Origin of the sequence: Fodinicola feengrottensis, assembly GCF_039530045.1 — a bacterium.
Lineage (GTDB): Bacteria > Actinomycetota > Actinomycetes > Mycobacteriales > HKI-0501 > Fodinicola > Fodinicola feengrottensis.
Window position 1 is genome coordinate 1 of record NZ_BAAANY010000019.1, and the last position, 57251, is coordinate 57251.

Here is a 57251-nt window from a genome sequence, read left to right on the forward strand (position 1 = left end):
CCCTTCCGACCAACCAACAGGCCAGTCGATCTTGGTACACCTCCGGCTTACACACTTGGCATGACACGCCCCTGGCAGGCGCTCTCGGACGGGATCATCACGAACCCGAAAGCCCGCATTTTTGTTGAATCCCTCACCAACCTGAGCCCCGAACTGGCGGCGAAGGTGGTCGAGAAGACGTTGCCGGACGCCGGTGACTGCACTCCCGGCCAGCTCCGCAAGAAGATCCAGCGAGCGGTTATCACGGTGGACCCGCAGGCCGCGGAAGAACGTCACGAGCAGGCCAAGCAAGAACGGCGCGTGCAAGGGGCGCCGGCGGATGACTCGATGGCCTGGATGCGGGCGTACCTGACGGCCGACGAACTCGCGTCGATCATGTCCACCCTCAACGCGTACGCACATTCCTGCCCACCAGATGATCCGCGGTCGATGGACACCCGCCGCGCCGACGCGCTGCTCGACCTGATCACCGGCGGCAGCCTCGGCGACATCCCCACACCACCAGAGGACTCCAACACCGACCCCCAGGATTCACCAGACCACACGAGCGGCGAACTGAACGGTGACAACGCCAGTGAGATCGTCGATGGCGAGCCGGGCTCGGACACCGACAGCGCTGAACGTGGCCAGCGCGCCGCGATCGACATCGGTGCTGGTGCGGATGGCTGCGGGTACGCGCCTTCCACAGCCAAAGCACCGACATCGGGTTGTTCATGTCAGAGGCATGGCCGCAAACCCGGAGTCGACCTGCGAGTAGTCGTGAAAGCCGGCACCCTGCTCGGCCTGGACAACCAGCCCGCTTTCCTGGCCGGATACGGCGCCATCCCGGCCAGCATGGCCCGCCGACTCGCCAAGGACTCCACCTGGCGACGGCTCCTCACCGACCCCAGCTCCAACAAACTCACCGACGCCGGCCGCGCCCGCTACCGACCATCCACAGCACTACAGGAATACATCGAAGCCCGAGACGTCACCTGCCGCTGGCCCGGCTGCCGAAGGGCCGCCCAACGTTGCGACAAAGACCACTCCATCCCCTTCCCAGACGGATCCACCTGCGAAACCAACCTCGTTTGCCTTTGCCGTTACCACCACCGACTCAAAACCCACTCCGGATGGAAAGTCAGACTCGACCCAGACGGCACCTACACCGTCATGACCCCCACCGGACGCATCTACCTCACCGAACCACCACAACCAGGCCACGACACCGGTCCGCCCACCAGAAACCGGCCCCGCGGATCGATCTACCTGAACGACAAAGACGATCCCGACACCAGACCATTCAAAAAATCAAACCCACCACCACCACCGCCACCGGCCGAACCACCGTTCTAGGACCGCGCCACGGTCAAGGAGCGCGTTGGAAGAGGGCCATCCAGGGAAGGGGCTCACCGAAACTGGTCGACTCGGCTGGTTTCGGGCGGTCCGCACAAAATCGTCCGACCAGTGGCTCGCCGGCCCAGCGATGAGTTTCCGGCGCTACAGGCGTCTAAGCGGGTGTAGTCCGTTCAAGTTGAGGAGTTCGAGTGGAAAAAGTTCAGTCGGCCGACGGCATCACCATCGCGTACGAGAAGTCCGGCACCGGTCCAGCCGTCGTCCTGGTCACCGGCGCGTTCTGTGACCGGGGCTCGAGCGCGACCCTCGCCGCGAAGCTGCGCGGCTACACCGTCTATCGCTATGACCGACGTGGCCGCGGCGACAGCGGGGACGCCGCCGCGTACGCGACCGAACGCGAGATCGACGATCTGGCCGCCGTTGTGGCTGCCACCGGCGCTGTGCCGTACGTCTACGGGCACTCGTCGGGGGCCATTCTGGCCCTGGAAGCGGCCGCCGGTGGGGTGCCGATCGCCAAAGTCGCCGCGTACGAGCCGCCCTACACCGGCGAGTCGCCCGCGGAGGTCGCCGAGCAGTTGGCGCAGTGGTCCGCCGCCGGGGAGCGGGACCGGGCGGCCGAGGGGTTCATGCGGCTGACGGGCATGCCGCAGCAGGTCATCGACGGGGTGAAGCAGAGCCCGGGATGGGCTGCCATGACGGCGATCGCGCACACCCTGGCATATGACCTGCGGATCTGCGGCGACGGTCGACCGTCAGCCCGGCTGGCCTCGGTTTCGGTCCCGACACTGGCGATGGCGGGCGGTACGAGCGCGCCATGGGCCGTACCAGCCGCCGAATCGGTCGCCGCCGTCGTACAAGGTGCGGTCGTACGCGTCGTCGAAGGACAAAACCACAACCTCGCCGACGCGGCCATCGCTCCAGTCCTGACCGAGTTCTTTTCCTAGTTCGTACGAAAAGACGGCGCCCGGGAAAGTCCGGGCGCCGGCGCGTTTCGCTCAGCCGTTGATGATCCGTCCCAGGCCCGCGTCACTGCCATTGAATACGTCGAGGTCGGTGTTGCCGGGCGTGCCGGCATTGCGGCCGGTCGAGGTCCACTGCCAGAACGTGTAGATGCTGAAGCCGGCCGGCATGGTCGGGGTCGCTGGACCGTAGCTGGCCACCCACAACTGGTTGGTCGCGGCGAAGGCGTTGCTGCCGCCGGTGCACGGGTTCCACCAGCCGGAACCGGTGTAAAGGACCACGTCACGGCCCGTACGAGCCTTGTAGGTGTTGGCGAAGTCGCGGATCCACGCGACCATCCCGGCCTGTGAAAGCCCGTAGCAGGTGGCGTGCCCGCTGTGCGCCTCCAGGTCGACCGCGCCCGGCATCGTACGACCGTCGGCGGACCAGCCGCCGCCGTGCGCGAGGAAGTAATTGGCCTGCGTCGCGCCGCTGGACGCGTCCGGCACGGCGAAGTGGTAGGACCCACGCGGGATGCCGGCGTTGTAGGAACCGTTGTAGTTGGCGGCAAACGTCGGGTCGGTGTAGTTGATGTTCTCGGTCGCCTTGACGTAGACGTACCGCTGCCCGCTGGACGCCACCGCGGCCCAGTTCACCGGTGAGTTGAAATGCGAAACATCCAGGCCAGGCAGGCCGCCGGGGCCCGCGAGCGCCGGCTGGGCGGTGAAGACGAGGGCGAGCCCGGCGGCGAGGCCAACCGCACCGGCGGTCGCCTTCCGGACGAAGCGCCCGAGCTTGGTGGAAACTATCATTTGAGCTCCCTCTGATAGTTGGTGCTATCCAACTACTCCGGGAAAACGATTACGTCTATACGTTGATCCGAAAAATAGCCAAAACAGCGGGAAAAGCTCGACCCGTCTCGCCGCGAGCCACCCCAGTGACCGTCCGTAGTCGCTCGAAAATCACTAGACCGGTCTGGCTATTTACTAGACCGGTCTCTATAGTTCTCCCCATGAGAACAGATGGCATTCGATTGTTGGCCGAGTGCGGTACGGCCATGGTGGCCACTGCTGGGCGACTCGCGGTGCCGCGCCGCGCGGACCTGCGGTTCCTCGCCCACCTGGGCGACGCCGGTCGACCGAAAGTGCGCGCGACCGTACGCCTGACCGCGCTCCCTCAGTCCTCCCGCTACGTGCCGGCCGCGATCATCGCCGAAGGAGCCCGCCGGCCGTCGCGGGTCGCGCTCGGCATGACGACCTATCTCGTCGAGCACCCGCAGGCCCGCTTTCTCGTCGATCCGGCGATGTGCGAAGGCGTCCACGAGCGGGTGCTGCCCGGAATTCCGCAGCCGATCCGGTATTTCGTCAAGCCGGAACGCCCGATCACCAACCTGCCGGAGGCGCTGCGCGAGGTGGGTCTGGGTCCGTCCGATGTGGACTTCTGCCTGCCGACCCATTTGCACTGGGACCACGTTTCCGGCCTGCTGGAGCTGCCCATGGCCGTACCAGTGCGAACTTTGGCCGCGGAGCGCGATTTCGCACTCGCCGCCGACGGCCCACCGCACGGCGTCGTTCTCGCGCCGCTGCACGACCGGCACTTTGAGACGTACGAGCTGGACGGCCCGCCGGTGCTGACTTTCCAGCGCAGCCACGACCTTTTCGGCGACGGCTCGGTCGTGCTGGTCGACCTGGCCGGTCACACGCCCGGCAGTGTCGGCGTCCTGCTGGCGCTCGACGACGGCCGGGACATCCTGCTGGCCGGTGACGCGATCTGGCATGGCCTGCAGACCACCCTGATCCGCGAAAAGGCGCCCTTTCCCGGGAATTTCGTGGACCGCGACCGGAATGCGGCCTTCTACGCCATCCACCGACTGCACGCCCTGCCGTCAACCATCACCGTCGTGGCCAGCCACGATCGGGAGGCCGCCGCGGCCTTTCTGCCGCAACCGGTGGTTTAGCGTACGAGCGCCGCCAGCGCCAGCCGATCGATCGCCACCGCTTCGAGAACCTCTTTTTCCTCCAGAGCCCCGCAATCCAGGCCTCGTACGAGCACGTTCGCGAGCGCCCGCGCGGTCGCCGGCTCATCCATCACCGCCGTGCCGCTGGCACTGTCCAAATAGGACCGGAGGCGGCCCGCGGCGGCTGGGAATGCGGACCTGAAAAACCCGTAGGTCGCCAGATAGCGGGTCGGCAGCTGATGCGGATGCATGTCCCAGCCCTGGTAGAAGCCGCGCTGCAGCGATCTCCGGACCAACCGGGCATGCAGCTGCCAGCCCGCGTGAACCTGGTCGGCGGCTCCGACCGGCAGAATGTTCGTCGACCCGTCCGAGAGGCGTACGCCGGTGCCGGCCGCCGCCAGCAACATCACGTTCTTCGCGTGGTCGGCCACCGGATGGTCCATACTTTGGTACGCCGCCGCAATTCCGGCCGCCGCACTGTAGTCGTACGTGCCGTAGTGCAGACCCGTACACCGGCCGTCCGCCGCATGCACCATCGCACTCACGGTCGCCCGACCATCCGCGCCCTGCACCGCCTGGGTTGTTTCCACCTGCAGTTCGAACCGCAGGAAACCTTCAGCCAGGCCAAAATCGACCTCCAGTCGGCGCACTGCCCACACCATCGCGCGAACCTGCGCGACCGAAGTGACTTTTGGCAACGTGACGACAAAACTGTTGGGCAACATCGCGCCGGCGAACTGGACGAGACTACGAGCCGAGCGGAGCCGGGTGCCGGACTCGAAGCTTTTGATCCGTACGCCGAAAAACGGCGGCGCCTCGCCGGCCAACAGATCCGCCCGCAACGCGTCGGTCGCGGCCCGTACGGCGTCGTCTTCGGCGGCGTCCTGGTCGCCGGGCGTCGGCACATAGCCATCCTCGACATCCACCCGCAGGTCCTCGATCGGCTCGACGGTGAGTTTGTGGCGTACTCGCGCCAGCAACGCGTCGACCAGGTCGATCTCGACGCCGGCGAGAGCGGCCACCGTGGCCCGGTCAGGCTGGAACTCGTCCAGCGCGGCAAGCGCCTGCCGTCCCCAGTCCGCCGCGATCCCGGCTGCCACCCGGTCGGCCGGCACGTAGACCGTGTGCACTGGCTGCCGGCCGCCGCCGTCGCCCGGATAGCCGGCCAGTCGCGCCGCGTCGTCTTCCGCCAATTGCTGGTCCAGCCCGGCCGCCAGCCCTGCCGCCACCTCGTCGACATCCATAAGTCCGTACGTTAGATGGCCGTGCTTCATGGACTCGTAACGACGGTCGATCGATCCAGATGCAAGACTACTCTTGCGTTTGTGCTGGCAAATACTGCACACTGATGCCCCTATACGGGCAGAACCACGCAGATTCGCCTCAGGAGCGCGCATGATCAAGGTCGGGCTGGTGCTGGCTCTCGCAGCGGCCTTCCTGGTGACCCCGGAACCGGCGGCGGCCGCCGAGCCGCCGAAGACCATCCCGGCGGTCCAACGTTGGACCGCCGGCACCGGTAGCTACACCTTCGGCGACCGGACCCGAGTCGTGACTTCCGATCCAACGCTGGCCTCGACCGCGCACGTACTGGCGAACGATCTCCGGTCATTGACCGGTGTTTGGGTACCCGTCGTCGGCGGTCAACCCGCGGCTGGTGATATCGAGCTGCGGCGCGGCACGACGACCGACGAGCGCTATCTGCTCACCATCGGGACAACACTTTCCGTGCAGGGCAGCGATGCTGGCGTTTTCAACGGCACACGGACAATCCTGCAACTGCTGCACCAGGGTCGTACGGTCCAGGCCGGCATTGTCGACGACTGGCCGGCCTATCCCGAGCGCGGCCTGATGGTGGACGCGGGGCGGAAATACTTCTCGCTGCCCTGGTTGCGGGACCGCATCCGGGACATGGCGTATCTCAAGCTCAACTATCTTCATCTGCACCTGTCGGACAGTTTCGGGTTCCGGCTGGAAAGCCGGACACATCCAGAGATCGTCTCACCGGATCACTACACCAAACAGCAAATCCGCGACCTGATCACCTTCGCGGCTCAGTATCATGTACAAGTCGTGCCCGAGCTCGACTTTCCCGGGCACCTGAACGCGATTTTGACCGCTCATCCAGAACTGCGGCTGGTGAGCAGGGCCGGCGTTGTTTCGGACAGTTTCATCGACCTGTCCCAACCAGCCGCGTACACGCTGATGCACGACCTGATCACCGAATACCTACCGCTGTTTCCCAGCCGCTACTGGCATATCGGAGCCGACGAATATGTCACGAACTACTCCGACTATCCGCAGCTTGAGCAGTACGCGAAAGCGCGTTACGGGCCGAACGCGACCGGCAAAGATGCCTACTATGGCTACGTAAACTGGGCGGACGCGATCGTACGGGCCGCCGGCAAGACGACCCGGATGTGGAACGACGGCCTCAGACCCGGCGGTGCCACGCTCACCGTCAATGCCGACATCGTGGTGGAACACTGGTCCGCCGGCGCCCTGCCGTGGCTGGGCCCGGCCTCCACACCACAGCAACTCGTCGACGCCGGCCACGCGGTCATGAACAACGCCTACACACCGCTCTACTACACCCTCGGCGTCAGCGGGTTGCTCACCGCGCCGGTGGCCGCGATGTATGACCTGTGGGAACCGAACACCTTCGTGGACGGCACCCATCTCGCCGATCCAAGCCATAATCTCGGCGCGAAGCTCGATGTTTGGTGCGACGACCCCAACGCACAGACCGAAAACGAGATCGCTGCCGGCATTTTCCCGCGGTTGCGAGTGCTCGCCCAACAAACCTGGGGATCCCCCAAACCCGCGGCGCTCTACCTCCGGTACGCGGGCATCATCTCATCCGTCGGTGCGGCACCTCAGTAAGGAGAGCGCGATGCGCACGAAAGCACCCGTGGTCTGGCTTGCCCTGGCAACTTCGGCCGTACTGGCCGCGACATTCGCTCCCCCAGTTTCTGCCGCCAGCCCAGCGAAATTCCACCGCTACGTCGCACTGGGCGATTCGTACGCGGCCATCACCGACCTGACCCGGCTGCATGGCACCCCCGGCTGTTTCCGTTCGACCGACAACTATCCGTCGCTGGTGGCGGCCGATCTGGGCGTCACGTCCTTCACGGATGCGAGCTGCAGCAGCGCGACCACCGCGCACATGACTACCGCACAATCCACCGGGTTCGGCACCAACCCACCGCAGTTCGACAGCCTCACCGCGGACACCGACCTGGTGACCGTCACGATCGGCGCCAACGACCTCGACCTGATGACCCTGCTGGGCACCTGCGCCGCTCTCAGTGTCACCGACCCAGTCGGAAATCCTTGCCAGCGCTACTACACTTCCGGTGGCGTCGATCAAATCGCCGCCCGGATCGACCAGGTCAAGCCGAAAGTCGCCGCTGTCCTGGACGGAATTCACCAGCGGGCGCCGAAAGCCCGGATCATCGTGGTCGGCTATCTGCCACTGCTGCCACCGACCAGGGGATGCTGGCCCGCCGTGCCAATGTCCGTTGGTGACGTGCCTTATGCCCACCAGATCCAGACAAGTTTCAACGCGGCTCTTGTCGCCGAGGCCGCCGCTCACCAGGCCGTCGCTGTCGACCCGAGCGGAATCACCGGCCACGACTCCTGCCAGCCGCCCGGCACCCGCTGGGTGGAGCCCGTCATTCCCGCCTCACCCACGACGCCCTTCCACCCCAACACGACCGGCACCCCACACCTCGCGAACCTCATCGCCGCGACCGCCTGACCTGCCACACGGCGTACGTCAATCACGGGGAAAAGCGCCAAAGCAGTGGCGTTCATTCGAGACAGTCGGTGCGCAGGGTCCCGATCCGGGACCTCGACTCGAACCGCCCCTGCCGTTTCGCCGGCACCATGCCCAGCCTGCGAAGCGCCTCGGGCGCACCGACGACCGGCATGCTCCCGAGGTAGTCCCGCCACCGCTTGCGGTCGCGTTGCCACAGATCCAGATAGCTCGTACAGTGCTGGGGACTAATCCGGGCCAGCTGTCCGAGAGCGGCCTCCAGCGCCAACCGCAGCTGGTTCTTTTCCGCCAGGGGCCAGGCAAGGCCGGGCGTACGAGCCTGGATGTCCGCGATCATCAGGCTTCGGTCCTTGAGGAACTGCTGCCAATAGGAATCATCCGCGTCCCGAAGAGAACCACCGTTGTCCAGCAATGCATAAACACCTTCGGCCAGACAATCCCCGAATTCCTCGGAAGCGGCACGGTCCGGATTCTCGTACGGGTTGAATGCCTCCTGCGTCACCGCACCGGCCACCGTGACCGGATTAAGCCCGTCGTCACTATCCAGCAGAAAGAACCAGTCTTCGTTGTAGACAGTGGGGAAAAACGAGGTGTTCGGCCCGGCGACGACGGCGAGTGCGCCGCCACCGATGAAACTGTCCTGCCTTTTTCCCACTGCTCGCAAGGCGTGGCACACCACCGAATTGTCCGGGAAGCCGTCGTTTTTCAGCCCCACCGCGGCGAGCTCATCGAGGAGCCGGACCGCCTCCAGCACGTTTTCGGCCCGCTGTATGACCATGTCGTCGTCCAGGAAGACCACCCGGCGCCAGCCGGCCATCACCGCGACAGCGAGACCGACGTTACGCTTCAGGCTGGTGTCCGTACGGCGGCTCAAAGAACTTGGCAGAAACCCGGAAGTCTCAAAGCGCGGCATCCTCGGCGCACCAATATCGACCGCGAAGCAGTCCTTGACGCCGCTGGCACGCTCCGCGGCCCAGTCGGCCCGCGCGTCCTTGCTGCACAGGACGAGAAGCGAACAGTCGAGCGTACGAGCCAAAGCGATCGCATTGTCCAAATGCTGCGGCGTACGCGCGGTCGGCACCACGATGGCGTCCAGCGAAGCGCGGTGATCAAGGCCGCCAGGCAGCGAAACAAGCAGCTGAGCGTGGCTGTAGTGATGACCTATCCGCTCACCTGACGGCATCGTCACAGACGCAGCTCGCGGCGACATCGTTTCCCAGCGTGCCGACGAAAGGCAATGAGACCCTCACTCGACCTCCGGCCATTCGTGGAGCACGGTCCCCTCCGCGGTCCAGTCAGGCGTCACCGCGGTCGAATCAAAGATACCAACCCGAAAGAGCAGACTGTAGGTGTCGTGCTTCGCGAATCGCGCAGCGACGTATTCACCGTTGCGGTTACGAAAGCGTGGATCGGTCAGCGCCCGAACAGCTCCATAGGTGCCGTGACCGTACATTCCGTTACAAATGGTGACAGTGCGCTTGCGGTTCAACGGGCTCTCGCCGCGTACAAACAACGCCACGTCCTCCAGCAGGGTTTTGCCCTCGGCGTCAAGCATCGCCGAGATCCGGCGGGTGCCGTTGCGGTCGGGCACCTCGAAGGCGGCCCCGCCCGGTGCGTCGTAGGACAACTGCTGGACCGGCAACCGGAGCCGCGCGAGCATCTCCCTGGTGACCACGTTCCAGTCGACCCCGCCCAGCAGCACCAAATGGCTGGTGTAGTCGTTCACGACAAGCTCATGAGCGAGCTTGAACTGAACCTCGTTGGCAGGGTTGGTCGCCCGGATGTGCCCGAACAGCTCGATCAGCGAGTCGAGATCCGCGTAGTTGTACAGCCGCACGTAGTCCGGATCGGACTCGTCCACGTACGGCATCCGCTCCCGCAGGTTTTCCGGCAGCCGAGCACACACAATGGTGATCACTTGATCAGTGGGAAACTGCCAGAAATCGGGCATGGTGCCGGCGGCGAGTGTCAGCAGCTCCTGTGCCAGTTCCTGCCGCCGGGTCTCCTCCTCGGCGGTCAGATCGGCGCGGCGGAGCGGCCGCCAGCGACGATCGTCGGCGGACCGGCGACTGGCGAAGATCTCCGCGTACGACTCCAGCCGGTCGGCCGGCGGAAGAACCGGATCGCCGACCTTCTCCCATGAGGAGATCAGCGGCGCGCTGATACCCATCGCCCCCGCGAGCTGCTTCTGGGTGATCCCGAACTCCGCACGCAGCTGCTTCAGCCGCTGCGGCAAGGTGACGCCTGAGTCGGCGGTCATGTTCTGCTCCGGAAGTGACGGCGTACGGCGGAAAACGATCTCACATGAGTGCGCTGGCCCGCTTGCTTCAGCTGAGAGCTGAAGTTTACAGTCAGTTCACACTACTTCACTGAAGTTAGCTGAAGTCAGTGAGGAGGGCAAGAATCTGATGATTAAAACCGAGATGGCGAGGTCGCCGCCGTCACTGAGACCGCCAGATCCGCACGCCTGGCAAAGGAAAGGCACCCCCGGACTGCGACCAGAGGTGCCTTCTGACCCACAAGCCTGCTCATCCCAAGCGAGGTCTTGTCATGTTGATGTTAACCCTCCGGGCGTCCTGGGTAAACCAGGTCGCCGTCGCCTCGACCACTGGGCTTCCCGTCTCCCCCACCGCAGCCGTCACGCTCGTACTCATCGTCGTCGCGCTGATGCTTGTCTGGACGATGAGGCAACTTCAGCCGGCAGTCGCGGTCGTCGCCCAACTGTTCCGCGCATTCATATTGACAGCGATGGTGGCAGCCGTGATCATCGGCGCGTTGGTGCTCATGCTGGCAACAGCTGTGGTGCACTGAGAACAGCCGAACCATGCGCCCAAGGATGTGCGTAGATGCAAAGCGAGACCGTGCCAGCCCTCGACGGTTTGACCATCCGAGCGGCGGGAATGGGCGATCTGCCCGTCCTCGCCGCTCGTGATATCGATCGGCTCGGTCAGCTCTACGACCGGCTGGAACGGCACGAGGCCGACCGTGGTGAGCTGCTGATCGCACTCATTGCTGGGCGCCCGGTGGGGCATATTTACCTCTGGCGCGAAGACGCGGAGGAACCTGAGCTGCGGGAGCATCTCCCAGCCGTCCCGCTGATCATGAATCTGTGGGTGTCCGACGACCACCGCCGTCAAGGCATAGGCAAAGAGCTGGTCGCGAGAGCCGAGGCAGACCTCTCCGGCGCCGGGCACCGCGAGGTCGCGCTCGGCGTACATCCGGACAACACGGACGCCATCAAGCTGTATTTGAGCCTCGGCTACGAGCAGTGGGGGTACGGACAAATCGCCACCTGCAAGGAACCAGCCCGCGCCGGCAAGGAACGCTTCGCCAACGATATCTGCGAAATCTACGTCAAACGCCTTAATGGCTGAGCGCGCCGCGAAACACCAAAACTTACTTCAACGCTTCGCTGATGGCGTTGCCTACTGACGTTGTTGTCGCGTTGCCGCCGAGGTCTGGCGTGCGTACGCCCGAGGCCAGCACCGCGTCGACGGCCGCTGAGACCGCTTCCGCGGCCGCGGTTTCACCCAGGTGGTCGAGCATCATCGCGCCGGTCAGGATCTGCGCGACCGGGTTGGCGATGCCCTTGCCGGCGATGTCCGGCGCGGAGCCGTGCACCGGTTCGAACATCGAGGGGAAATCCCGCTCCGGGTTGAGATTCGCGGCTGGCGCGGTGCCGAGACCTCCGACGATCGCCGCCGAGATGTCCGACAGGATGTCGCCGAAGAGGTTGGACCCGACGATCACGTCCAGTGTGTCCGGCCGGAGCACCATCCGGGCGGCCAGCGCGTCCACATGGGACTGTTCGGAGCGTACGTCCGGATATTCCGCGGCTATGGAAGCGAAAACCTCATCCCAGAACGGCATCGAGTGGATGATGCCGTTGGACTTGGTGGCCGAACACAGCTGTCCCCCGCGCGTACGAGCCAACTCGAACGCATAGCGGATCACCCGCGAGACCCCGACTCGGGTGAAAACCGCCTGCTGGACGGCGAACTCGTCCGGCTGCCCGCTGTTGTGCCGGCCGCCGATCTGCGAATACTCGCCCTCGGAGTTCTCCCGTACGATCACGATTTCCAGCTCGTCGGCGCTGCGTCCGGCGAGCGGGCTGACCACCCCGGGCAGCAGCCGGACCGGCCGCAGGTTCACATACTGCCGGAAGGCCCGCCGGATCGGGATCAGCAGCCCCCACAGCGAAACATGGTCCGGCACACCCGGAAAGCCGATCGCGCCAAGGAAAACAGCGTCGTGGTCGCGGAGTTGGTCGAGTCCGTCTGCCGGCATCATCGCGCCGGTCTTCAGGAAACGCTCACAGCTCCAGTCGAAATCGGTCCACGCGAAGTCAAAACCGTGCAGCGAGCCGGCTCGGTCCAGGACCTCCCGCGCCTGCGCTACCACGTCCACGCCGATGCCGTCACCAGGAATGCTGGCTATCCGGTACGTCGTCATGACAGGCCAACCGCGACGTACTTGACTTCCAGGAACTCCTCGATGCCGATCCGGCCACCCTCCCGGCCGACGCCCGACTGCTTGACGCCACCAAAAGGTGCCGCCGGGTTGGAAACCAGGCCGGTGTTGAGGCCGATCATCCCAGCCTCCAACCTTTCGGACACTCGCAGGGCCCGGTTGATGTTGGTGGTGAACACATAACTCACCAAACCGAACTCGGTGTCGTTGGCGGCCGCGATCACCTCGTCCTCGGTGTCGAAGACGGAGATCGGCGCCACCGGGCCGAAAATCTCCTCGCGGCCCATCCGCGCATCGCGCGGCACGTCAGTCAGCACCGTCGGCGGGTAGAAGTGGCCCGGACCGTCCACTGTGGACCCGCCGGTCAGCACCTTGGCGCCGGCCGCGGTCGCGTCCGCGACCAGTTCGACGACCTTGGCGATCGCGTCGTTGTCAATCAACGGACCGATCTTCACACCCTCTTCGGTACCTCGGCCCACTTTCAGCTCAGCCATTCGCGATGTCAGCCGGCGACCGAACTCCTGCGCCACCCCGCGCTGCACGTAAAAGCGATTCGCGGCCGTACAAGCCTCGCCCATGTTGCGGGTCTTCGCCATCATCGCGCCTTCGACCGCCACGTCCAGATCCGCGTCGTCGAAGACCAGGAACGGTGCGTTGCCGCCAAGCTCCATGGACGTACGCAACACCTTGTCCGCGGCCTGTGCCAACAAAATCTTGCCGACCGCGGTGGAGCCGGTGAACGAGATCTTGCGAATCCGGCCGTCCTTGATCAGCGGCTCCATCACCGGGCCGGGGTCGCTGGTGGTGAGGACGTTGAGAACGCCGGCGGGCAGGCCGGCCTCGGCGAGGATGTCCGTGAGGGCCAGCATCGACAGCGGGGTCTGCTCCGCCGGCTTGATGACGACCGTGCAGCCGGCCGCGATCGCCGGACCGAGTTTGCGAGTGCCCATCGCCATCGGGAAATTCCACGGTGTGATCAGCAAACACGGCCCGACCGGCTGGCGCATGACCAGGAAACGGCCCTGACCGTTGGGCGCGGTCGCGTAGCCGCCGTCGATGCGTACCGCTTCCTCGGCGAACCAGCGGAAGAACTCCGCCGCGTACGTGATCTCGCCCTTCGCCTCGGCGACCGGCTTGCCCATCTCCAACGTCATCAGCAGTGCCAGATCGTCAGCGCGGTCGAGAAGCAGCTGGTACGCCCGACGCAGGATCTCGCCGCGCTCGCGTGGTGCGTACGCGGCCCAGTCCTTCTGCGCGGCAACGGCCGCGTCCAGCGCGGCGAGCCCGTCCTCGACGCCCGCGTCGGCCACCTCGCAGAGCACCTCGCCGGTCGACGGGTCCTCCACCGGCAGGCTGCGACCGGTCGACGACGCACGCCACTTCCCGTCGATGAAGAGCTCCTTATGGACCGCCTGGATCACGGTCTTTTCCGCTGACTGCACGCCACGCTCCTCTACCTCGGCGAAAACTAGCTCCATCCTGCCCACCAAGGCAGCGCCCCGTACAGGACCATGGGAGTGACCCGCCTGTGACATTGTGCGGCTCCGCCGGCCATGCTATGCATATTGTTGACAATCCGACAACTCTGGAGCGCCGAGCCGATGACACAGCTGTCCCCGCGTCTCAAGCAGGCCACTCCCGTGGTGGTCGACCACGGCGAGGGTGTGTACCTCTTCGACACGGCCGGCCGCCGTTTCCTGGACTTCACCGCCGGCATCGGTGTGACCAGCACCGGGCACTGCCATCCCCGGGTGGTCGAGGCAGCGCAGGCGCAGGTCGCGAAGCTGATCCACGGGCAGTACACAACGGTCATGCACCAGCCGCTGCTCGCGCTGACCGAGCGGCTCGGCGAGGTGCTCCCCGCCGGCATCGACACGCTCTTCTTCGCGAACTCCGGCAGCGAGGCCGTCGAGGCGTCGATCCGGCTGGCCCGGATGGCCACCGGCCGGCCGAACATCATCGTCTTCTCCGGCGGCTTCCACGGCCGTACGGTCGCGGCCGCCTCTCTGACGACGTCCGGCACCAAGGTCCGCGCCGGCTTCGCGCCGCTGATGGCCGGCGTGTCAGTCGCGCCTTTCCCGCACGCGTACCACTACGGCTGGGACGAGGACACCGCGACCAAGTTTGCCTTGCGGGAGCTGGATTTCCTGCTCGCCACCCAGTCCGCTCCAGATGACACCGCCGCGTTCTTGGTCGAACCGGTCCTGGGCGAGGGCGGGTACGTGCCCGCCAGCACCGCCTTCCTCGCGGGCCTGCGCGAACGCGCCGACCGCTATGGCATTCAGCTGATTCTCGATGAGGTGCAGACCGGTTTTGGTCGTACCGGCCGATTCTGGGGCCACGACCACTTCGACAGCCGCGCTGACATCCTCGTGATGGCGAAAGGGATCGCCTCCGGCTTCCCGCTGTCAGCCATCGCCGCACCGGCCGCCCTGATGGAAAAAGCCTGGCCTGGCTCGCAAGGCGGCACGTACGGCGGCAACGCGGTCGCCTGCGCGGCGGCCGTCGCGACGCTCGATGTCATCCAATCCGAGGGACTGGTGGAAAACTCCGCCGTCCAAGGCCAGCGGCTGGTCGCCGGACTCCGCGCGACTGCAGCCGATCACAAGGAAATCGGTGACGTACGCGGCCTCGGCCTGATGCTCGCCTGCGAGTTCACCACCGCCGACGGCTCCCCCGACACCGCCACGGCCACCCGCGTACACGCCGCGGCCGCCGCCAACGGCCTCCTGCTGCTGACCTGCGGCCCCTTCGGCAACGTCGTACGCATGATCCCACCACTGATCGTCACCCCCGCCCAGATCGACGAAGCCCTAGCCCTCTGGACCACCTCCCTGACCTGATCCCTTGCGCGAGGGTGACGTTCTGGCGCCGAATTGTCCCTATTTGAGCCCTACAACGTCACCCTCGCGCAAGGTCTGCCTGTGGAAAACCCGAGACGGCGTACGCGCTGAGTCGACTATGGGGAAATGTCTGATCCCATCACTCGCTCCAAGGCCCTGGCCGACGGCGTAACCGACCACGGCCTGAAGACGGCAGCTGGTCCCGTCCCTTTCGGGGTGTCTACGTCCAACGCGGGGGCGTCACCGACGCTACGCCGTATCAGGCCGCGCTCACCGCAGTCGGCCACAATGCGGCGCTCAGTCATCTTTCCGCCGCAGCGCAGTGGCAGTTGCCGCTGCCCTGCGGTCAGTCCGGTCACTCGCCCGTACATGTCACGGTGTGTGTGACGCCCCGACCTCGGCATCGGCCGGGAGTTCGGGTCCATAAGAACCAATTCGACTCCGGAGACGTCCGGCTCGTCAACGGGATGCGGACTACGTCGGTGAGCCGCACGTGGTTCGACCTCGCATCGCGTTGTCTTTACTACGACCACGTCGCACTAACCGACGCGATCTTGCACCGCCGCCTAAGCACTCCAGAGCAACTCGCTTTCGCCATCAAAGCCGGCCGCCGCGGCGTCAAGATCGCTCGCTTGAGTCTGCTCGCCGCCGATGAGCGGGCTGAGTCGCCCTGGGAGACCCGCACCCGGATGATGCTCCACGCGGTGGGCATCATGGTGACCCCCCAAGTCGTCGTCCGGGACGTGCTGGGCAACGTGATCGCGCGCGTCGACCTCGCACTGCCGGAGTTCAAGATCGCCATCGAGTACGACGGGGAACATCACCTTGGGATCGCACAGCAGCGCGCCGATGTTGATCGCGCACGAGCGCTGGAGCGAGCCGGCTGGCTCGTGCTGCGCTTCGGCGTCGAGGACGTACGCGACAACCCTCGGCGCATGATCGCCGAAATCCGCGCCGCCATCACCCGCCGCCGCAGCTGGTAGCGCCTTCGCGAGGGTGACGTTGTGGGGTAGAAATCGGGAGTAATCACCCCCAGAACGTCACCCTCGGCGGTTCCGTACGATTATGGCGTCGGCGGCCGGTGGCGGTGCTGCGGCGGCTGTTGGGGTGGAAACTGGGGTGGCGGGGTGGCGCTCCGGCGTGCCGGCTTCGGACGGGAAGCGTTCGCCTTCGCCCGAAGTTCTTCGGCGCCAGCCTGAACACCGCGAGCGCGTGCGGCATCGTCCGGACTCAACAGCGGCGCTGGGGCGGCCGCTGGTGGTGATGCGGGCGGCTGCGGCGCGGCACCGACAAGGCTCCGAAATGCGGCCTCGGCAAGCTTAAGACCGGCGCCATGGCGTACGACAACACCTTCGACCGCGCCCATTTTCTCGTCATTGCGGTCAAGCCGCGACTCATGCTCATCGAGCCGAGAACTGACGTGATTTTGGTGCGTTTCCAACAACGTATGGTTGCGTTGCTCGAAAGCCCGCTGCCGATTCTCCGCCACCTGATCCCGCGCGGCGAGCTGCTGGTCAACATACTCTTTCGAAGCCGCGCCCTGCTCCAACCCGGACAGTCGAGCGCCGTGCGCGACACTTGTCTGTCCCAACTGGGTAATGGTCGCTCTCGCCTCGGCGAGCTCCCCCTTCAACTGAACGATTGTCTGGTGATCCTGCTCACGCACTGCGTCATTTCGGGCGCGTTCGGCAGCAAGTGCGGTCTCCAGCATGGCCTGAAACTGCTGCTCGACCTCCGGCCCGACCCCTGTTGGCTGAGTGGCGGCCGCCTTGAGCGCAGCCGTGTCCTGCTCGACGTTCGTTAGGCGCTGGTTGGCCTTACGCGCGAACCGGGATGTGGTGGCGAGCAGGCCATGCACACGATGCCCGAGAGAACCCAGGGATTCGTCGGTTTCTTTGAACTTCTCCAACGCCGGTGTATCGGGATCCTTGCCATCTGCCCGGTCCTTGACCATTTGCTTGCTGGCCGCCCGCGCATCCCGCATCTTGTTCCAGGCACCCATGCCCAGCGCGAGTCCGGCACCGACGCCGAGAGTGATGGCGGTTTTGCCTGACGTGGCAAGCAACGCCTGCACTGTCAGCGATCCCGCGAGAGCTGTGGTGGTGAAAGTGCTGGTCACCCACTGGATCGGCGTCAGCGCGAGAGTACGCAGGCCAGATTTCTTGGTGTCCTTGAGAAAGTCGTCCTGCTGTTTCTTCTCAGTCACCCCACCAACGCGCAGTAGCCCCGGACAGACGAATCGTCTCGGCGTCTCCCCCGACCTGCGGCGGCACCACTCATGTCGCCTGCACGAACCCGCACCGGTTGGTGACGATGCCAGGAACCGATGCAGCGAGAAGCTGCGCCATCTGGTCGAGCTCAAGCAACGGTTCGTCGAGAGTCTGGTGATACTCGGTCAGCGCGTCCCAAAGTGACGGGTAGTAGACGCTGCTTTGCCACATCACGTACACCGCCCACATGACCTTGACCAGCACGCGTCCTTCGCGGCCAATACGGTAGTAGTGCCGCTCATCGCCAGTGTTTCCCATCGCATCCCCGTTGGGAAAAAGCCGGTAGCGCTTCAGGAACTCGACGCCGGACGGGCCCTCGGGGTCGAACTCGGCAAGGAGGCCCTGCTTAGAGAGGGACTCCACCACTGCCTGTCCATCGGAGGCAAATTCAAGGTCCGCCAGACGTTCGAGATGGACTCGATCAAACTGACAACGGTTGGCCATTTCCGGGTCGGCGAAGCTGAGCAACCAGACCTTGTACTCGTCCAAGCTGAGGGACACGACACTGGTGGGCGTAGCAATCTCGAACTCCGTCGGCGCGGTTGTGCCGCTTTCGGGTTCGCCGTCCCAGAGGGGGCCGCCGTCGAAGCCGACAGGGACGATGACCTTGGCCACGTGTAGTCCTCCACCCGTGATGCAGCCCGCAATGAGTGTTCAGCGTACCAAGTGAGCGCGCGTAAGCGGGGCGTCATGCACCGACGAGTACAGCCCCACAGGATGACCTGCGAGGCCGTACGAAACGGAACTGGTTAGGCGGTGAAACCGTCAACTTTCACCGCAGTCACGAAAGTACGCCACCGAGCTGGGTCGAAGCCCAGATGAGGGGATTGTTCGCCGAGCTTGGAGTCGCGCACGAGCAAAATCCTCGGTACGTCCGCGACCTCAACACAGTTGTTGTCGCTTTGACTACGTCTGGACTTGCGCCACGTTGGGGCCAGCATCGTGGAGTCCTTTCTCTCAATGGGTGATACTCCTATTTTGCCGCAATCTCAAGAAGGCGGCGACTTTCGTCCGGCGACAAAGCATGGGACCGGATCGCCTTCAACGCGCGCTGCACCCGTTGAATAGCTTCGGGGGCGTCGATCAGCAAATCACCCGCCACGGTATCGAGGTAGATGCTTGCCGGCATAAGGTCGTTGAACTCCAGCAGCGTCACCGAGCCGGGCAGCGCAAGATGGACTCCGTCCGCTATTCGCGCGATCTGAACAGTGATGTTCGGTCGATGTCCGAGTTCAATAAGGCGCTGGGCCTGGTCTTTCATGACCTCCGGGCCACCTACCGAGCGTTGGAGCACGCTGTCGTCCAAAATTATCGCAACCTGCGGTGGGTCGACGTCTGCTACAAGCCGTTCTTGGCGGCGCATACGAATCTCGACTCGCTCGTTGATCACTGCCTCGGTGAGCGGAACGGGCGCCTGATCCTCAATTATTGTTCGCGCGTACCGCTCCGTCTGCGCAATTCCCGGGACCACCGACGCCTCGTAGACGGAGATCGAAATGGCGTCCGTCTCCAGGGCGACCAGGTCGGCGAGGCGGTTGGGGAGGTCGAAGCCGGACCACCAGGCGTCCTTGGTTTTCGCCTCCTTGGCGAGCTGCGCCCACCGCTCGACTTCGTCTTTGTCTTGGATGCCGTACAAATTCAGCATCATCCGGACGGTCTGCGGTCGAGTCACCGTCTGGGCGGCCTCGATGCGGCTGATCGTCGACTTGTTCATCGACAGCTCGGCGGCCACCTGCTCCAGCGTCAAGCCGGCATCCTTGCGGAAACCCTGCAACGCGATGCCGATGCGCCTTGCGCGGATATAGGAACGGGCCACCGGTACATCCTGCCAGTTCTCACGGTCGTCTGTCATTTTTTGCAACTTCTCTCTAGCTAGACTTGCGCTGCCACCTTTGCAGTGGGATGGTAGCGCTCAGTGAAGTTGCACGACAAAAGCCACCGCCATCCGGGAGTAGCCATGCGGGACACCCACCACCATCAGCCGGGGCAACGCCTCGGCATCCTTTGCCGGCCCGCCGGCGAGGTCCTTGAGCTGCGCAAATGCCGGCTCTGCTCACACCCGCTGATCCGCACCGAAGACGACGGCCGGTGGCGTACGGTCGCCGATCATGTACGCGGTCGGGTGCGCGCGGTCCACGCGTCGCTGATCTGAGCCGCCGGGATGCCGTACGACCACCGGCTCACCGGGCCGCTGGGGATGCGTGGCATGCGCGCGATGTTCGCCGTAGCCGCGCCGCGACCGTTGTCCGACCGGATGTGGGCGGAGCGGTACGACCAGTGGTGCAGCCGCCTGCACTCCCGGGCCAGCGTCGCGCACATCGCCTGGATGCCGGCAAGTGGCGAGGCGTACACCTTCGCCGACGTCCCGACCGTCAAAGTCGAGGCGATTTTGCTGCGGATACTTGAAAACACCCCGGTCGCGGCCGCCATCCGCAGGGTCCCACCGACCGCCCGGCCGGCCTGAACCGCCCGGTGCCGGCGATGGGGCCAGCGCCGGCACCCGGGCCCACCACCCTGTTAGTCCACGAGTCAAGGAGACACAGCCTTGGTCGACCCACCGATCAGCCGAATGCAGACGGCTCGTGACCTGTGGACCTGGTCCCGCGAAATCGACGCCACCCAACTGTTTCTGGACTGGATCCATCGATGGCGGCCGAGCGAAGTCCGTCTTCGGCTCGATCCGGCTCGCCTCCTCGTTCTCAGCGCGGGCCACCTGCTGCGCCAGCGCGCCTTCGCGGAGGCTCGCTGGCATCGACCTCTCCTGCGTACAGGCACGGCAACGGCGACCCCTCACGATGAGGAGATCAGGCGAAGCTGGATCTCCTTCCAGTCCGCCCAGTCGAACGATCGGCTGGCGCCTGAAGCACTGAAGACCGAACTAATCGCCTGGTCGATGATGTGTGCTGCCGCCGACCGCACTCTTGCCTTCTGCCAAATAGCGCGGATCCGCCCAGACGATCCTCGACTCAGGGACGCCCGCAATCCCACGCTCCTGTATGACGACTGCGAGTGGGCGAGCAACTCGTTGTTCGGTGCGACGAAGCTTATTGCCGATCTCTTGGACGATTTCTTTCCAGAGTACGCATCAAAAAAGGCGTCAGACGACAGCATCGAGTAGCCCCCTGCGCCATCAGGCATCACCTCACGGGTAATCGCGCGAGTGACGCCGGGCTGCCAAAATTCCCTCCATCGACGAACCCGTGTGAGCGAGGGAATACTGATGCCGACATTGCGTACGACTGACCGCACCGACCTCTTCTACCGGGACTGGGGCACCGGCGCGCCGGTGGTTTTCCTGGCCGGGTGGGCTTTGAGCGGTGACATGTGGCAATACCAGATGCTCGCCGCCGCCGAGCGCGGTTTTCGGGCAGTTTGCTATGACCGGCGCGGCCACGGCCGGTCCGACGACCCCGGCCGCGGGTACGACTTCGACACACTGGCCGACGATTTGGCCGCGCTACTGGAACATCTGGACCTCGCCAACGTCACCGTGATCTCGCATTCCATGGGCGGCGGCGAAGTGGTTCGCTACCTCAGCCGGCATGGGTCAGCGCGCGTCGCCGGCGTCGCGCTGGTCGGGTCCACCATGCCGCGTCTGCTGCGGTCCGACGACAATCCGGACGGCATCGATCCGGCGCTCACAGACCTGCTTCGAGACAGTATGAAGAAGGATCTTCCCCAGTGGGGCGTGGAAAACATCGGGCCGTACGTCGGCGTGGACGTGCCGGGGTGCGACGTTTCGGTGGCCAGTCAGGAATGGACGCAGCGGGACGGCCTACGGGTGTCACTCCAGGCGGCGATGGACTGCTACCGAGCCAATCTGGAAGCCGACTTCCGGGCTGAGTTGGTCTCAATCACCGTGCCGACGCTGGTGGTCCAGGGCACCCACGACGTGTCCGCCCCGCCGGAGCTGTGCGGCCAGCGGATCGCGGCCCTGGTGCCCGGCAGCCGGCTCGCCGTCTATCCGAACGCGCCGCACGCCATCTACCTGACGCATCAGGACCAGCTCACTGAAGAACTGCTGGATTTCGCCGCCAAGAAGGTCTAAACGTCGGCGCGTCGGAAGGACAATGTCTCACCTTCCACGCCACGCAGCCAAAGGTCCTGCGCGGCGGCGGCCATCTCGGCCAGACCTTCTTCAATGGCACCGAAAACGTTGCCTGGGATCCAGCCTTGGTCGCCGTTGATCAGCAGGTTGTTGCGACCGTAGAAGAGCGCGAGATCGACCACGTGCTCACCACTGTGGGCCTCACTCCCTTGGTCGTAGCCGTAAGACGCGTTGCCGATTTGCCAAGGTTCGAAACCGAAATAGCAGACATCGCCCGGGATCGGCGTCACGGTGGGATTTTCCGGGCCGGGCGCCTGTTCCGCGAAGGCCGGCAGCAGTGTGTAAACCTCATTGCGGGCGTACTTCGCGTGATAGGCGTCGCCGGACCGCGGCAAGGCGTCCCAGACGGCGGCGCACGTACGCGGCGCCTCCTCGTCGAGCAGGCGGGCGCGGCAGGTCACGCCGCGCTTGTCCAGGGAGATGGTGATGTATCGGGGCATGCCTCTCCTTCTCCGGGCGGTCTCCGCAACGTACGAGCCGACTGTCCGATTGTCAACAATCCGACGGCTGAGCCCGAATTCAGCCGGCGAGCCACTCCGGCCGGCAGGAGCCGCGCGGCACCAGCACCGTGTCGTAGTGCCCGGGGGTTTGTGACATCGACACCTGGTCGGTGACACCCTGGTAGCGGCCAAGCGGGGTGTCCGCGACGAAGGTCTCCGGGTCGAGATACGCGTGCTCGGTCCCCTGGCCAGCGGTCCGCAGCGCGTACGGCCGGTCGAAGATGCCCATGCTGAGGATCCACAATGCGGCCCGGGTCAACGAAACATGCACGCGGTAGCTGCCGCCGTCGACAGCCCGCCGGGCCAGTGCCTCGACAATGCCCGCGGCCATCAGCCACGACGTGACGTAGTCGTTGACGACCATGATCGGCGGCAGCGCGGGCCGGTCGCCGTCGCCCTCCAACGTCATCATGCCGACCAGGCTTCCGGCCGTCTGGTCGAAACCGACCCGATCCGCCCACGGCCCGTGCGGCCCGTTCAGCGAGGCGGTCGCGTGAATAATCCCGGGGCGTACGGCCGCGGCCTCTTGCGGCGAGAGACCGATCTGATCCAGATATCCAGGTCGCCGGTTGGCATAGAAAACATCCGCGCCGGCCAGCAGTGCGTGGATCTTTTCCTTTCCTTCCAACGAACGCGGATCGACGGTGGCCGATCGGGTGCCGACATTCGCGCTGGCATACGTGACATCGTGTTCCAGCTCGTACGGCCGCCAGAGGTTGAGTACGTCCGCGCCATGCAGCGCGAGCGCCCGCCCCACTCCGGCCCCAGCGATGACGTGTCCCATTCCCAGCGCTCGTACGCCCGACAGTGGTTGCGCGGCGCCGGGCGGCAACGGGACCGGTTCACTGTCCCCGATTTTGGTGATCTCGATCAACGGGAGGTCAGCCAGCACGTCCCGATAATGCGGCTCGGTCAGCAGTTCTTCGGTGCTGCGCAGCATCGGCATCACCACCCCGGCGGCCGCTCCAGCCTCCTCCAACTCGCGTCCTCGCCAGCGAGCCACGGCCGCCGCGACGGCATCGGCGTCGTCCGGCACATTCAGCAGTTTCTGTGCGGCCACCTTGATTTTCGGGTAGAGGTTCAGTGGCATCACCCAGCGATCATCGGCCGTACGATAGAACGCCAACCCGAGCGCGTTGGTCGCGTTCGCCGGCGAGCCTGGCGGATATCCGTTCAGGAGCTCCCATTTTCGGTCATAGAACGGGCACAGCCGGTGCGGTGCGACCCGCAGGTCGACCCCGATGTGCTGGCCCGGCCCGCCGCGTAGCCGCCACAGTTTCGCGATGGTGGCCGACTTCGCCGCCAACGCGATCGCCGACGCGGCTCCCAACCGCAACGTGCTCGGCACTACTGGATCGGCGCCTTGGAAGGAAAAACTCCCGCCGGTGTCGGCCAGGTCGACGCCGATGCCGGCGAGCACCTCGGCCAGCGTGGCGCGCGGGTCGAAGTCGTCGTCGGTGGCCGGGTTGGCGGCCGCCTTGGCGAGACGGTCAGTCAGTGACATCGACACTCCCCTGCTCGGACAACAGCCGCACCGGAATAGGCACGTGTTTGGCGCGTAAATACTCTCCCACCGCCTTGCCGACCTGGTCGACCCGCAGGTTCGCCGAGCCACCGGTGCCCAGCAGCCCACGCAGCACGAAATGCACCGCACGCAGGTGCGGGAACTCGTGGCGTATCACCTCAAGCTCCTTGATTTCCGGTACGAGCCGCCGCAGCTCCACTGTGGACAGTGCCAGCCGCAGCCACGGCCAGACCCGCTCGTCCGGGGCCCAGATGCCAACGTTGCTGTTGCCGCCCTTGTCTCCGCTGCGTGCGTACGCGACAGTCCCGAGCGGCAGATTTCGCACGTCCTCCGGCGAAAGAGCGCCAACCGGCTCCGGATGGACCGGCTGCGGCGCTGTTTCGCTTTGCTCGGGCGGCGAGATTTCGTACGTCTGGCCTTCGAAAAACGTCCGATGATCGACCGCGGTCAGCGGTAGCAGCGCTGGCCAGTAGTCGATCCGCGGCTTGGGCGTACCGGTCAGCTGCGAAGCGCCGTCGTGGAAGAATCCCGGAATGCTTTGCAAGTAAAGCGAACTGAGGCGACGAGCCAGGCCGAAGCGGGCCAGCGGCTCGCGCTCGGCGGCGGTGGCCATCACCCGGAGCGCGACCGTCGCGTCCCACTGTGTTTGCGGATCGTCAGCGGCCGTACCAATCCGGGTAAAACTCAGCTCGACACCGGCCGGCAGGTCACGACCGATCTGGGCTCGCAGCAGGTCGATCTTCGCGGTCACCTCGGGCGCGGTGACAAATATGGTGTTGACGATTTCGTAACCCAGCAAGGCGAAAACGGCGACCTTGGTGGTCGGTGGCGGCGGCGAGCCGGTGGCGCCACGGATTTCCACCCGGTCCGGACCGGTCGCCGCCAGCTCGACGGTGTCCAAATGGACCGTGACATCGGGATTCAAATAGCGCGGGCCCTGAATTTCGTACACCAGCTGGGCAGTGATCGTGTCGACCGTGACCGCGCCGCCGTCGCGCGCGTGCTTGGTGATCACACTGCTGCCGTCCGCGGCGATCTCGGCGATCGGGAAACCTGGCACCAGCAGGTGCGGGATCGTGGTGAATCCAGAGAAATTCCCACCGGTGGCGTGCGGACCGCATTCGATGACATGACCCGCGGTGACGGCTCCGGCCAGCGCATTCCAGTCGTCAAACGCCCAGTCGTGCCACCAGGCGGCCGGCCCGGCCGTCAGGGACGCATCGGTTACTCGGCCACAAACCACGATGTCCGCACCCTCGGCGAGCGCGCGGGCAATTCCCCAGCCGCCCAAATACGCGTTGGCTGCCAACGGTTCCAAACCCCATGCCGACAGCGGTTCACCGGAGTCCAGGTTCTCCATTAAATGGCCAGCGCGCTCATATTCCGGCAGCCGCGACAACACATCATCGCCTTCGACATATGCCACCCGTACGTCCGCGCCTTCCTCTGCCGCCGCTTTCAAGAGCGCGTCGGCCAGGCCAGCGGGGTCGAAGCCGCCGGCATTCGTGACGACTTTCATTCCCCGCTCAGCGATCGCCGCCAGATGTGGCCTGATCTGATCGAGGAAGTAGCTGACATACCCGCGGCGGCCGTCCCGGCCGGAAAGCGCGGCGAGGGTGACCTCGGCCAAGTAGTCGCCCATCAGCACGTCCACCGGATCGCCGGCCATCACCTCGTCGATCGCGGTGAAGCGGTCGCCCAGGTAGCCGGAGAAGTTGCCGATCCGTACCGGTCCGCGCATAGCAGCCTCCTGACCCAAGGTTCAGCCCCTACGCTAACCCGGGCCACTGCCGAACTGTCAAAACACCGCTGACCGAGAAGGTGGCCAGCGGCGTACGCCCATGAGTTCGGCGGGGGCCGAACTGTTCCGGGCCTAGCGTCAGAACACATGGTCACAACGAAACCGAAGATGGCGTTCATCGCGATCTGCATGGGATTTCTGCTGATCCAGCTCGACGCGACGATCGTCAACGTCGCGCTGCCGGCGATCGGACAGGACCTGGGCGGGACGCTGACTGGGCTGCAGTGGATCGTGGACAGCTACACACTCGCGCTCGCCGGCCTGCTGCTCACCACCGGTTCGCTCGCCGACCAGTGGGGCGCCCGGCGGATCTATCTCGCCGGGTTGCTGCTCTTTACGATCGCGTCGGCCACCTGCGCGGCGGCGCCCACCTTGGGAGTCCTCGTCGCGGCCCGGGCCGTGCAGGGAATCGGGGCGGCGGCCCTGCTGCCCTGTTCGCTGACGTTGCTGGCGCGGCTCTACCCAACCGGTCGCGAGCGAGCGCGGGCGCTCGGGGTCTGGGGACTGATCGCGAGCCTCGGCCTCGCCGCTGGTCCGGTCCTTGGCGGCCTGACGGTCGCATTCGCCGGCTGGCGGATCATTTTCCTCGCCAACCTCCCGATCGGCGCCCTCACCGTGGTGCTGCTGCTCCGGGCCGTACCTGAGACTTCCCTTACCCACACACGCAAATTCGATGTGGCCGGCATGATCACCGGCGTTGTCGGGCTGACCGCCGCGACCGCCGGATGCATCGAGGCGGGGCACAGCGGCTGGCTGAGCCCGCTGACGCTGGTCCTGCTCGCCGTCGGCGCGGTGGCCGCGGGCGCCTTTGGCTGGGCCGAAAGTCGGTCGGCCGCGCCCATGATGCCGCTGTCCATCTTCAGGTCTGCCGCCTTCAGCGCGACCGTACTGCTCGGTCTGCTCTTCAATCTGTGCTTGTACGGGGCGCTGCTGTGCCTGTCGCTTTTCCTGCAGCAGAGCCATCATCTGACCGCGCTGGCGGCCGGCGGTACGCTTTTCCCGCTAACCGTGATGATCGGCGTCGGCGCCACCGCGAGCGGGCGCCTCACCGCGCGGTTCGGTCCCCGTCCGCCGATGCTGGCCGGCATGACCTGCGGCGCGATCGGCGCGCTGATGCTGGGTTTCGCCGGGCCGCACCCGTCAATCGCCGTCATCATCACCGGATCCGCGGTGCTCGGGCTGTGTTCGCTCACCATGCCGGCGATGACCTCGGTCGCGCTCGGCGCGCTGGACGCGGACCGAGCCGGCCTCGCGAGCGGCGTGCTCAACGCTGCCAGGCAGGCCGGTGGGGCACTCGGCGTGGCCCTGCTCGGATCGCTGCTGGTGGCCACCGGCGGGCCGGCCCTGACAGCACCGCTGATCGCGGTCGGCGGCGCGTACGTCCTCGCCACCGCACTGGCGTGGCTCGCGACCAAGCCAGCCCACGAACGCACCCTGACAATGGCAAAGTAGAGGACAGAAGCTGTCCCCTACCGCCCCTAGTGTGGTCATCAACAGCAAGGTTCGACCACGACCAGAGGACGACAATGTCACCCGAGATCCGCTCCTTCCGCATCGAGATCGCCCAGGCTCGCATCGATGACCTGCGGCAACGGCTGGCGCGCACCCGCTGGCCGGCCGCGCTGCCTGGCGCCCGGTGGAGCGCAGGGGTGCCGGTCGACTACCTCCGCGAGCTGGCGGACTACTGGCGCGATGCGTACGACTGGCGCGAATGGGAAGCCAAACTGAACGAATTTCCCCAGTTCACCACCGAAATCGACGGCCAGCGGGTGCATTTTCTGCACGTACGCTCGCAAGAACCAGACGCGCTGCCGCTGATCCTCACCCACAGCTGGCCGAACACGGTCGCCGAGTTCCTCGACATCATCGGCCCGCTGACCAACCCGCGAGCGCACGGGCTCGACCCGGCGCAGGCGTACCACGTGGTCGCGCCCTCCCTGCCCGGATTCGCTTTCTCTCCCTTTCCGGCGCCGGCCGACCAGCGGCCGTGGAGCATCGCCAGGGTCGCCCAGACCTGGGCCGAGCTGATGAGCCGGCTCGGCTACCAGCGATATGGCGCGCACGGCAACGATGCCGGCGCGCTCGTGACCCCGCAGCTCGCCGTCATCGACGCCGAACACGTGGTCGGTTCACACATCACCGCCGGCCTCGGGGTGCCGACCGGCGATCCGGCCGAGTTCGCCGGACTCACCGCCGAGGAGACCGCGAGCCTCGCTGAAATGGCGAAACACTTCACCGGCGGCAGCGGCTACGGGCCCTATCTGACCAACCGACCGCAGACGTTGTCGTACGGGTTCACCGATTCACCGGTGGCACAGCTGGCTTTTTTGGTGGAAAGGTTCAAGGAATTCGATGGCTGGCCGACCGACGCGGAGCCGGCCGAGCCGATCGACCGGGACAAAATCCTTACCAACGCGAGCATTTACTGGCTCACCGAGACCGCGGCGTCTTCGTCGTGGACCTATTATGAGGGCGCCGCCGGAATGCCGATCGACCAGACCGCCGTACCAACTGGCGTCTCTCATGGTGGATCTTCGGCGCTACGCCGGATCGCCGAGCGACGAAACTCCATTGTGGACTGGGGCGATGGGCGCAGCGGCAGCCACATGGTCGCGATGGCAGCGCCGGCCTCGCTGGTCGCCGGCATCCGTACGTTCTTTGGAAAAATCAGGTAGGGGTCAGGTCTCCAGGATCGCGACCAGGCCCTGGCCGCCGGCGGCGCAAATCGAGATCAGCCCGCGGCCTGCGCCGTTTTCGTGCAGGATCTTGGCCAGCGTGGAGACGATCCGGCCGCCGGTGGCCGCGAAGGGGTGACCGGCGGCAAGCGAGGAACCGTGCACATTCAGCTTCGTACGATCGACAGTGCCCAGAGCTCCGGGAAGGCCTAGTTTTTCCTTGCAGAAAGACGGATCTTCCCAGGCTTTCAAGGTGGCCAGCACCTGTGAGGCGAACGCTTCGTGTATTTCGTAGTAGTCGAAATCAGCGAGCGACAGACCGGCGCGAGCAAGCAACTTGGGCACCGCATAAACCGGCGCGGTCAGCAGCCCGTCCTCGCCGAGCGCGAAGTCCACGGCCGCGGCTTGTACGTCACCAACGTAGGCGAGGATGGGCAGGTGGTGCTCCTCTGCCCATTCCTGGCTGGCCAACAAAACGGTGGAGGCGCCGTCGGTCAGCGGAGTGGAATTGCCGGCAGTCATCGTGCCGGTGTCCCGATCTCCGAACGCGGGTCTGAGTTTCGCCAGCTTTTCCACCGAAGAATCGGGCCGCAGGTTCTGGTCGCGGGTCAGCCCCAAATACGGTGTGACCAGGTCGTCGAAGAATCCGTCGTCGTACGCGGCCGCCAAGTGCTGGTGGCTCGCCGCGGCCAGCTCGTCCTGCTCCTGCCGTCCGACATCCCACTGGGCGGCGGTCAATGCCGCATGGTCACCCATCGACATGCCCGTCCGCGGCTCAGCGTTGCGCGGGATCTCCGGCACGATCTGCCAGGGCCGCAGCGATCCCACCAGGGCCAGCCGCTGCAGTGGAGTTTTCGCGCGGTTGAAACGTAAAAGCAGCCGCCTCAGATCCTCGTTGACCCCGATCGGCGCGTCGCTCGCGGTATCCACCCCGCCGGCGATGCCAACCTCGATCTGGCCGAGCGCGATCTTGTTCGCGACCAGCGTCACCGTCTCCAGCCCGGTCGCGCAGGCCTGCTGCACGTCGTACGCGGGCGTACGCGGATCCAGCTTGCTGCCGAGCACGGCTTCCCGGGTGAGGTTGAAATCGCGGCTGTGCTTGAGAACCGCGCCCGCGACGACCTCGCCCAGCAACTCCCCTTGCAACGAGAACCGGCTGATCAGACCGTCGAGAGCCGCGGTCAGCATGTCCTGGTTGGACGCCGTCGCGTACCGGCTGTTGGAGCGAGCGAACGGGATGCGGTTGCCGCCGACAATGCCCACGCGGCGGATCTGCGGGCTCATACGAGTCTCCTGGCACTGGCGAGAGCGGGTGAAACCGACCATACTTGCGAGTAGACTTACTCGCAAGTAAGGATGGGGTATGGCCGATCTCTACCAGCAGTTCGTCTCCTCCGGTCCAGGCAAGGCAGTCGCCCAGCGACTCGGCCTGCCCCGGCCGGTCCGCCTTCGCCGGTACGAGCCCGGCCAACCGATCGCGGCCGGGCCGGTGCTGCTCGGCGGGCACGGCCGACTGCTGTCGACCCTGACGAAGACCCTGGAAGCCATTGGTATCGAAACGGCGGACAGTGCTTCGCCATACGGACTCGTCTTCGACGCGACCGGGATCATTGCCCCCGAGCAGCTGCGCGAGCTCTACGACTTCTTCCATCCGGTCGTCCGGTCGGTGCGTCCATCCGGGCGCGTCCTGGTCCTCGGAACTGCGCCTGAGTCAACAGAAAACGTCGCCGAGGCGGTCGCTCAGCGAGCGCTGGAAGGCTTCGTACGATCGCTCGGCAAAGAGGTCGGACGCGGCGCCACCGCACAGCTGATCTACGTGGCCGAGGGCGCCGAGGACGCACTGGAATCGACGCTGCGGTTCTTCCTGTCCGGCAAGTCCGCGTACGTTTCCGGGCAGGTCGTACGCGTCGGCGTGGCCGAGATACCGCAAGTGCAAGACCACGACCGCCCACTGGCCGGCAAAGTCGCCCTGGTGACCGGTGCGTCCCGCGGAATTGGCGCCGCCATCGCGAAAACGCTGGCCCGCGACGGCGCTCACGTCGTCTGCCTCGACGTACCAGCGCAGGGCGAGGACCTGTCACGAGTCGCCAACGCGGTCGGCGGATCGAGCCTGCAGCTGGACATCACCGCCGAGAAGGCGCCGGCCGCGCTCGCCGAGCACCTGTCGACTCGACATCAGGGCGTCGACATCGTCGTCCATAACGCCGGCATCATCCGTGACAAGACGCTCGCCCGGATGAGCGAGGCCCAGTGGGACTCGGTCCTCGCGGTGAATGTGGTGGCACCGGCGCGAATCAACGACCATTTCGTCGAGCACCAGGTGCTTCGTACGGGCGGACGGATCGTCGGCCTGGCATCGATCGCGGGCATCGCCGGCAACGCTGGCCAGACGAATTATGGTGCCACCAAAGCGGGTGTAATTGGCCTCGCCCAGACTTTGGCGCCCCGGCTGCATTCCCTGCCCGCCACGATCAACGCGGTGGCGCCTGGATTCATCGAAACGAAGATGACCGCGAGCATGCCGGTCACGGTTCGCGAGGTCGGCCGGCGGCTGAACAGCCTCGCGCAGGGCGGCCTGCCGATCGACGTGGCCGAGACGATCGCCTGGCTGGCGCACCCCGGCTCGGCCGGCGTCAGCGGCTGCGTCGTGCGCGTCTGCGGCCAGAGTCTGCTGGGGGCCTGATGCTGGTCACTGAACAACCAAGCCTCGCTCGTACGTACGCGACCGTCCTTATGCGCAGCCTTCCGGGACTCGGGCCGACGGGCGGGATCCTGCCGGACACGTCGCTCACGATGCCCGGTGTCACGGTCTCGCGTCCGCATCTGGCCGCGTACGCGCAGGTCTGCGGCTTCCCGACCAGCGACCGCCTGCCGTCCACCTATCCGCACATGCTGGCCTTCCCGATGGCGATGCGGCTGATGTCGGACCGGGCCTTCCCGTTTGCCTTGATGGGCCTCGTACACATCCGGAATGTGATCACCCAGATCCGGCCGCTGTCCGCCGACGACACACTTGAGCTGCGGGTTTACGCGTCGGATCTGGCAGAGCACCGGCGCGGCATCCAGTTCGCGATAATGTCCGAGGCGTACACTAGCGACGGCCTGGCATGGACGAGCCGCAGCACGTACCTGCACCGCACGTCGTCTGGGTCCGGGTCGTCCGACCGGCCCGTCGCGGTGACCCCACCGACCGCGATCTGGCGGCTGCCAGCCGACACCGGCCGCCGCTATGCCGCCGTCTCCGGCGACCGCAACCCCATCCACCTGCACGCGGCGACCGCCCGGCTCTTCGGCTTCAAGACCGCCATCGCGCACGGGATGTATACGAAGGCCCGCTGCCTGGCCACGTTGGACTCGCGCTTACCTGACTCGTACGAGGTGGCCGTCGACTTCGCCAAGCCGCTGCCGCTCCCCAGCCGAGCCACTTTCTCGGCATCGCGTACGCCCGACGGCTGGGACTTCTCGGTCACCGGCCGCGCTCCGCACCTCGCAGGCCATCTGCACACCCTCTAGCGCGCTCAGGGCCGCCAGATGGAACCGTGCAGCAGGTTGTCCAGGCCCATCCAGGCAAAGTTCATCAGCCGGCGAGCGGTGGTCGCGGGGTCCTCGTCCGGGTGCTCGGTGGCCCAGTCGGCGAGCGACTCGCCCGCCCCCACCAGGGCGTGGGCCAGCGCGGACACGTCGTGCTCGGTGGCCTCGGACACGCCCCGCGAGCGGATGTTCTGGTCGATCAGGTCGGCCGCGAAGGCGATGATGGCCGTACGCATCGCGGCCACCTCGCCGGCGAACGGCTCGCCGTGCGCCGGCGCCTGCTGGTGCAGCACCCGCCACGAATCCCGATTTTCCGCGACCAGCACGAAGAAGGCCCGCAGCGCGTGCCAAAGCTGCTGGTCAGGAGCATCCGCCTGGTTAACCTGGCCAGCGAACGCGTCCAGTAACCGGCCCGCCTCGCGGCGGATGCAGGCCAGGAAGAGCTCCTCTTTGCTGCCGAGATAGAGGTAGACCATCGGCTTGGACACACCCGCGAGCTCCGCCACCTCGTCCATCGAGGCAGCGTGGTAGCCGCGGCGGGCGAACATCTGCACCGCCGCGTCCAACATCTGCTGCTCACGTACGTACCGTGGCAGCCGTTTGGTCTTCCCGGTCACGTTGCGCACTCTATCCATCAGGTCCTAAACTTACCCGCAAGTAATCTTACTGGTAAGTAAGAAGGGACGCCAGATGACCACGTTCGATCCCAGCCAACTCGACTTCGCGAACATGGACGCGGCCGAGCTCGCCCGGTTGGTGAAGACGACCCCGAAGGACGAGCTCGAGCAGCTGATGACCGGCGAGCACCGCAACCTGGTGCTCGACGAGATCTTCGCGCAGATGGCCCGGCGGGTCCGCAAGGACAAGATCACCTCGATGGACGCGATCATCCGGTGGCGGATCAGCGGCCGCCCGGACGGTGAGTACGACCGGTACGAGCTGCACATCGCGAACGGCGGCTGCACCGTGGGCCCCGGCAGTGAGGGACAGCCGCGCCTCACGATCACCACCGACGGTGTCAACTTTCTCAGGCTGGTGTCCGGAAACGCCTCCGGACCGACCCTGTTCATGACGAAAAAGCTGCAGCTGGCCGGCGACCTCGCGCTCGGCGCCGGGCTGACCAACTACTTCGACATCCCGAAAGCGTGAGATGACCTTTTCCCTGGAACTGGACGAAGACCAGCGGGACCTGCGCGACTGGGTGCACGGTTTCGCCGCCGAGGTACTGCGCCCGGCCGCCTCGGAATGGGACGAGCGCGAGGAAACGCCGTGGCCGATCATCTCCGAGGCGGCCAAGATCGGGCTGTACAGCTTCGAAACGATGGCGACCTTCTGGGCCGACCCGACCGGTCTGTCGATGCCGATCGCCAACGAGGAGCTGTTCTGGGGCGACGCCGGCATCGGGCTGGCGATTTTCGGCACGATGCTTGGCGTCGCCGGCATTTTCTCCGCTGGTACGCCCGACCAGCTGGCCGAATGGGTGCCGCAGTGTTTCGGTGACGCGGACGATCCCAAGGTCGCCGCTTTCGCCGTATCAGAGCCAGAAGCCGGCTCCGACGTGTCGTCCATGAAGGTCAGGGCCCGCTACGACGAGGCCAAGGACGAGTGGGTCCTCAACGGACAGAAGGCTTGGATCACCAACGGCGGCATCGCGAACGTACATGTGGTGGTCGCGTCCGTCGATCCAGAGCTGGCGGCTCGCGGGCAGGCGGCCTTCGTGGTGCCACCTGGCACACCAGGCCTGGAATCCACCCGTAAAATCAAGAAACTCGGCCTGCACGCCTCGCACACCGCGGACATCTTCCTTGACGACGTACGCGTGCCAGGCTCGTGTTTGTTGGGCGGTAAGGACAAACTCGACGAGCGGCTGGCTCGTGCCCGCGACGTCAAGGCCGGCAAGGCGCCCCAGCAGAGCCGCTCGCAGGCCGCCATGCAGACCTTCGAGCTGAGCCGCCCGACGGTCGGCTCACAGGCCGTCGGCATCGCCCGCGCCGCGTACGACTATGCCTTGGAATACGCCAAAAATCGGGTCCAGTTCGGCCGGCCGATTATCGACAACCAGTCGATCGCGTTCACCCTCGCGGACATGAAAATGGAGATCGACTGCGCCCGGCTGCTGGTCTGGCGGGCCGCCTGGATGGGCCGCAACGGTAAGCCTTTCGAGGCCGCCGAAGGCTCGATGTCCAAGCTCAAAGCCGGCGAGGTCGCCGTCTGGTCGGCCGAGCGCGCCGTACAAATCCTCGGCGGCGCCGGCTACAGCCGCGAACACCCCGTCGAACGAATGTACCGGGACGCCAAGATCTTCACCATTTTCGAAGGCACCAGCGAAATCCAGCGCCTGGTCATCTCCCGCGCCATCTCCGGCCTGCACATCCGCTAACCTTCCCGTTGTTGATCTTGTTTAGTTGGCCTATCCAAAAGGGATACTTCGTACGCATGTCCGCTTTGGGTAGGCAAAGTAACCAAGATCAACAACGTTTTTGTACTTAGCAGGGGGCGCCGCGGCTGGCGAGGGTGCGGCGGACCTGCGCGAGGTAGCGGCGACTGCCGTCGCGCAGGTCGCTGCGGGCGGCCCGTAACACGATCCAGCCCGCGGCGGCCATTGCTGTGTATCGCTCGATGTCGTAGCCGAACTGCTCATCATCGTCGGCGTGGTGTCGTCCTTCGTACTCGGCGGCGACCTGCCACCGTTTCCAACCGAGGTCGGAATGACCGACGACCACCCCGGATGCCGTGGTGACTGGGCATTGCGGTTCGGGTGCTGGGAGATAGTCGCTGATGATCCGAAACCGCAACATACTTTCCGGCGGTGACTGAGAACGGCCATCCAGGATAGGCGTCACCTTACGGGCGAGAAGCGCGCCACGTCGTCGGTACGCAGCCTCCGCTCGCGCAAGCAGGTGGTCGCGACTTGTCCAACCGGCTCGAATCAGTCCATCGCCAACGACGACCAAAGACTCGGCGGACAGTTCGGTGGTGAGATCGAGAAATGTCCGCTCGGCGTTGGTCACCGAGGTGCCGTCCAGGATCATCCGATCCTCGGGCGGCAGGATCCGGCCGTGAGCGGTGATGAGCGGATGGCGCGGATACCCATGCCCTTGCGGCACCGTGACATGTAGCGATTCGTCTTCGCTGAGCTGCCACGGTATGGGACAACCGAGCAGCCGCAGAGCAGAAACATGACTAACTGCGGCACTGGGCGGCAGAGCCGCGAGCAGCGCCTGCCACCCGTCGCCAGACCGACCACGAACGACATACTTGCCGTACGAGAGTCGCTCGAATCGCGCTCCACGGAGTTGCCTCGCGCTTACCCCACGTTCAAGCGCGATCTCCCGCCGGAATCCCACCGGCAACGCAGGAAGCGGTTTCTCTTTCGCCATGCCCCCAAACCTGGCAGCGCTTCCCCTGGTTCACCGCGCCCGTACCGCAATCTGTGGATCCCCCTTCCCCCTGTGGAAACCCACTTCCCTCCGCCACCCACCTGCTATTCTCCCGTCCCGCTTCCCGTTGTTGATCTTGTTTAGTTAGCCTATCCAAAAGGGATATTTCGTACGCATGTCCGCTTTGGGTAGGCCAACTAAACAAGATCAACACCGAGAGAGCGGGACGCGGGGCGCGGAGCTAGGGTGACCGATATGGCAGCGCACCCGATGACCGAGCAAGAGTGGCGACAGTTCATCACCGACGGGACGCGGACCGGGATGGTCGCGACCGTACGAGCCGACGGCCGACCGCACGTGGCGCCGGTGTGGTTTGACCTCGACGGGGACGACATCGTCTTCATGACCGGTTCGACGTCGGTCAAGGGAAAATCGCTCGTACGCGACCCGCGGGTGTCGATCTCCGTCGACGACCCGCACCCGCCGTTCTCCTTCGTCACGATCCAGGGCACCGCCACCATCAGCGAAGACCTGGACGACCTGCTGACCTGGGGAACCCGACTCGGCGGCCGCTATATGGGCGCCGAAGCGGCCGAGGACTACGGCAAGCGCAACGCGGCGCCGGGCGAGCTGCTCGTACGCGTACGCATCGAGAAGGTCGTCGCGATCGCTGACCTTACCCACTGACCCTGCCCTGAAGGGCATTCGATGTCGGTGGGCGTCCGTACGCTGAAAGGCGTGACAGATTCGCCGCACATGACGCCCGAAGAGTTCCGCGCCCATGGCCACACCGTGGTCGACTGGATCGCCGATTACTGGGCCGGAGTGGAGAAATATCCGGTCCTGTCGCAGGTCTCGCCTGGCGAGATCGCGGCCCGGCTGCCCGCTCACCCGCCCGAGCAGGGCGAGCGGTCCGCCGACTTCAGCAAGAACATGTTGGCCGACCTCGACGAGATCGTGCTGCCCGGCATCACGCACTGGCAGCATCCGCAGTTTTACGCGTATTTCCCAGCTCCCACCACCGGTCCGTCCGTGCTCGGCGACATGTTGTCGGCCGGGCTCGGCGTGCAGGGCATGCTGTGGGCGACCAGCCCGGCGTGCACCGAGGTCGAGACCCGGGTGATGGACTGGATGGCCGAGTTGCTCGGCCTCCCAGCGGCCTACAGATCGACGTCGGCCGGCGGCGGTGTCATCCAGGACTCGGCCTCGTCGGCGGCGCTGGTCGCGGTGGTCGCGGCGCTGCACCGGGCCAGCGGCGGGCAGGTGCGCGAGCGTGGCGCCAACGGCCGCTTCACTGTCTACACGTCGACGGAAACCCATTCCAGCGTGGAAAAAGCGGTCAACATGGCCGGGGTCGGGTCCGCGCAACTGCGGGTCATCGAGGTCGACGACAAGCTCCGGATGCGGACCGACAAGCTCGCCGAGGCGATCGCCGCCGACAAGGCCGCTGGGCTCACGCCGGCACTGGTGGTGGCCACCATCGGTACGACGTCGACCACCGCCGTCGACCCGGTCCGGGTCATCGGTGAGCTGTGCCAGGCCAACAACATCTGGCTGCACATCGACGCCGCCTATGCCGGCGCCGCTGCGCTCTGCCCCGAGCTGCGCGACTCGCACGACGGGGTCGAGCTGGCCGACTCGTATTGCACGGACGGCCACAAATGGCTGCTCACCAACTTCGACTGCGACATCTTCTTCACCAGCGACCGCGCGGCACTGATTGGCGCCCTCAGTGTTTTGCCGGAATATCTGCGAAATACCGCCACCGAGTCGGACGCGGTGATCGACTACCGAGACTGGCACGCGCCGCTGGGCCGCAGGTTCCGGTCGTTGAAGTTGTGGAGCGTCATCCGGTGGTACGGCGCTGAAGGGATGCGCGCGCACGTACGCTCCGGCGTCGCCCTCGCCGAATATTTCGCCGGACTCGTCGAGGCCGACGACCGCTTCGAAATCGTCACCGACCACCAGTTTTCGTTGGTGTGCTTCCGATTGCGCGGCGAGGACGCGGCCAACGAGGAGTTGCTCAGCACACTCAACGCAGCCGGCGAGCTCTACCTGACCCACACCCGCGTCAGAGGCGCCTACACCCTGCGCTTCGCCATCGGCGCCCCGCAAACCACCCGCGCCCACGTCACTGCCGCCTGGGCCACCATACAAGCCGCCGTCTGAACGCTATCGGGGACGGGCCGGGCGGATGAGGCCTTCCTGCAGGACAGTGGCGATGTGGGTGCCGTCGGCGGTGAAGAAGCGGCCGGAAGCGAGGCCGCGGCCACCGGAGGTCGACGGGCTGCTGCAGTCGTAGAGGAACCACTCGTCGGCGCGGAACGGCCGGTGGAACCAGACGGCGTGGTCGAGGCTGGCGCTGCTGACCTCGGCCCACGTCTTGCCATGCACGGCGAGCGTCGAGTCCAGCAGCGTCAGGTCGCTCGCGTACGTCAAAGCGCAGGCGTGCAACGCCTGGTCATCGGGCAGCTTCCCGTCGATCCGCATCCACACCTGCTGCCGATCCGACTTCGGCCGGGTGCCGGCCGAAACCCAGCCGGGCACCCCGACGTAGCGCAGGTCGATCGGGTGGTCCATCACGTTCCACGGCGCGTCCGGAGGGAGGTTCCTGCGTACGACATCCCAGACCGGCTGGAGCTCCTCCGGAGCTGGCACCCCCTCGGGCAGCTCGCTCTGGTGGCTGAAACCTTCTTCGGTCACCTGGAACGAAGCTGACATGAAGAAAATCGCACGACCGTGCTGGATCGCGGTGACCCGCCGGGTGGTGAACGAGCGGCCGTCCCGTACTGGCTCGACGGTGTAGAGGATGGGCACGGCCGGGTCGCCGGCGCGGATGAAATAGCCGTGCAGTGAGTGCACCGAGCGCTCGACGGACACCGTACGGCTGGCGGCCACCAGTGCCTGGCCAGCAACCTGACCGCCGAAGACCCGCTGCAGCGACACCTCCGGGCTCACGCCACGGAAGTAACCGACCTCCAGCTGCTCCAGGTCCAGCAGTTTCAGCAGCCGGTCGACGGCCGGTTGGCCGCGCAGCGGGTCCCCCAACGTCTTACTCCTGTCAGCCGGTGGTGTCCGAGCCCAACTGGTGCACCCGGACGGCGTTGGTCGAACCGGCCGTCCCGGGCGGGCTGCCGGCCACGATCACCACGCTGTCACCGGCCGGGAACCGCCCGATCGACAGCAGCGACGCATCGACCGCTCGCACCATATCGTCGGTGTGGGCGACCATGGGCGTGAGGAACGTCTCGACACCCCAGGAAAGCGCGAGCTGGTTCCGTACGGCCGGGATCGACGTGAAAGCCAGGATCGGCAGCCGGGTGTGCTGCCGCGCCAGTCGCCGGACCGTGTCGCCGGAGAGCGTGAAGGCGACGATCGCGCGCGCGTCCAGCACCTCGGCGATGTTCTTCGCCGCATGGGCGATGGCACCGCCCTTGGTACGCGGGTCGTGCTGCAGGGGCGGCACTCCCCAGTCGGCCTCCTCGACGGAGGTGATGATCTTGCTCATCGTCCGCACGGTCAGGATCGGGAACTTGCCGACCCCGGTCTCGCCGGACAGCATCAGCGCGTCGGCGCCGTCGAGCACGGCGTTGGCCACGTCAGAGGCCTCGGCGCGGGTCGGCCGGGAGTTCTCGATCATCGAGTCGAGCATCTGGGTGGCCACGATGACCGGCTTCGCGTTCTCCCGGCAGAGCTGGATGCAGCGCTTCTGGACGATCGGCACCTGCTCCAGCGGCAGCTCGACACCGAGGTCGCCGCGGGCCACCATCATGCCGTCGAAGGCCAGCACAATCGACTCGAGGTTGTCGACGGCCTGCGGTTTCTCCAGCTTGGCGATCACCGGCAGCCGGCCGCCGCCGTGCTCGTCCATGATCTGGCGGATCAGCTCGACCTCGCTGGCCTCCCGTACGAACGACATGGCGATCATGTCCACCCGCAGGTCCAGCGCGAACTTCAGGTCCGCGATGTCCTTCTCGGACAGCGCCGGCACCGAGAGCGCCGACTCCGGCACCGAGATGCCCTTGTTGTTGCTGACCGGCCCGCCCTCGATGACCAGGCAGCGGATCCGCGGCCCGTCCAGCGCGGTGATCTCGACCGCGACCTTGCCGTCGTCGATCAGCAGCCGGTCGCCGACCGACACCTCTTTCGACAGCTTGTCGTAGGTCGTCGAGACCAGGTCGTGGGTGCCGTCGACCGGATCGGTGGTGATGGTGACCGTCTCCCCGGTCAGCCACTCCACCGGCCCGTCCTTGAACCGGCCGAGCCGGATCTTGGGGCCCTGCAGGTCGGCCAGCACGGCGACCGCGTGGCCGGTGGCGTCGGACGCCTCCCGGACCAGCTGGTACGCCGCCTGGTGGTCTTCGTGGCTGCCGTGGCTGAAGTTCAGCCGGGCAACGTCCATGCCTGCGTCCACCAGGGCTCTTACCCGCTCCGGGGAGGACGTGGCAGGACCGATGGTGCAGACGATCTTCGCGCGCCTACTCATGGGCGACACAGTATCGGGACCGGGTGAACCGATGCAGAACGGGGAGCGATCTTCGTCACCCTGTCACGTACCCGAACAGGCCAAAAGCCGCACATCACAACAGATGCCCAAAGCTACTGCTCTGGTACGACCGGAACTTCGACCGCCGCGTCGATGTCGGCCTGGGTGAGCTGGAAAACCTTCGGATAGGCGGCGCGGGTGGTGCGCCGGGCCGGCTCGGTCGTACGCCACGCATAACCGCACCGTGCGCAACGCAACAGCTCCCAGACATCGGGCACCGGCGAGGTGGCCATGACGGCGATCGTGCTGTGGTCGCACCGTGGACAGGTCACGGCTTTCCCTTTCGTACGGCCTGAAGCCGCCGCACCCAGTCGCCGGTCTCGGGCAGGTCATGCACCGCCTGTTCGAACCGCCCGCGCCGATCCGGCGGGACCGGCGTGGTCGCGTCGATGATGAGTTTGTTGCTGATCCCCGCCGGTTCCGAGCTCGGATCCAGGTGCAGCACGGACAGATTCGGCAGGTTGACCAGGTCGGCGGCGGCGTTCACTTTCGTCGACATCGCCCACATCACCCGCGGCAGGTCGAAAGGATCGACTTCCGCGTCGACCACGATGACCATCTTGCAATAACCGAGGCCATGAGGTGTGGTCATCGCCCGCATCCCGACCGCTTTCGCGAAACCGCCATAACGAGTCTTGGTGGAAATAATGGCGAGCAGGCCATGCGTGTACATCGCGTTGACCGCCTGCACTTCCGGGAAATCCGCCTTCAGCTGCTGGTAGAGCTGCACGCAGGTGGCAGGTCCGATCAAGTAGTCAAGCTCGGTCCACGGCATGCCGAGATAGAGCGACTCGTAGATCGGGTTCGTACGATAGGAAATGCGGTCGACGCGTACGACCGGCATCTTGCGACCGCCGGAATAGTGCCCGGTGAACTCCCCAAACGGGCCTTCGAGCTCCCGTTTTCGGCCCTCCACAACACCTTCCAACACCACCTCCGATCCCCACGGCACGTCCAGACCGGTCAGCGGCGCGGTCGCGATCGGGGCCGGCTCGCCGCGCAGGGCACCGGCCAGCTCGTATTCGGACTGGTCGTACGCCATCGGAGTCGCCGCTGCCAGCGTGATCGCCGGATCGTTGCCCACAGCGATCGCGATCGGCAGATCCTCGTGAGATTCTTCCGCTCTCTGCAAGTGAATCGCTATGTCGTGCATGGGTGCGGGTTGCAGGCCGAGCCTTCGCGGTCCTTTGACTTCCAGCCGGTAGATGCCGACATTCTGTTTCCCAAAATTCCCGGGATCGGTCGGATCGCGGGAAACCACTGCGGCCTTGTCCAGGAAGAAGCCGCTGTCGCCGTCGTTGAGGCGAAACACCGGCAGCACGTCGAAGATGTTGACCTCGTCGCCGGTACGAGTGTTCTCGGCCCACGGTGGACTGACGCGGCGCACCGGCGGGACCGGGAAATTCTCCCAGCGGCGAGCGAATTCCTCGACCTGCTCGCGTACCAGGGTGTCCGGAGGCAGCCCCAGCGCGAGGGCGTGATTGGGCCACGACCCGTGCACGTTCAACGCGATCTTCGCGTCCCGAAAGCCTTGCACGTTGTCAAAGTAAAGCGCCGGAGAGCCCTCGACACGGGAGACCGCGTTCGCCGCCGCCGCCAGGTCGGGTTCGGCCGTCACCTCTTCGGAGATGCTCAGCAGTTGGCCGTTCTTGTCCAACTCGGCGAGAAAGGCCCGAAGGTCGTCGTACGCCATCAGCCGCGTCCGTTCCATCGGCCGGCGTCCGACGCCGGCAGTCCGACCTGGTCGAGAATCCTGACCACGAGGTGATCGACGATGTCGTCGACACTTTTGGGGTTGTTGTAGAAAGCCGGCATCGGCGGCACGATCGACACACCCATCCGGGCCAGCGCCAGCATGTTCTCCAAATGAATCTCACTGAGCGGTGTCTCGCGCGGCACCAGCACCAGTCGACGCCTTTCCTTCAGCGTCACATCAGCCGCCCGGCCCACCAGCCCGTCGGCGTAACCAGCGCGAATGCCAGCCAGCGTTTTCATGCTGCATGGGACGACAATCATCGCATCGGTAAGGAAAGACCCCGACGAGATCGGCGCTCCCTGGTCCCCCGGGCCGTAAACGACATCGGCCAGCGCGGTCACCTGATGCGCCGCGTACGACGTTTCCAGCTCCAGCGTGACTTTCGCCCATCGCGTCATCACCAGATGCGTTTCGACCGCCGGCAGGTCCCGCAGCGCTTCCAGCAGTCGTACGCCGATCAGCGCACCTGTCGCGCCGGTCATGCCCACGATCACCTTCATGGGGGAAGACTATTCGTACACGAACGATTCGTCTACGACCTATACTAGCTCGATGGACTGGCCGGCATTCCACCAGATGCGGATCGTGTTGCAGGAACACAACGCGCACTGGCAGGCCCAGGTGCCCGAGCTGACCAAGCCGCAGTATGCCGTCATGCGCGCGATCGAGGCCGAGCCCGGCCTCGAGCAGTCCGCGGCTGCCTCGGCAGCCGCCACCGACAAGGCCACTCTCGCGGTTTTGCTGCTCCGCCTGGAAAGTCGTGGCCTGATCGGGCGGGCCGTGGACCCGCAGGACCGTCGCCGCAAGCTCCTGCGGCTGACTCCTGGGGGCCGTGAGCTGCTCAGACGTGCCCGGCCGGTCGTCGACGGGATGAGCGCGGAGCTGCTGGCCCGGCTCACCGAGCCAGAACAGGCCCAACTCACCCGCCTGCTGGCCAAGCTCGCCACCGGATAGCAAGGTGCGCTAGACACAGCTATGGCCATCATTGGATTGCACACCATCGTCTACAGCAGCCACGCCGAGGAAGTCCGCGCGTTCTTCCGTGACGTGCTCGACTATCCCAGCGCGGACGCCGGCGGCGGCTGGCTGATCTTCGCGATGCCACCCGCCGAACTGGCGGTCCATCCCGGCGACGAGCCACGCCAGGAGCTTTACCTGATGTGCGACGACCTCCCGGCCACCATGACGGAGCTGACCGCGAAAGGCGTCACCTTCACCAAGCCGGTCGACGAGCAGCGCTGGGGTGCGATCACCGCGATCGCACTGCCCGGCGGCACCGAAATCGGCCTCTACCAGCCCTATCATCCGTTGCCGCCGCGGTAGCGAAGGCGCGTACGACCGACTGCTCTCCTGAGCGAGTTGGCGAAGGACCGATGAGTTTCGCCGGCATGGTGAGTCACAGCTGGCAAGGAGGAGAAGACATGACTGAGGCGAAAATGCACACACTGGAAGTTCCCGGCGCGGTGCTGCATTACGACGTGCGAGAAGGCGAGGCGGACACCGAGCCGACGCTGCTGATGATCGGGTCGCCGATGGCGGCCAGCGGATTCGGTACGCTCGCGAGCTATTTCACCGACCGTACGGTCGTCACGTACGACCCGCGTGGCTCAGAGCGCAGCGAGCGTACCGACGGAGCTCTGCAGAACACTCCCGACGAACACGCCGATGACCTGCACCGATTGATCACCGCGCTCGGCGTCGGGCCGGTCGACATCTTCGCCAGCAGCGGCGGCGCGGTCAACGGACTGGCGCTGATCGCTCAGCATCCGGACCAGGTTCGTACGCTCGTGGCGCACGAGCCGCCGGTCACCCAGGAGCTGCCGGACCGCGAGGCGGCGCTGGCCGCGTGTACGGACATCCACGAGACCTACCTGCGCAGCGGCAGCGGCCACGCGATGGCGAAGTTCATCGCCCTGGTAAGCCACGACGGCCTGTTCACCGCCGACTTCGCCGACCAACCGGCGCCCAACCCCGCTGACTTCGGGCTGCCAACTGACGACGACGGCACCCGGAACGACGCGCTGCTCGGGTTGAACATCATCTCGTGCAACTACTACCAGCACGATTTCGACGCCATCGGGTCGGCGTCAAGCCGCCTCGTACTCGGCGTTGGCGCGGAGTCCAGCGACCAGCTGCCGGCCCGCGCGACGCGCGCGGTGGCCGCGCGACTGGGCACGACCACAGTGACTTTTCCGAGCAACCACGGCGGTTTCCTCGGCGACGAATACGGCATGCCGGGCAAGCCCGCGGAGTTCGCGGCGACCCTGCGGGAGGTCCTCAGCCAGCGGACGTGACGACCGCGCCGGACCGGTTCAGCCGCAACAGCGCGGCCATCGCGGCGAGGGCCACCAGCGACATCACCACCGCGAAGGCGATCGCGGCCGTACGCAGATCCACGACCGCGGTCGCCAGGCCGACCAGCACCACCGGGATGGAGATCCCGACGTACGCGACCACGTTCAGAGCGGCGACGACCTCGGCTCGGCGGTCCGCTGGCGCGTACTCGGTGATGGCGTTCATCGCGGCCCGGAAGCTGAGGCCGTGCCCGGCGCCGGCCACGATGGTGCCGATCGCCAGCAACGGCAGCGACGCGAGCGCCAGCGCGATGCCGATCGCGGCCAGCCCGACGACCAGCGTGAGGCAGCCAGCCGGCAGCGCGAGGTGGTCCCGCCAGCGCGACGAGACGAGCTGGCTGAGCGCCGAGCCGGCGAACATCGAGAACACCACGGCGCCGGCCACCGCGTGCCCGGTCTGGTGAAGGGTGGTCGCGAGCAGACCGGGCTCGACCGCGGTCAGTAGCCCGAGGACTGCGAAAGCCGCGAAAGCCGCGATCGCCGCCGGCACGAACACCCCTCGCACCTCCGGTGGCACCGCCAGCCGTGGCCGCTGGAACGCCTTCCCGGACGCCGCCGGGGTGGCCGGTGCAGCCCGCCAGACCAGCACCGTCGCCGGTACGAGCAGCGCGAACTGCACCGCGTACGGGAGGTAGAGCGGCAGCGGCACGAGGTCGGCCAGCAGGCCGGACAGCAGCGGCCCGCAGCCGAGGCCAAGCATGTTGACGGCGGTGGCGGCCATCGTGACCACGCGGCGGTGGTGTGGGTCGGCAAGGTCGACCATCGTCGCGACGGCCGCCGCGGTCACCAGCCCCGCCGACACACCGGAGACGACCCGTCCAAGAAAGAGCACCGGCAGGCTCGGCCCGGTCAGGAAGATCAGCGAGCTGAGGGCCGAGACGCCCAGCGCGGCCAGCAGCACCGGACGGCGGCCGAGCACATCGGACGCGCGGCCGAACAGCAACAGCGGCACCAGTACGCCGGCCGCGTAAACCGCATAGATGACCGTGGTCAGGCCGCTGCCGAAGCCGAGTTGGTGCTGGTAGATGGGGTAGAGCGGGGTCGGCAGCGTGGTACCGACCATGATCGCGGCGAACGCGTACGCCACGGACACAATCGCTTTCGTTTTCACGTACCCCAGTCTGCGCCATCGTGATCCAGAGATAAAATTGATAATTCCGCTTGTTGAGATCGATATGATCACTCAATGGAGCTCCGCCAGCTGAGCCACTTCGTCGCGGTCGCCGAGCAGCGGCACTTCACCCGCGCCGCGACCCAGCTGCACCTCACCCAGTCGAGCCTGTCCGCTTCGATCCGTGCGCTGGAACGTGAGCTGGGCGGCAGCCTGTTCGTACGCAGCACTCGCCGCGTTGAGCTGACCGAAGCCGGTCGCGCCCTGCTGCCGGCCGCTCTCCGGGCGCTGGCCGCCGCCGACGACGGACGCGACGCGGTGGCTGGTGTGCACGGACTGCTGCGCGGCCAACTGACCATCGGATCGTTGCAAACGCTGGGAATCCTCGACCTCGCGGCGCTGCTGTCGCGCTATCACCGGCGGCATCCAGCGATCACCATCCAGGTGCGCAACGCCAACGTCAGCGCGCTCGTCCACGACACCGTGACGGGCCGGTTGGACCTCGCGTTCGTGGACCTTCCGCTCGGCGAGCACGCCACCGGGGTCCGGTCGGTCCCGCTCGGCGAGGAGACGCTCGTACTGGCCGTCGCCGCCGACGACCCGCTGGCCGCCCGGAGCCGGGTCCGACTGGCCGACCTCGTGGACCTCGATTTTGTCGAGTACCGGGCCGATTCCGCGCTCCGGGCGACCCTGGACGCGGCCTGCGCGTCGGTCGGCCTGGACCGCCGCATCCGCTGTGAAGTCGACACGATCACGACCCAGGTCGACCTCGTCGGTTACGGCCTCGGCGTCGCCTTGCTCCCGCCGATGACGTTGCGTACGGCGTCGCGTCCAGTCGTCGCCCTACCCACCGACCCGCCCATCAGCCGCTCGCTTCTGGTCGTCACCGCCGCCACCCGCTCACCCACTCCGGCGGCCGCCGCCCTCCTCGCCCTTCTCCCCACCACCGGCTAGCGGGCGATCAGGGCCATGGTGGTGGGGTTGATGGGGGCCGGGAGCTGGGTGTGGCCGGTGAGGTAAGCGTCGACAGCGGCGGCGCAGGCGCGGCCCTCGGCGATCGCCCAGACGATCAGCGACTGGCCGCGGCCGGCGTCGCCGGCCACGAACACACCGTCCACAGTGGACTTCCATGCCGCGTCCCGCGCCACCGTGCCGCGCGGGCCGACGACCGTGCCCAGCTCGTCCAACAGGTCCGAACTCTTGTCGACCCCAGTGAAACCCATCGCCAGGAACACCAGCTGCGCCGGCAGCTCGCGTTCGCTGCCGGGCACCTTCTCAAAACGGCCGTCGACCATCGTGACCTCATGCAACGACAGCGCCTGCACGTTGCCAGCCGCGTCGCCGACGAACTTCTCGGTGTTGACGGAGAAAACCCGGTCGCCGCCTTCTTCGTGCGCACTGGACGTACGCATGATCAGCGGCCAGGTTGGCCACGGTGTGTTTTCCGGGCGTACGTCCGCCGGAATCGGCATGATCTCCAGCTGCGTAACACTCAAAGCTCCTTGCCGGTGTGCCGTGCCGAGGCAGTCCGCGCCGGTGTCGCCACCGCCGATGATCACCACATGCTTGCCAGCGGCATCGATGGGCGGCTCAGCGAGGTCGCCGTTCTGGACCCGGTTGGCCGGCTCCAAATACTCCATCGCGTAGTAGATCCCGGAAAGTTCACGCCCAGGAGCCGGCAGGTCGCGTGGCACCGTCGAACCCATCGCCAACACGATCGCGTCCGCATTCGCCCGCAGCTGCGCCGCGGTGAGATCCGCGCCGACGTTCACCCTCGTACGGAATTCGGTGCCCTCAGCGGACATCTGCTCCAACCGGCGGTCCAGATGGCGCTTTTCCATCTTGAATTCCGGGATGCCATAACGCAGCAGCCCACCGATTTTGTCGTTCCGCTCGTAAACAGTGACATCGTGGCCGGCACGAGTCAGCTGCTGAGCCGCGGCGAGTCCGGCTGGGCCCGAGCCAATGACGGCGACGTTCTTGCCAGATTTCAGCTGCGCGGGAGACGGCGTCACCCAGCCCTCAGCGAAGGCGCGGTCAATGATCTCGACCTCGACCTGCTTGATCGTCACCGGATCGCTGTTGATACCGAGTACGCACGCGGCCTCACAGGGCGCTGGACAGAGCCGCCCGGTGAATTCCGGGAAGTTGTTCGTCGCGTGCAGGCGCTCGATGGCGGACCGGAACTGGTCCGTACGCACCAGGTCGTTCCACTCCGGGATCAGGTTGCCCAGCGGACATCCGTTGTGGCAGAACGGAATCCCGCAGTCCATGCATCGAGATGCCTGGCTGCGCAGCTTGCCGGAGTCAAAGTCCTGGTAGACCTCGCGCCAGTCGGAGATCCGGATGTCGACCGGCCGCCGCTGCGGAAGTTCCCGGCCGTACTTGAGAAAACCAGTGGGGTCAGCCACGTGCGGCCTCCATGATCGCCTCGCCGACATCGCGGCCGGCCGCTTCGGCCTGCCGGGTGGCCTCCAACACGCGGCGGTAGTCCCGCGGCATGATCTTGGTGAATGCGGCCCTGCGCCGTTCCCAGTTGGCCAGCAGCTCGGCGGCCACCGGCGAACCGGTTTCGGCTTCGTAGCGGCCAATGATGTTCCGCAGCCTGTCAGCATCCTCCGCGGACACTGCTTCGAGGTCGACCATCTCGCGGTTCACCAACCGCGGGTCGAGATTCAGGACGTACGCGCTGCCGCCCGACATGCCAGCCGCGAAGTTCCGGCCGGTGGGCCCAAGAACGACGACCGTGCCGCCGGTCATGTACTCACAGCCGTGGTCGCCGACGCCTTCGACAACGGCGAGCGCACCGGAGTTCCGTACGCCGAACCGCTCCCCCACGATGCCGCGAATGAACGCTTCGCCGCGGGTCGCGCCATAGAGAATCGTGTTGCCGGCAATGATGTTGCGCTCCGCCTCAAAAGGCGCGACGGGATCCGGCCGCAGCACGATACGTCCGCCGGAAAGACCCTTGCCGACGTAGTCGTTCGCGTCGCCGAGCAGTCGCAAAGTGACCCCCGGCGGCACAAACGCGCCGAACGACTGGCCGGCCGTGCCGGTGAAAGTGATGTCGATGGTGTTGGCCGGCAAGCCTTCCGCACCGAATCGCCGGGTCACGAAGGAGCCGAGCATGGTGCCGACGGTGCGGTTGACGTTGCGTACGGGCAATTCCAACTTCACCGGCGAACCATCCAGCAACGCGCCCTCGCAGAGCTGGATAAGCGTGTTGTCCAACGCTTTCTCCAGGCCGTGGTCCTGCTCGGTGGTGTTGTGCCGGGACGTGCCTTCGGGCAGCTCCGGCACCACGAACAACGGCGAGAGGTCCATCCCGGAGGCTTTCCAGTGATCGACGGCGGCCCGGGTGTCGAGCACCTCAGCGTGCCCGATCGCCTCCTGGATCGACCGGAATCCCAGCTCGGCCAACAACTCCCGAACCTCTTCGGCGATGTATTCGAAGAAGGTCACCACATATTCGGCCTTGCCGGTGTATTTCTCCCGCAGCTTCGGGTTCTGGGTGGCGACGCCCACCGGACAGGTGTCCAGGTGGCAGACCCGCATCATGACGCAGCCCGAAACCACCAGCGGAGCGGTGGCGAAACCGTACTCCTCAGCGCCCAACAACGCGGCAACGACGACATCTCGGCCGGTCTTGAGCTGGCCGTCGGTCTGCACCACGATTCGGTCGCGCAGGTTGTTCAGCAGCAGGGTTTGTTGCGTTTCCGCCAAACCCAGCTCCCACGGCGCGCCCGCGTGCTTCAGCGAGGTGAGCGGCGCGGCGCCCGTACCGCCGTCATAGCCGGAAATCAGCACGACATCGGCATGCGCCTTGCTGACGCCGGCCGCGACCGTACCCACCCCGACCTCGGCGACCAGCTTGACGTGGATCCGCGCTTCCGGGTTGGCGTTCTTCAGGTCGTGGATCAGCTGCGCGAGATCCTCGATCGAATAGATGTCGTGGTGCGGCGGCGGGCTGATCAGGCCGACGCCCGGGGTGGAATGTCTCGTACGGGCAATCCACGGATAGACCTTGTGGCCGGGCAGCTGGCCGCCCTCACCGGGCTTGGCGCCCTGCGCCATCTTGATCTGGATGTCGTCGGCGTGCACCAGATAGTCGCTGGTGACACCAAAACGGCCGGACGCGACCTGTTTGATCGAGCTGCGCCGGCGCGGGTCGCGGAGCCGATCGGCGTCTTCGCCACCCTCACCGGTGTTGGACCGGGCGCCCATCGAGTTCATCGCGATCGCCAGAGTTTCGTGCGCCTCAATCGAAATCGAGCCGTAGCTCATCGCGCCGGTGGAGAACCGCTTGACGATCTCGCTGGCCGGCTCCACCTCCTGGATCGGGATGGGCTTGCGACCAGAGGAGAAGTCGAAGAGCCCTCGTAGAGTCGCGGCCTGTTTGGACAGGTCATCCACGGCCGAGGTGTATTGCTTGAAGATCTCGTATTTGCGCGTACGAGTGGAGTGCTGGAGCAGGAAAACCGTTTCCGGGTTGAAAAGATGCACCTCACCCTCGCGGCGCCACTGGTATTCGCCGCCCACGTCCAGGCGCCGGTGCGCCCGGTCGGCCGGGTTCGCCGGCCACGCCTTGGCGTGCCGAGCAGCCACCTCGGCGGCGATCGCCCCGAGGTCGACGCCGCCGAGTTTACTTGTCGTACCAGTGAAGTAGCGGTCAACCAGGTCCTGGCTGAGGCCGATCGCCTCGAACACCTGCGCGCCGGTGTACGACGCGACCGTCGAGATGCCCATCTTGCTCATGACCTTGAGGACGCCCTTGCCGAGCGCCTTCACGTAGTTCCGGATCGCCTTCTGCGCCGCGATTCCGGTCAGCTGGCCGCCGGAGACCATGTCCTCGATGGTCTCGAAAGCCAGATACGTGTTGACCGCGGCGGCGCCGTATCCCAGCAGCAGAGCCACATGGTGCACCTCGCGGGCGTCGCCGGCCTCCACGACCAGACCGACGCGCGTACGAGTGCGCTCCCGCACCAGATGATGGTGAACGCAGGCAGTCAGCAGCAGCGACGGAATGGGCGCGAGATCCGCGGTGGAATCCCGGTCCGAGAGCACGATAATCCGGGCGCCATCCTCGATCGCCTCGGAAATAAGCCGGCAGATCTCCACCAGCCGAGCCTTCATTCCGGCCGCGCCCTCGACCACCCGGTAAAGGCCGGAAACCGTGACCGCCCGGAATCCCGGCATGTCACCGTCGTCGTCGATGTGCACGATCTTCGCGAGCTCGTCGTTGTCGATCACCGGGAACGGCAACACGATCTGCCGGCAGCTGGCCGGGCCGGGAATGAGCAGGTTCTGCTCCGCCCCGATGGTGTCACCGACACTGGTGACGATTTCCTCGCGAATCGCGTCCAGTGGCGGATTGGTGACCTGCGCGAAAAGCTGCGAGAAATAGTCATAAAGCAGCCGGGCGCGATGGGACAGCACCGCCACCGGGGTGTCGCTGCCCATCGAACCGATGGCCTCCATACCGGAGGTCGCCATCGGCGTCAGGATGATCCGGAGTTCTTCCTCGGTGTAGCCAAAAGTCTGCTGCCGGCGCTGCACCGACTCGTGCCCGTAGGTGACGTGCTCGCGCTCGGGCAGGTTTCCCAGCCGGGTCAGGCCCGCGTGCAACCATTCGTCGTACGGCTGCTCGGCGGCCAACTCGGCCTTGATTTCGTCGTCCTCGACGATCCGGCCCAAAGCGGTGTCCACCAAGAACATCCGGCCCGGCCGCAGCCGGCCCTTCGCGACCACCTGGGCCGGGTCGATCTCCAGCACGCCGGCCTCACTGGCCAACACGACCAGGTCGTCGCGGGTCCGCCACCAGCGGCCCGGCCGCAGGCCGTTGCGGTCCAGCACCGCACCAATCTGTGTGCCGTCTGTGAAAGCGACACAGGCTGGGCCGTCCCACGGCTCCATCAGCGACGAATGGAACTCGTAAAAAGCCCGCCGCGCCGGATCCATGTCGGCGTTGTTTTCCCAGGCCTCGGGAATCATCATCAACATCGCGTGCGGCAGGCTCCGACCGCCCAGGTGCAGCAACTCCAGCACCTCGTCGAAAGTCGCCGAGTCGCTCGCGCCGGGCGTACAGATCGGGAAAATCCGCTCGACATCGCCGCCGAATGCCTCATCAATGGCCGGCGTGGCAAGCAACGCCTCGCGGGCCTGCATCCAGTTCCGGTTGCCCTGGATGGTGTTGATCTCGCCGTTGTGGGCGATGATCCGGTACGGATGCGCGAGCGGCCACGACGGGAACGTGTTCGTGGAGAACCGGCTGTGCACCAGGGCGATGGCGCTGTCCGTACGCGGATCGGTCAGGTCGCCGAAAAACGACGGCAGCTGATCGGTGGTTAGCATGCCCTTATAAACAATCGTGCGACTGGACAGCGACGGAAAGTAGACACCGCAGTCGCGTTCCGCGGAAATCCGCTCGATGCGTTTGCGGGCGACGAAAGCCATCCGCTCCAACGGCAGTCCGGAACGAAGATTGCCGGCGGAGTCGCTAAAAGTCAGGAAAATCTGCCGCACCCTGGGCAGCACGCCGAGTGCGGTCGGGCCGAGCATGGACGAATCCACCGGCGGCTGACGCCAGCCCAGCACCTGGCCCTGCTCCTGCGCGACGACCTCGTCGATCAGGTCCCGCGCGGCGGCCTCGCCGTCATCGTTGGCTGGCAGGAAAACCAGGCCGACCGCGTACGCCAGCTGACCGTCCGGATCCGCGTCGGGCAGCGGAAAATCCACCACCTCGCGGAGAAATCGGTCCGGCACCTGGAAGAGGATGCCGGCCCCGTCGCCGGAATTCACCTCGGCGCCGGCGGCACCGCGGTGCTCCATGTTATGAACGGCTGTCAGTCCATGGGCAATGATCTGATGTGAGCGTCGGCCCTTGGCGTCGGCAACAAAGGCGACACCACAGGAATCGTGTTCGAATGCCGGGTCATAAAGACCTTGGGCAGGCGGAACCGCAGAGAAATTCACCGGCAGGCTCCCTCGTCGTTAATGGGCACTCGTTTTCTCGGTCAAGGCAGACCGCACGAGTGCACCGGGCGGGGGCGGGACATCATTGGCCCTGGGGGACGGGCCAGCGTTCCGGCCCGGCGGATGACAAAGTTTGCGCACGGGATCGCCGGCGCACCTTCCGAGGTTACACGGCTGTAGGCATCGGGCGCGATCTCGCCGCGAGTGATCGATGCCACCGCCGGGCACGGACATACTGAGCTGCGTAAACGGGCCTTGACGTGGTAAATCCAGCGGCGCTCAGGCGCGGTCCGCGGACTCCGGTTCGGGGGTGTCCGCCGGGCTGTCACCGGACGGTGGCTCAGCGTCCGTTTTCGTCACGTCCACCTTGGTTTCGCCGGCTGTCTCGACGCTGCCCGCCGATGCGTCGGACGCGCTCGTCGAGTCCTCGGATGCGGCACCCACCGAGCCCTCAGAGTCACTCTCAGCAGCCGCGCCTTCGGCGACCAACTCGACCTTGCGGTTGTCCACGATCCGGAGCTTCTCGCGCGGCCCGCGCTGCCACAGGAAGTACGCGAGCGCCGCGAGGAAGACGACGATCGACGTCCAGTCGTTGAGCCGCAGACCAAGGAAATGGTGCGCGTCGTCGATCCGCAGCGCCTCGATCCAGAACCGGCCGACCGTGTAACCCATCCCGTACACCGCGAACGCCCTTCCGTGACCGAGCCGGAAACGCTTGTCCACCCAGATCACCAGCAGGCCGACGCCGATGTTCCACAGCAGCTCGTACAGAAAAGTGGGGTGGTACGTGCCCGGCAACGTCGCCACCGCATGCCCGGTCGCCGGGTCCATCTGGTGGATGACCAGGCCCCACGGCAGGTTGGTCTGGGCGCCGTACAACTCGTTGTTGAACCAGTTGCCGAGCCGGCCGATTGCCTGCGCGAACACCAGTCCGGGCGCGGCCGCGTCGGCCAGCACGCCGAGTGGGATGCCCAGCCGGCGGCAGCCGATCCAGGCACCGACCGCGCCCAGCGCCACCGCACCCCAGATCCCGAGGCCGCCGTTCCAGATCTTCAGCGCGTCGATCAGATGCCCGCTGGCGCCGAAATACGGCTCCGGGGTGGTGATCACGTGATAGATCCGGCCGCCGACGATCCCGAACGGCACCGCCCACAGCGCGATGTCCGTGACCGCGCCGGGCGGCCCGCCGCGGGCCCGCAGTCGCCGGTCGGTCAGCAACACCGCGACAACGATGCCGACGATGATGGCGAACGCGTACGCGCGGAGCGGAATCCACCCGAACAGGAACCACACGTTCTGGGTCGGGCTGGGAAGCGATGCCAGGGAGGCCGAAGTCACGCCGCCACGCTACCGGTGACCGCCAGCCCCGCTGAACACGCCCCGGCGGGCGGGGTCAGGAGCGGACGCCGGCAGCCAGGTCGGTGGTGAGGGCAGCCACGGCGCGTACGCCAGCGGCCTCGTCAGGAGCGTCGAGCAGGCACCGGACCAGCGCCGACCCGACGATGACCGCATCCGCGAACTGGGCCACCTCGGCGGCCTGCTCACCGTTGCTGACGCCGAGGCCAACCCCGATCGGCAGGCCGCCGGCAACCCTACGTACGCGCGCGACCAGCGTCGGCGCGGCGTCGGAGGTCTTCGCCCGCGCGCCCGTCACACCCATCACGGACGTGGCGTAGACGAAACCGCGGCAGGCCGCGACGGTGGCGGCCAACCGTGCGTCGGTGGACGACGGCGACACCAGGAAGATCTTGTCGAGGCTGTGCTTGTCGGCGACCGCGATCCAGTCTGCGCCCTCGTCCGGGATCAGGTCAGGCGTGATCAGGCCGGCGCCGCCAGCGTTCGCGAGGTCCTGCCCGAACCGCTCTGGGCCGTATCGCAGGATCGGGTTCCAGTACGTCATGACGACGGTCGGTACGCCGGTGGCGGCGACCGCCTCGACGGTCCGCAGGATGTCCGCGGTGTGCACCCCCCGGTCCAGCGCGGCCTGCGCGGCGGCCTGGATGGTCGGGCCGTCCATCACCGGATCGGAATACGGCAGACCGACCTCGATGATGTCGACGCCGGAGTCGACCATCGCCTTCATCGCGTCGATCGCGCCGGTCACCGACGGATAGCCGGCGGGCAAATAGCCGACCAGTGCGGACCGGCCGGACGCCTTCTCGAAAGCGGTAGCGACGCTCACGACTTCTCCCCCAACAGACCGAACCAGTTCGCTGCGGTCTCCATGTCCTTGTCGCCGCGACCGGACAGGTTGACCAGGATGATCGGCTCCCGGCCGAGGGTATGCGCGAGCTGCGGCGCCAGCCGCACGGCACCGGCCAGCGCGTGCGCGCTCTCGATCGCCGGGATGATGCCCTCCGTACGACACAGCAGCCGGAAAGCCTCCATCGCCTCGGCGTCGGTGACCGCCTCGTACGTGGCGCGGCCGGTGTCGGCAAGCCACGCGTGCTCCGGTCCGACGGCCGGGTAGTCCAGGCCGGCCGAGATCGAGTGCGACTCGATGGTCTGGCCGTCCGCGTCCTGCAGCAAGTACGTACGGGCGCCGTGCAGCACGCCGGGTGAGCCGCCGGTGATGCTGGCCGCGTGCCGGCCGCTCTGCACCCCGTCACCGCCGGCTTCGAAGCCGTAAAGACGCACGTCAGCGTCTGGGATGAACGCGTGGAAGATGCCCATCGCGTTCGATCCGCCGCCGACACACGCGCAGACCGCGTCCGGCAGCCCGCCGAGCAGTGCCAGGCTCTGCGCCCGCGCCTCCACCCCGATGCCGGCCGCGAACTCGCGCACCATTTCCGGGAACGGATGGGGGCCGCCCACCGAGCCGACCAGATAGTGCGTGTGGTCCACAGTGGACACCCAGTCGCGGAACGCCTCGTTCATGGCGTCCTTCAACGTCCGGCTGCCGGACTTGACGGGCACCACCTCGGCGCCGAGCATCCGCATGCGGGCCACGTTCAGGGCCTGCCGGCGGGTGTCCTCCTCGCCCATGTAGACGGTGCACTCGAGGTCGAGGTACGCGGCGGCCGTCGCGGTCGCGACACCATGCTGGCCGGCGCCGGTCTCGGCGATGACCCGCTGCTTGCCCATCCGCTTGGTGAGCAGCGCCTGGCCGAGCACGTTGCGAACCTTGTGCGCGCCGGTGTGGTTCAGGTCCTCGCGCTTGAGCAGAATCCGCGCGCCGGCCTTCGCGGACAGCCGCTTCGCCTGGTAGAGCAGGCTCGGGGTGCCGCCGTATTCCCGCAGCATCCGGGACAGCTCGGTGGTGAACTCGTCGTCGGCGAGCGCTTTGTGAAACTCGACGTCGAGCTCGTCGAGGGCCGCGACCAGTGCCTCCGGCACGAACCGTCCGCCGTACAGGCCGAAATAGCCGCGGGAATCCGGGCCTTGGCTGATCGTCATGCGCTCCTCATCGGGACGGCCGCGGCATCGCCGGATGCGACCCGGCGGTGACCAGGTCGGCGACCGCCTGCCGCGGGCTGCGGTCGGTCACCAGGCCCTCACCGACCAGCACCGCGTCGGCGCCGGCTGAGGCGTACGCGATGAGGTCGTGGGTGCTCTTCACCCCGGACTCGGCGATTTTCACCACGCTGGACGGCAGGCCGGGCGCGATCCGCTCGAAGATGGACTTGTCCACCTCCAGAGTCGCGAGGTTTCGCGCGTTCACGCCGATAACCTTCGCGCCGGCTTCCAGCGCGCGATCCGCCTCGGCCTCGTCGTGCACCTCGACCAGCGCGGTCATGCCGAGCGACTCGGTCCGCTCCAGCAACCCCATCAACACGTTCTGTTCCAGCGCGGCCACAATCAGCAACACCATGTCGGCGCCGTGGGCGCGGGCCTCGTGCACCTGGTACGAGCTGAAGATGAAGTCCTTGCGCAACACCAGAACGTCGACAGCCGCTCGTACGGCGGCAAGGTCTTCCAGTGATCCGTGGAAATAGTTGCGTTCAGTGAGCACGCTGATACACCGCGCTCCACCGGCCGCATACTCCCCCGCGAGCGCGGCGGGGTCGCGAATATCGGCCAGCTGGCCGGCCGACGGCGACGCACGCTTCACCTCGGCGATCACGCCGACGCCCGGCGCGCGCAAGGCACGGAGAGCGTCTTTTGCCGCCGGAGCAGCGGCCGCGAGCCTTTTGACCTCGTCGAGCGGGACGGCGGCCTGACGTTCTTCGACGTCCGCTTTCACCCCGACGAGAATGTCGTCGAGAACACTCATCGGTCGCCCACAACCACATTCGGGCACGACCGATCGCTCCCGCGCACCTCGCCTCTTTTCAGGCCTGTTCCGAGCCCGCCCGATCCCATGCGTGGGATGCTACCGACCGACAATTCGGGCTCGGTCATCGCCCGGTAAAACACAGCCTTTAGACCTGCAAATAGCTAGTCCTGGTCTCCTTGATAACAGTCAGCTCAGTAGCGGCCAGCCACCCGGTCGGCGATCCGGGCAATCGGGCTGGTGGTCGGACGGCCCCGATATTCCTGCCGGTCGGCGAACCGGTAGAGCGCGTAAAGCGACCGTACGCCAAGAAAACGCAGCGGTTCGGGCTCCCAGCGGCGGACCCGCCGGCCGACCCACGGCAATCTGGTCAGCTCGCTGTCGCGGCGCAGCACCAGATCCCGCAACGTCCGCCCGGCCAGATTCGTCGTCGCCACTCCGTGACCGACATAACCGCCCGCGGTGCCAAGGCCACTGGGCCGGTCGAACCGTACGGTCGAGCACCAGTCCCGCGGCACGCCCAGCACCCCACACCACGCGTGCGCCACGGACGCTCCGACGGCCGCCGGGAACAGCTGCCGCAGCAGCTCGGAAAGTGCTGCCACCGTACGGATCTGGGTGGCGCCACTGTGATCGGTACGAGAGGCGAATCGATAGGGCACGCCACGCCCGCCAAGCGCGATCCGGCCATCCGCGGTGCGCTGCGCGTACATGTACGCATGGGCCATATCGCCAAGGGTTTCCGCTTCCCGCCAGCCCACTTCGGCCCAGAAATAGTCCGGCAGCTGCTCGGTCACGATCATGGAAGAATTCATCGGCAACCAACTCCGCCGCTCGCCGGCGAGTCCGGCGGTAAATCCCTCCAGGCATCGCAAAACAACGTCCGCGGTCACCGTCCCCCGGTTCGTACGCACCCGCCGCGACTCGATGTCGAGCACCTCGGTCCGCTCGTACAAGCGCACCCCGAGACCCTCCACGACCCGCGCCAGCCCGCGGACGAGCTTTGCCGGTTGCAGGCGCGCGCAATGCTGGCTGTAGATGCCGCCAACCGCCCCCTGGACCCGAATTCTGCCCGCCAGCTCAGCACCGTCCAATATGGACACGTCGGTGTCCTGGTAACCCCAGTGCCGCAACTGCTCGTACTCGTCCCGCAGCCGGCCGAGCTGCGCCGGACTCCGGGCTATTTCCAG

General features: G+C 66.2%; 54 protein-coding genes (1 of these 54 running past the window's edge). 25 read left to right on the forward strand and 29 right to left on the reverse strand.

The window, feature by feature from the left end:
• Positions 1–60: 60 nt before the first annotated feature.
• The gene (locus ABD301_RS22945; RefSeq protein ID WP_344312479.1) at positions 61–1335 is read left to right on the forward strand and encodes an HNH endonuclease signature motif containing protein; all 1275 of its coding nucleotides are present in this window, start codon (positions 61–63) and stop codon (positions 1333–1335) included.
• Positions 1336–1526: 191 nt separating this feature from the next.
• Positions 1527–2279, forward strand: coding sequence for an alpha/beta fold hydrolase (locus tag ABD301_RS22950; protein ID WP_344312482.1), 753 nt, complete (start codon positions 1527–1529; stop codon positions 2277–2279).
• Positions 2280–2330: 51 nt separating this feature from the next.
• On the opposite strand, the gene ABD301_RS22955 is transcribed toward ABD301_RS22950, so the two are convergent.
• Positions 2331–3086, reverse strand: coding sequence for a GH25 family lysozyme (locus ABD301_RS22955; protein WP_344312484.1), 756 nt, complete (start codon positions 3084–3086; stop codon positions 2331–2333).
• Between the two features lie 200 nt (positions 3087–3286).
• Here ABD301_RS22955 and ABD301_RS22960 point away from each other — a divergent pair, with 200 nt between their 5' ends.
• Complete coding sequence (locus ABD301_RS22960) at positions 3287–4231, forward strand: MBL fold metallo-hydrolase (RefSeq protein ID WP_344312485.1); 945 nt, start codon at positions 3287–3289, stop codon at positions 4229–4231.
• On the opposite strand, the gene ABD301_RS22965 is transcribed toward ABD301_RS22960, so the two are convergent.
• Positions 4228–5475, reverse strand: coding sequence for a DUF6986 family protein (locus ABD301_RS22965; protein WP_344312486.1), 1248 nt, complete (start codon positions 5473–5475; stop codon positions 4228–4230). The genes ABD301_RS22960 and ABD301_RS22965 overlap by 4 nt on opposite strands.
• 151 nt (positions 5476–5626) lie before the next feature.
• Between ABD301_RS22965 and ABD301_RS22970 the strand changes: the two genes are divergently transcribed.
• Both ABD301_RS22970 and ABD301_RS22975 read left to right on the forward strand, forming a co-directional pair.
• On the forward strand, positions 5627–7111 hold the full coding sequence (locus tag ABD301_RS22970) for a family 20 glycosylhydrolase (RefSeq protein WP_344312487.1): 1485 nt from the start codon (positions 5627–5629) through the stop codon (positions 7109–7111).
• A gap of 10 nt (positions 7112–7121) precedes the next feature.
• Positions 7122–7988 carry an SGNH/GDSL hydrolase family protein gene (locus ABD301_RS22975; protein WP_344312488.1) on the forward strand — a complete coding sequence of 289 codons (867 nt, stop codon included), beginning with the start codon at positions 7122–7124 and terminating at the stop codon, positions 7986–7988.
• 52 nt (positions 7989–8040) lie between these two features.
• Here ABD301_RS22975 and ABD301_RS22980 read toward each other — a convergent pair whose 3' ends face one another.
• On the reverse strand, positions 8041–9195 hold the full coding sequence (locus ABD301_RS22980; protein WP_344312490.1) for a hypothetical protein: 1155 nt from the start codon (positions 9193–9195) through the stop codon (positions 8041–8043).
• A 57-nt stretch (positions 9196–9252) separates the two neighbouring features.
• Positions 9253–10266, reverse strand: a complete 1014-nt coding sequence (locus ABD301_RS22985) for a helix-turn-helix domain-containing protein (protein WP_344312493.1) — start codon at positions 10264–10266, stop codon at positions 9253–9255.
• A 290-nt stretch (positions 10267–10556) separates the two neighbouring features.
• Here ABD301_RS22985 and ABD301_RS22990 point away from each other — a divergent pair, with 290 nt between their 5' ends.
• Both ABD301_RS22990 and ABD301_RS22995 read left to right on the forward strand, forming a co-directional pair.
• On the forward strand, positions 10557–10817 hold the full coding sequence (locus tag ABD301_RS22990; protein WP_344312495.1) for a hypothetical protein: 261 nt from the start codon (positions 10557–10559) through the stop codon (positions 10815–10817).
• A 35-nt stretch (positions 10818–10852) separates the two neighbouring features.
• The gene (locus tag ABD301_RS22995) at positions 10853–11380 is read left to right on the forward strand and encodes a GNAT family N-acetyltransferase (RefSeq protein ID WP_344312496.1); all 528 of its coding nucleotides are present in this window, start codon (positions 10853–10855) and stop codon (positions 11378–11380) included.
• Positions 11381–11402: 22 nt separating this feature from the next.
• On the opposite strand, the gene ABD301_RS23000 is transcribed toward ABD301_RS22995, so the two are convergent.
• Entirely contained in the window at positions 11403–12458 is a 1056-nt protein-coding gene (locus ABD301_RS23000) for a tartrate dehydrogenase (RefSeq protein ID WP_344312498.1), read from the reverse strand.
• Positions 12455–13954: an NAD-dependent succinate-semialdehyde dehydrogenase gene (locus ABD301_RS23005; RefSeq protein ID WP_425551969.1), complete on the reverse strand. Its 1500-nt coding sequence runs from the start codon at positions 13952–13954 to the stop codon at positions 12455–12457. Before ABD301_RS23005 ends, ABD301_RS23000 begins: the two co-directional genes overlap by 4 nt.
• 123 nt (positions 13955–14077) lie before the next feature.
• Between ABD301_RS23005 and ABD301_RS23010 the strand changes: the two genes are divergently transcribed.
• Positions 14078–15319 carry an aspartate aminotransferase family protein gene (locus tag ABD301_RS23010; RefSeq protein WP_344312501.1) on the forward strand — a complete coding sequence of 414 codons (1242 nt, stop codon included), beginning with the start codon at positions 14078–14080 and terminating at the stop codon, positions 15317–15319.
• A gap of 482 nt (positions 15320–15801) precedes the next feature.
• Positions 15802–16302 carry an endonuclease domain-containing protein gene (locus tag ABD301_RS23015; protein ID WP_344312502.1) on the forward strand — a complete coding sequence of 167 codons (501 nt, stop codon included), beginning with the start codon at positions 15802–15804 and terminating at the stop codon, positions 16300–16302.
• Positions 16303–16382: 80 nt separating this feature from the next.
• Here ABD301_RS23015 and ABD301_RS23020 read toward each other — a convergent pair whose 3' ends face one another.
• From ABD301_RS23020 to ABD301_RS23035, 4 genes are all read right to left on the reverse strand, one after another.
• Positions 16383–17525, reverse strand: a complete 1143-nt coding sequence (locus tag ABD301_RS23020; RefSeq protein ID WP_344312503.1) for a hypothetical protein — start codon at positions 17523–17525, stop codon at positions 16383–16385.
• A gap of 70 nt (positions 17526–17595) precedes the next feature.
• Positions 17596–18204 carry a hypothetical protein gene (locus ABD301_RS23025; protein WP_163571600.1) on the reverse strand — a complete coding sequence of 203 codons (609 nt, stop codon included), beginning with the start codon at positions 18202–18204 and terminating at the stop codon, positions 17596–17598.
• A gap of 134 nt (positions 18205–18338) precedes the next feature.
• Positions 18339–18530 carry a DUF397 domain-containing protein gene (locus tag ABD301_RS23030; protein WP_344312505.1) on the reverse strand — a complete coding sequence of 64 codons (192 nt, stop codon included), beginning with the start codon at positions 18528–18530 and terminating at the stop codon, positions 18339–18341.
• A 32-nt stretch (positions 18531–18562) separates the two neighbouring features.
• Positions 18563–19441, reverse strand: coding sequence for a helix-turn-helix domain-containing protein (locus tag ABD301_RS23035; RefSeq protein ID WP_344312507.1), 879 nt, complete (start codon positions 19439–19441; stop codon positions 18563–18565).
• Positions 19442–19546: 105 nt separating this feature from the next.
• Between ABD301_RS23035 and ABD301_RS23040 the strand changes: the two genes are divergently transcribed.
• From ABD301_RS23040 to ABD301_RS23055, 4 genes are all read left to right on the forward strand, one after another.
• Positions 19547–19741 carry a hypothetical protein gene (locus ABD301_RS23040; protein ID WP_279581985.1) on the forward strand — a complete coding sequence of 65 codons (195 nt, stop codon included), beginning with the start codon at positions 19547–19549 and terminating at the stop codon, positions 19739–19741.
• A 9-nt stretch (positions 19742–19750) separates the two neighbouring features.
• Complete coding sequence (locus ABD301_RS23045; protein WP_163571596.1) at positions 19751–20053, forward strand: hypothetical protein; 303 nt, start codon at positions 19751–19753, stop codon at positions 20051–20053.
• A gap of 81 nt (positions 20054–20134) precedes the next feature.
• Entirely contained in the window at positions 20135–20707 is a 573-nt protein-coding gene (locus ABD301_RS23050; RefSeq protein WP_163571594.1) for a hypothetical protein, read from the forward strand.
• A gap of 84 nt (positions 20708–20791) precedes the next feature.
• The gene (locus ABD301_RS23055; protein WP_344312509.1) at positions 20792–21637 is read left to right on the forward strand and encodes an alpha/beta fold hydrolase; all 846 of its coding nucleotides are present in this window, start codon (positions 20792–20794) and stop codon (positions 21635–21637) included.
• Here ABD301_RS23055 and ABD301_RS23060 read toward each other — a convergent pair.
• From ABD301_RS23060 to ABD301_RS23070, 3 genes are all read right to left on the reverse strand, one after another.
• Positions 21634–22137: a DUF3830 family protein gene (locus ABD301_RS23060; RefSeq protein WP_163571588.1), complete on the reverse strand. Its 504-nt coding sequence runs from the start codon at positions 22135–22137 to the stop codon at positions 21634–21636. The genes ABD301_RS23055 and ABD301_RS23060 overlap by 4 nt on opposite strands.
• Positions 22138–22216: 79 nt before the next feature.
• Positions 22217–23701, reverse strand: a complete 1485-nt coding sequence (locus tag ABD301_RS23065) for a CoA transferase (RefSeq protein WP_344312510.1) — start codon at positions 23699–23701, stop codon at positions 22217–22219.
• A complete protein-coding gene (locus ABD301_RS23070; protein ID WP_344312512.1) occupies positions 23688–25463 on the reverse strand; it encodes an acyclic terpene utilization AtuA family protein in 1776 nt (591 codons plus the stop codon). Before ABD301_RS23070 ends, ABD301_RS23065 begins: the two co-directional genes overlap by 14 nt.
• A gap of 147 nt (positions 25464–25610) precedes the next feature.
• On the opposite strand from ABD301_RS23070, the gene ABD301_RS23075 reads away from it, so the two are divergent.
• Both ABD301_RS23075 and ABD301_RS23080 read left to right on the forward strand, forming a co-directional pair.
• Positions 25611–26975 carry an MFS transporter gene (locus ABD301_RS23075; RefSeq protein ID WP_344312513.1) on the forward strand — a complete coding sequence of 455 codons (1365 nt, stop codon included), beginning with the start codon at positions 25611–25613 and terminating at the stop codon, positions 26973–26975.
• 74 nt (positions 26976–27049) lie between these two features.
• Entirely contained in the window at positions 27050–28198 is a 1149-nt protein-coding gene (locus ABD301_RS23080) for an epoxide hydrolase family protein (RefSeq protein ID WP_344312514.1), read from the forward strand.
• A gap of 3 nt (positions 28199–28201) precedes the next feature.
• Here the strand turns inward: ABD301_RS23080 and ABD301_RS23085 are convergent, their stop codons facing one another.
• Positions 28202–29482 (reverse strand): acetyl-CoA C-acetyltransferase, encoded by a 1281-nt coding sequence (locus ABD301_RS23085; RefSeq protein WP_163571584.1) that lies wholly within the window; start codon positions 29480–29482, stop codon positions 28202–28204.
• A 79-nt stretch (positions 29483–29561) separates the two neighbouring features.
• On the opposite strand from ABD301_RS23085, the gene ABD301_RS23090 reads away from it, so the two are divergent.
• Positions 29562–30881 carry a 3-oxoacyl-ACP reductase gene (locus ABD301_RS23090; RefSeq protein ID WP_344312517.1) on the forward strand — a complete coding sequence of 440 codons (1320 nt, stop codon included), beginning with the start codon at positions 29562–29564 and terminating at the stop codon, positions 30879–30881.
• Complete coding sequence (locus tag ABD301_RS23095; RefSeq protein ID WP_344312518.1) at positions 30881–31711, forward strand: MaoC family dehydratase; 831 nt, start codon at positions 30881–30883, stop codon at positions 31709–31711. The genes ABD301_RS23090 and ABD301_RS23095 overlap by 1 nt, the downstream gene beginning before the upstream one ends.
• A 5-nt stretch (positions 31712–31716) precedes the next feature.
• Here the strand turns inward: ABD301_RS23095 and ABD301_RS23100 are convergent, their stop codons facing one another.
• Complete coding sequence (locus ABD301_RS23100) at positions 31717–32346, reverse strand: TetR/AcrR family transcriptional regulator (RefSeq protein ID WP_279581979.1); 630 nt, start codon at positions 32344–32346, stop codon at positions 31717–31719.
• A 73-nt stretch (positions 32347–32419) separates the two neighbouring features.
• On the opposite strand from ABD301_RS23100, the gene ABD301_RS23105 reads away from it, so the two are divergent.
• Both ABD301_RS23105 and ABD301_RS23110 read left to right on the forward strand, forming a co-directional pair.
• Positions 32420–32878, forward strand: a complete 459-nt coding sequence (locus tag ABD301_RS23105; protein WP_163571581.1) for an SCP2 sterol-binding domain-containing protein — start codon at positions 32420–32422, stop codon at positions 32876–32878.
• A 1-nt stretch (position 32879) separates the two neighbouring features.
• Complete coding sequence (locus ABD301_RS23110) at positions 32880–34109, forward strand: acyl-CoA dehydrogenase family protein (protein WP_279581978.1); 1230 nt, start codon at positions 32880–32882, stop codon at positions 34107–34109.
• A gap of 106 nt (positions 34110–34215) precedes the next feature.
• Here the strand turns inward: ABD301_RS23110 and ABD301_RS23115 are convergent, their stop codons facing one another.
• The gene (locus ABD301_RS23115; protein ID WP_163571577.1) at positions 34216–35109 is read right to left on the reverse strand and encodes a hypothetical protein; all 894 of its coding nucleotides are present in this window, start codon (positions 35107–35109) and stop codon (positions 34216–34218) included.
• A 255-nt stretch (positions 35110–35364) separates the two neighbouring features.
• On the opposite strand from ABD301_RS23115, the gene ABD301_RS23120 reads away from it, so the two are divergent.
• Together ABD301_RS23120 and ABD301_RS23125 are read left to right on the forward strand one after the other, a co-directional pair.
• Positions 35365–35796, forward strand: a complete 432-nt coding sequence (locus ABD301_RS23120) for a PPOX class F420-dependent oxidoreductase (protein WP_279581977.1) — start codon at positions 35365–35367, stop codon at positions 35794–35796.
• A 51-nt stretch (positions 35797–35847) separates the two neighbouring features.
• On the forward strand, positions 35848–37278 hold the full coding sequence (locus ABD301_RS23125; protein WP_344312520.1) for an aminotransferase class V-fold PLP-dependent enzyme: 1431 nt from the start codon (positions 35848–35850) through the stop codon (positions 37276–37278).
• 3 nt (positions 37279–37281) lie between these two features.
• Here the strand turns inward: ABD301_RS23125 and ABD301_RS23130 are convergent, their stop codons facing one another.
• The 5 genes from ABD301_RS23130 to ABD301_RS23150 all read right to left on the reverse strand — a co-directional run bounded on the left by ABD301_RS23130 (position 37282) and on the right by ABD301_RS23150 (position 41911).
• Positions 37282–38157 carry an acyl-CoA thioesterase gene (locus ABD301_RS23130; RefSeq protein WP_163571573.1) on the reverse strand — a complete coding sequence of 292 codons (876 nt, stop codon included), beginning with the start codon at positions 38155–38157 and terminating at the stop codon, positions 37282–37284.
• A 13-nt stretch (positions 38158–38170) separates the two neighbouring features.
• Positions 38171–39595 (reverse strand): pyruvate kinase, encoded by a 1425-nt coding sequence (gene pyk, locus ABD301_RS23135; RefSeq protein ID WP_344312521.1) that lies wholly within the window; start codon positions 39593–39595, stop codon positions 38171–38173.
• A 113-nt stretch (positions 39596–39708) separates the two neighbouring features.
• Positions 39709–39927 (reverse strand): non-oxidative hydroxyarylic acid decarboxylases subunit D, encoded by a 219-nt coding sequence (locus ABD301_RS23140; protein ID WP_163571571.1) that lies wholly within the window; start codon positions 39925–39927, stop codon positions 39709–39711.
• Complete coding sequence (locus ABD301_RS23145) at positions 39924–41366, reverse strand: non-oxidative hydroxyarylic acid decarboxylases subunit C (RefSeq protein WP_279581974.1); 1443 nt, start codon at positions 41364–41366, stop codon at positions 39924–39926. The genes ABD301_RS23140 and ABD301_RS23145 overlap by 4 nt, the downstream gene beginning before the upstream one ends.
• On the reverse strand, positions 41348–41911 hold the full coding sequence (locus tag ABD301_RS23150; RefSeq protein WP_344312523.1) for a non-oxidative hydroxyarylic acid decarboxylases subunit B: 564 nt from the start codon (positions 41909–41911) through the stop codon (positions 41348–41350). The genes ABD301_RS23145 and ABD301_RS23150 overlap by 19 nt, the downstream gene beginning before the upstream one ends.
• A gap of 52 nt (positions 41912–41963) precedes the next feature.
• Between ABD301_RS23150 and ABD301_RS23155 the strand changes: the two genes are divergently transcribed.
• The 3 genes from ABD301_RS23155 (at position 41964) to ABD301_RS23165 (ending at position 43705) form a co-directional block, all read left to right on the forward strand.
• Positions 41964–42365 (forward strand): MarR family winged helix-turn-helix transcriptional regulator, encoded by a 402-nt coding sequence (locus tag ABD301_RS23155; protein ID WP_344312524.1) that lies wholly within the window; start codon positions 41964–41966, stop codon positions 42363–42365.
• A gap of 21 nt (positions 42366–42386) precedes the next feature.
• Positions 42387–42734 (forward strand): VOC family protein, encoded by a 348-nt coding sequence (locus tag ABD301_RS23160; protein ID WP_344312526.1) that lies wholly within the window; start codon positions 42387–42389, stop codon positions 42732–42734.
• Positions 42735–42832: 98 nt separating this feature from the next.
• Positions 42833–43705 carry an alpha/beta fold hydrolase gene (locus ABD301_RS23165; RefSeq protein WP_344312528.1) on the forward strand — a complete coding sequence of 291 codons (873 nt, stop codon included), beginning with the start codon at positions 42833–42835 and terminating at the stop codon, positions 43703–43705.
• Here the strand turns inward: ABD301_RS23165 and ABD301_RS23170 are convergent.
• The gene (locus ABD301_RS23170) at positions 43689–44876 is read right to left on the reverse strand and encodes an MFS transporter (protein WP_344312529.1); all 1188 of its coding nucleotides are present in this window, start codon (positions 44874–44876) and stop codon (positions 43689–43691) included. The two genes, ABD301_RS23165 and ABD301_RS23170, sit on opposite strands and share 17 nt — an antisense overlap.
• Positions 44877–44951: 75 nt before the next feature.
• Here ABD301_RS23170 and ABD301_RS23175 point away from each other — a divergent pair, with 75 nt between their 5' ends.
• On the forward strand, positions 44952–45830 hold the full coding sequence (locus ABD301_RS23175) for a LysR family transcriptional regulator (protein WP_344312530.1): 879 nt from the start codon (positions 44952–44954) through the stop codon (positions 45828–45830).
• Here the strand turns inward: ABD301_RS23175 and ABD301_RS23180 are convergent.
• The 7 genes from ABD301_RS23180 to ABD301_RS23210 form a co-directional block, all read right to left on the reverse strand.
• Complete coding sequence (locus tag ABD301_RS23180; protein ID WP_344312532.1) at positions 45827–47287, reverse strand: glutamate synthase subunit beta; 1461 nt, start codon at positions 47285–47287, stop codon at positions 45827–45829. The two genes, ABD301_RS23175 and ABD301_RS23180, sit on opposite strands and share 4 nt — an antisense overlap.
• On the reverse strand, positions 47280–51848 hold the full coding sequence (gene gltB / locus ABD301_RS23185; RefSeq protein ID WP_344312534.1) for a glutamate synthase large subunit: 4569 nt from the start codon (positions 51846–51848) through the stop codon (positions 47280–47282). The genes ABD301_RS23180 and gltB overlap by 8 nt, the downstream gene beginning before the upstream one ends.
• A gap of 279 nt (positions 51849–52127) precedes the next feature.
• On the reverse strand, positions 52128–53186 hold the full coding sequence (lgt, locus tag ABD301_RS23190; RefSeq protein ID WP_163571567.1) for a prolipoprotein diacylglyceryl transferase: 1059 nt from the start codon (positions 53184–53186) through the stop codon (positions 52128–52130).
• A gap of 55 nt (positions 53187–53241) precedes the next feature.
• Entirely contained in the window at positions 53242–54030 is a 789-nt protein-coding gene (gene trpA / locus ABD301_RS23195; protein ID WP_344312535.1) for a tryptophan synthase subunit alpha, read from the reverse strand.
• Positions 54027–55244, reverse strand: a complete 1218-nt coding sequence (gene trpB, locus ABD301_RS23200; protein ID WP_344312537.1) for a tryptophan synthase subunit beta — start codon at positions 55242–55244, stop codon at positions 54027–54029. The genes trpA and trpB overlap by 4 nt, the downstream gene beginning before the upstream one ends.
• A 7-nt stretch (positions 55245–55251) precedes the next feature.
• Complete coding sequence (trpC, locus tag ABD301_RS23205; RefSeq protein WP_344312539.1) at positions 55252–56061, reverse strand: indole-3-glycerol phosphate synthase TrpC; 810 nt, start codon at positions 56059–56061, stop codon at positions 55252–55254.
• 194 nt (positions 56062–56255) lie between these two features.
• Positions 56256–57251, reverse strand: the 3' portion of a protein-coding gene (locus tag ABD301_RS23210) for an NAD(P)/FAD-dependent oxidoreductase (protein WP_163571566.1). It continues 393 nt past the right edge of the window; the window shows 996 of its 1389 coding nt (coding positions 394–1389); its start codon lies beyond the right edge, outside the window — the gene reads right to left on this strand; it ends in the stop codon at positions 56256–56258.

Excerpts from the sequence above, each read along its gene's own strand:
- ABD301_RS22965 (WP_344312486.1), bottom strand. The coding sequence starts at position 5,475 with ATGGATGTCGACGAGGTGGCGGCAGGGCTGGCGGCCGGGCTGGACCAG.
- ABD301_RS22955 (WP_344312484.1), bottom strand. The coding sequence starts at position 3,086 with ATGATAGTTTCCACCAAGCTCGGGCGCTTCGTCCGGAAGGCGACCGCC.
- ABD301_RS23155 (WP_344312524.1), top strand. The coding sequence starts at position 41,964 with ATGGACTGGCCGGCATTCCACCAGATGCGGATCGTGTTGCAGGAACAC.
- ABD301_RS23000 (WP_344312498.1), bottom strand. The coding sequence starts at position 12,458 with ATGACGACGTACCGGATAGCCAGCATTCCTGGTGACGGCATCGGCGTG.
- ABD301_RS23160 (WP_344312526.1), top strand. The coding sequence starts at position 42,387 with ATGGCCATCATTGGATTGCACACCATCGTCTACAGCAGCCACGCCGAG.
- ABD301_RS23095 (WP_344312518.1), top strand. The coding sequence starts at position 30,881 with ATGCTGGTCACTGAACAACCAAGCCTCGCTCGTACGTACGCGACCGTC.
- ABD301_RS22970 (WP_344312487.1), top strand. The coding sequence starts at position 5,627 with ATGATCAAGGTCGGGCTGGTGCTGGCTCTCGCAGCGGCCTTCCTGGTG.
- ABD301_RS22975 (WP_344312488.1), top strand. The coding sequence starts at position 7,122 with ATGCGCACGAAAGCACCCGTGGTCTGGCTTGCCCTGGCAACTTCGGCC.
- ABD301_RS23145 (WP_279581974.1), bottom strand. The coding sequence starts at position 41,366 with ATGGAACGGACGCGGCTGATGGCGTACGACGACCTTCGGGCCTTTCTC.
- ABD301_RS22985 (WP_344312493.1), bottom strand. The coding sequence starts at position 10,266 with ATGACCGCCGACTCAGGCGTCACCTTGCCGCAGCGGCTGAAGCAGCTG.
- ABD301_RS22995 (WP_344312496.1), top strand. The coding sequence starts at position 10,853 with ATGCAAAGCGAGACCGTGCCAGCCCTCGACGGTTTGACCATCCGAGCG.
- ABD301_RS23045 (WP_163571596.1), top strand. The coding sequence starts at position 19,751 with ATGCCGTACGACCACCGGCTCACCGGGCCGCTGGGGATGCGTGGCATG.
- ABD301_RS23115 (WP_163571577.1), bottom strand. The coding sequence starts at position 35,109 with ATGGCGAAAGAGAAACCGCTTCCTGCGTTGCCGGTGGGATTCCGGCGG.
- ABD301_RS22960 (WP_344312485.1), top strand. The coding sequence starts at position 3,287 with ATGAGAACAGATGGCATTCGATTGTTGGCCGAGTGCGGTACGGCCATG.
- ABD301_RS23085 (WP_163571584.1), bottom strand. The coding sequence starts at position 29,482 with ATGAGCCCGCAGATCCGCCGCGTGGGCATTGTCGGCGGCAACCGCATC.
- ABD301_RS23150 (WP_344312523.1), bottom strand. The coding sequence starts at position 41,911 with ATGAAGGTGATCGTGGGCATGACCGGCGCGACAGGTGCGCTGATCGGC.
- ABD301_RS23060 (WP_163571588.1), bottom strand. The coding sequence starts at position 22,137 with ATGCCCCGATACATCACCATCTCCCTGGACAAGCGCGGCGTGACCTGC.
- ABD301_RS23120 (WP_279581977.1), top strand. The coding sequence starts at position 35,365 with ATGGCAGCGCACCCGATGACCGAGCAAGAGTGGCGACAGTTCATCACC.
- ABD301_RS23035 (WP_344312507.1), bottom strand. The coding sequence starts at position 19,441 with ATGACAGACGACCGTGAGAACTGGCAGGATGTACCGGTGGCCCGTTCC.
- ABD301_RS23005 (WP_425551969.1), bottom strand. The coding sequence starts at position 13,954 with ATGGAGCTAGTTTTCGCCGAGGTAGAGGAGCGTGGCGTGCAGTCAGCG.
- ABD301_RS23040 (WP_279581985.1), top strand. The coding sequence starts at position 19,547 with ATGCGGGACACCCACCACCATCAGCCGGGGCAACGCCTCGGCATCCTT.
- ABD301_RS23080 (WP_344312514.1), top strand. The coding sequence starts at position 27,050 with ATGTCACCCGAGATCCGCTCCTTCCGCATCGAGATCGCCCAGGCTCGC.
- ABD301_RS23010 (WP_344312501.1), top strand. The coding sequence starts at position 14,078 with ATGACACAGCTGTCCCCGCGTCTCAAGCAGGCCACTCCCGTGGTGGTC.
- ABD301_RS23070 (WP_344312512.1), bottom strand. The coding sequence starts at position 25,463 with ATGCGCGGACCGGTACGGATCGGCAACTTCTCCGGCTACCTGGGCGAC.
- ABD301_RS22945 (WP_344312479.1), top strand. The coding sequence starts at position 61 with ATGACACGCCCCTGGCAGGCGCTCTCGGACGGGATCATCACGAACCCG.
- ABD301_RS23030 (WP_344312505.1), bottom strand. The coding sequence starts at position 18,530 with ATGCTGGCCCCAACGTGGCGCAAGTCCAGACGTAGTCAAAGCGACAAC.
- ABD301_RS23090 (WP_344312517.1), top strand. The coding sequence starts at position 29,562 with ATGGCCGATCTCTACCAGCAGTTCGTCTCCTCCGGTCCAGGCAAGGCA.
- ABD301_RS23175 (WP_344312530.1), top strand. The coding sequence starts at position 44,952 with ATGGAGCTCCGCCAGCTGAGCCACTTCGTCGCGGTCGCCGAGCAGCGG.
- ABD301_RS23165 (WP_344312528.1), top strand. The coding sequence starts at position 42,833 with ATGACTGAGGCGAAAATGCACACACTGGAAGTTCCCGGCGCGGTGCTG.
- ABD301_RS23110 (WP_279581978.1), top strand. The coding sequence starts at position 32,880 with ATGACCTTTTCCCTGGAACTGGACGAAGACCAGCGGGACCTGCGCGAC.
- pyk (WP_344312521.1), bottom strand. The coding sequence starts at position 39,595 with ATGAGTAGGCGCGCGAAGATCGTCTGCACCATCGGTCCTGCCACGTCC.
- ABD301_RS23075 (WP_344312513.1), top strand. The coding sequence starts at position 25,611 with ATGGTCACAACGAAACCGAAGATGGCGTTCATCGCGATCTGCATGGGA.
- ABD301_RS22990 (WP_344312495.1), top strand. The coding sequence starts at position 10,557 with ATGTTGATGTTAACCCTCCGGGCGTCCTGGGTAAACCAGGTCGCCGTC.
- trpB (WP_344312537.1), bottom strand. The coding sequence starts at position 55,244 with ATGACGATCAGCCAAGGCCCGGATTCCCGCGGCTATTTCGGCCTGTAC.
- ABD301_RS23065 (WP_344312510.1), bottom strand. The coding sequence starts at position 23,701 with ATGTCACTGACTGACCGTCTCGCCAAGGCGGCCGCCAACCCGGCCACC.
- trpC (WP_344312539.1), bottom strand. The coding sequence starts at position 56,061 with ATGAGTGTTCTCGACGACATTCTCGTCGGGGTGAAAGCGGACGTCGAA.
- ABD301_RS23105 (WP_163571581.1), top strand. The coding sequence starts at position 32,420 with ATGACCACGTTCGATCCCAGCCAACTCGACTTCGCGAACATGGACGCG.